A 57,671-nucleotide genomic window follows, 5' to 3' on the forward strand; every position below is an offset into this window, starting at 1 on the left:
GCCTGATTGATCTGGCGATCGCCTGCTTGACGTTACGAGCGCTACACCAACTCTTTTAAGATACAAGGGGCGGGTTTCACCAACAATATTTGCCTAAAATCCATAATCTCGTAAACCCGCCCCCACCCAACGGTAAATCGCAATCTACCTATTTCAAGAGACTTCTTGCAAAAGTCCTTTTAAGCAAATTTTCGGACGGGCAAGATGCCCATCCCACAAGAGAAAAAACTTTTTGTGGGATGGGCATCTTGCCCGGCCCAGCTATTTTTGCAAGAGGTCTAAGGTACAAAGGGCGGGTTTAGAATATTTTTGGTTTTTAAATCAAAATCTTGGCGAACCCGCCCCTACGAGCCTAATAAATTATCGGAAATCAAACAATCTCGATCGACCCACACCTACCAACTAAGGCAAATCAGTGCTCCCCATCAGATAAAGGTCGCACTCCCGGGCCACGCCGCGCCCTTCATTAATCGCCCAAACCACCAAACTTTGTCCCCGGCGACAGTCACCAGCCGCGAAAACTCCCGGAATGCTGGTTGTATATTTTTCGTGCTCGGCTTTCACATTGCTGCGCGCGTCGCGTTCCAATCCCAAGTCATCCAGTAAAGGCTGTTCCGGGCCGAGGAAGCCCATCGCTAGCAACACAAGCTGTGCGGGTAACACTTTTTCGGTGCCCGGGATGTGGTTCGGAATAAACTGCCCTTTCTCGTTTTTCGCCCACTCCACCTCAACGGTGTGCACGGCTTTGACATTGCCGTTTTCGTCGCCCTCGAACTTCGTGGCGGTGGTGAGATAGCCGCGCGGGTCGTCGCCGAATTTCGCTGCTGCTTCTTCTTGGCCGTAGTCGAGGCGGTAGACTTTTGGCCATTCCGGCCAAGGATTGTTGGCGGCGCGTTCCGATGGCGGTTTGGGCAGGATTTCTAGTTGTACCAGGCTGTTGCAGCCGTGGCGGATGGAGGTGCCCACGCAGTCGGTGCCGGTGTCGCCACCGCCGATGATCACGATATCTTTGCCTTCGGCGGAGATGAAGTTATCGTTTGTGCTCTTGTCTAAAACTGCTTTGGTGTTCGCAGTTAAAAAGTCCATTGCGAAGTGGATGCCTTTTAATTCCCGGCCGGGGATGCCCAAGTCGCGGGGTTTGGTGGCGCCGGTACAGAGCACAACGGAGTCGTATTCTTTTAGCAGTTGTTCTGCTGGTAAGTCTTTGCCGACTTCGGTGTTGCAGACGAATGTCACGCCTTCGTCTTCGAGGACTTTCAGGCGGCGTATTACGACTTGTTCTTTGTCTAGCTTCATGTTGGGGATGCCATACATTAGCAGGCCGCCTGGTCGATCGGCTCTTTCGTATACTGTTACCCAATGACCGGCTTTGTTGAGTTGCGCGGCGGCGGACAAACCGGCGGGCCCGGAACCGATGACCGCGATTTTTTTGCCGGTGCGTTTGGCTGGCGGTTCGGCAGTAATCCAGCCTTCATCCCAGCCTTTGTCGATAATCGAGGCTTCGATGTTTTTAATCGTGACTGGCGGGTTGTTGATGCCGAGCACGCAAGCGCCTTCGCAGGGTGCGGGACAGACGCGGCCGGTGAATTCAGGGAAGTTGTTGGTTTTGTGGAGTCTGTCTAGGGCTTCTTTCCAGAGTCCGCGATATACGAGGTCGTTCCATTCGGGGATGAGGTTGTTAATCGGGCAGCCGCTTGCCATGCCGCTGATAATTGTGCCCGTGTGGCAAAACGGAATGCCGCAATCCATGCAGCGCGCGCCTTGGGTGCGGAGTTTATCCTCCTCCATCGGTAGGTGAAATTCGTCCCAGTTGTGGACTCTCTCGACTGGTGAGAGTTCAGAGGGCAATTCGCGCAAGAATTCGATAAAGCCTGTTGGTTTTCCCATAGTGGTGTTCTGGTTAGAATTTACTATTGTGGTAGTTTGTCAAAGCTGAAGCCTGTATGCTTATGAACTAACTATTGTCATATAAATTGTGGGCGATCGCACCTGAGATTGAGCAATTCCTACCTGAAATCTTCAATATCGCCGGGAGTCGGAGAATTGTCGGCAGCAGTCAAATATAGATCGACAGCCAAGAAACGGGGTTTTTTAGGGGAATTAAAAGTTTTAAAGGTTTTGATGCAGTATTTTCGTCCATCAAACCCGGTTTCTGCGTAATTTCAGCATTGCTTGTGCTCTGGGACGATCGCATTTACCGCTACAGCCACATCTCGAAACGCTGACGGCTTAACTCGGACGGCCCGCCAGCCTCAACTTTGAAACGCAGTCCCCATCTGGAGAGCATCCAGATCCTATACAAAAAGTTACAGACCTTGCAAAATAATATTTTCAGGATATACTACTGTAAATCTGTCAGATAAGCGGAGTTTACTTTTTGAACTCCTAAAATAGGTAAATAAACTTATGAGCATTACAGTTCAGAACGTATCGAAACACTTCGGCTCCTTCCACGCAATTGACAACGTAAATTTGGAAATTAAAAGGGGTTCTTTAGTCGCGCTGTTGGGGCCTTCCGGTTCCGGGAAATCGACTCTGCTGAGGATGATCGCGGGGCTAGAACCGCCGGACAGCGGTCATATTTACCTGATCGGTGAAGATGCTACTCATCAGTCGGTGCAGGAACGGCATATCGGTTTTGTGTTTCAGCACTACGCTTTGTTCAAACACATGAGTATTCGGAAAAATATTGCTTTTGCGATGGAAATTCGCAAAGTTCCTAAAGGCTCAATTAGCAGGCGGGTTGATGAACTTTTGGATTTAGTGCAGTTGACAGGTTTGGGCGATCGCTATCCTTCGCAACTTTCCGGGGGCCAGCGGCAGCGGGTTGCTTTGGCCAGAGCTTTAGCAGTTCAACCAAAAGTGCTGCTGCTAGACGAACCTTTTGGAGCATTAGATGCTAAAGTCCGCAAAGAATTGCGATCGTGGCTGCACAACCTTCACAAAGAAGTTAACATCACCACAGTTTTTGTGACTCACGACCAAGAAGAAGCTATGGAAGTAGCCGATGAAATTGTGGTAATGAACAAAGGTAGAGTCGAACAAGTTGGCACTCCTGCTGAAATTTACGACAAACCTGCATCAGCTTTTGTGATGAGTTTTATTGGGCCGGTCAATGTGCTGTCGAATGCTGCGGGTTTGTTCGCCAGCCACGCCACAACGGCTCGCAATAATGGAGCTGCTCATTCGGACGTAGTGTTTTTGCGCCCCCACGACGTGGAAATTAAAACTAAGCCGGAGTCTGGTTTTTCATTAGCAAAAGTCAGCCGCATCATTCATTTAGGGCGGGAAATACAGACGGAGTTAGTATTAGAATCCGAGCAGGTAGTAACAGCTTACGTCAGTCGCGAGCGCTTCGATGCTCTACAGTTAACGCGCGATCAGCACGTTTACGTCAAGCCCAAACACGCGATGACTTTCCCTGCTTATTCAATTTAAATCAGCGGTTGCATCTTACTCAAAATACTATCGGGGAGCTTTTACAAAATACTGCTGCCACATCCTTACCAGGCTCGTGCCTGGTAATGCTGTCTAGTGGCTCTAAATCGGAGGCATAGCCTCCTGAAATTCATTCCCAGGCAGAGCCTGAGAACGAGAAAAACGAGAAATCCCAGGCAGAGGCTGGAAGAACTAGAAAAAAGATAGGTGAAGAATATGACTGCTAACAAATTCAAGAATTTAGCAACTAGCACTTTACTTAGTTATCGCCGTTACATCCAGGCAGGATTAACACTTTGTGCAGGATTGGGACTGTCTGCGATCGCCTCTTCAGTTGCGTACAATTGGGAATACAAATCCATGCAAGCCGAACTGCAAGACCGGCTGGACAAAATAGCTACAGACATTCAGAGAGATGTTAGCGGCAATTTAGAAATTATTCGGGCGGTGGGAGCATTTTACAGCGTATTTGACGGCGTTAAAAAACCCGAAATTAATACATTTGTTGGTCCTGCCCTCTACCGCCATCCGAGCTTGAAGGCGATCGCTTGGCTGCCCCGTGTTTCTGACTCTCCGCAATTCCTGACTGATGAAATAGATTTAGGTTTAGATTTGACTGCCAATCGGCTAGCATTAGAAAAAGCCGCCAAAAGACAAGAAATTATCGCGACTGACCGTCAAAAATGGTCTTCACAAAATCAACCAAGCGTTTTCGTATTCCTGCCAATTTTTAGTCAAATTTCTTCTGACAATACCGCAGAATTGCCACAAAATTTACTTGCTAGAAATCCAGACAACTTGAAAGGTTTTGTTTTCGGAATTTTGCTCGTTGATGCTATTGTGAAGTCGGCTTTGCAGGAAACTCCACTCAACTTTGTTAATGTGTATCTTCAAGATGCTATGGCTCCTGAAGCAGAAAGATTTCTCGCTTTTTACGAAGCAAAGACTAAAAGGATCGTCACCGACGAAAACATTAAAAACCAACTCCAAATTGGGGAAAGAGCTTACTGCCCGGATGGCAGCAGTTGCACCCGCATTCTCAATATTGAAAATCGCAGGTGGTTGCTGCAACTGCGGTTAACGCCAGAGTACATTAATCCTCTAAGATTTTGGCGTTCTTTGACCGTTTTAATCTTTGGGACAATCTTAACTTTGGCGGCGACACTTTATCTAATGAGCTTGTGGAATTATACCGCTTTAATTGAAAAAATAGCAGCAGAACGCACGGCTAAATCTCAAAGGCTAGAACAAACTTTGCAAGAGTTGCAGCAAACTCAAAGTCAACTGATTCAGCAGGAAAAAATGTCTAGTTTGGGTTTATTAGTCGCTGGTGTCGCCCACGAAGTGAACAATCCTATTAGTTTTATTTACGGCAATATACACCACGCCAGCGCATATACTAGCGATTTGTTAGAGTTGGTAAAACTATACCAAAAACAATATTTACACCCTTCATCGGAAATTTCTGAGTATTTAGAAAAAGTTGACTTTGACTTTCTCAGCAAAGATTTGCCGCAACTGCTGTCTTCGATGAAAATAGGAGCAGATCGCATTGTTCAAATCGTCCAATCTTTGCGAAATTTTTCTCGCTTAGATGAAAGCGAAATGAAACCTGTCAACATCCATGAAGGCATTGACAGCACTCTGCTAATTCTGCAAAGTCGCCTGAAAGCTACAGGCGATCGCCCGCCGATAGAGATTGTTAAAAACTACAGCAATTTACCTTTAGTAGAGTGCTATGCCGGACAATTAAATCAGGTGTTTATGAATATTCTGGCTAATGCGATCGATGCCCTTGAGAGTTACAACCTCGATCGCGGGCCCAAAGCAGCGAAAGCCAATCCGATCGCGATCGCTATAACCACAGAATATTCAATCCCTGACAAAATAATTGTGCGGATATCTGACAACGGCCCCGGTATAGCAGAAAATGTCAAAAAACGACTGTTCGACCCCTTCTTTACGACGAAACCAGTCGGAAAAGGGACAGGATTGGGACTGTCAATCAGCTATAAAATTATCGTAGAAAAGCACAAGGGTGCGCTGCGCTGCGATTCGACACCGGGATTGGGGACGGAATTCTCGATCGAGATTCCGCTGCGGCAAGAAGTCAGACAAGCTGTACCGTTTGTTTCGCGGAAAATATCGGAGGCAGCTTAGAAAGGGCTGGGGAAGAAAAAATTTTTTTCATTAACTACTGTAATTCGGTCGGATTATAGTATTATAGGTAAGAATGCCACAATCAATACTGCTTTATGCAGCTTAAACCGTCGGCACTGGCAATACTGTATAACCCAAACACGGCGAGAGTAAATATGTTCAGTGACTTGCAAATTATTTACGAACGCGACCCGGCGGCGCGCAACTGGCTGGAAGTATTATTTTGCTATCCCGGACTGCAAGCACTTTTTTTGCACCGCATAGCACAGTGGCTTTATTTCGCTGGCCTGCCGTTTGTACCGCGCTTGATTTCCCAACTAAGCCGCTTTTTAACAGGTATTGAGATCCACCCAGGAGCGAAAATTGGTAGGGGCGTGTTTATCGACCACGGCATGGGGGTGGTAATTGGCGAAACTGCGATCGTTGGAGATTATGCTGTAATTTATCAAGGAGCTACCATTGGCGGCACGGGTAAAGAAATAGGAAAACGCCATCCGACGCTGGGAGAAAATGTAGTTGTGGGAGCGGGTGCTAAGGTTTTAGGCAATATTCAAATTGGCAATAATGTTCGGATTGGTGCGGGTTCGGTAGTGCTGCGGGATGTCCCTAGCGATTGCACAGTTGTGGGAATCCCCGGCCGTATTATCTCTCGAAAAAAGCAGTTAGAAGACGATCAAAATTCTCAAGGTCTACCGGATTTAGAAGCTCAAGCGATTCGAGCTTTGTTCGATAGAATTAAGGATTTAGAAGAGCAGGTTGCTTTTTTGAAATCTCAATTATCTCCGCTCACGACAACTCAATCAGAGCCAGCAGAGGTCGAAAAACATCAATTGTTCCTGTCTTCTGATTTATTCATTACACAGTTTTTAGACGGTGCCGGCATCTAGTAAAGCTTTAATCTATATAGATTTTTGCCAGCAACGCTATCCTGTGGCTATTGGACAAACTAAGTTTTATTCTTTCAGTAAATGGCTATGACTATTGCTTCTCTTTCCACTAAAACTATTGATGAAACGAGCAGACATATATTTTCTCGCCGCTCGCACTTGCCGAACAAAAGCAATGCTCTCTGGCGAATTGAAGCTGGAGTAGTGCGAACTGTAACGTGGCTTGAAGATGGCACAATTATCACCTTGGGATTGTGGGGACCTGGTGATACGATCGGCAAAGCGATATCAAAATGCGATCCTTTTCAAATTGAATGCCTCACTAAAGTCGAGGCAATTTTACTATCGGGCGATCGGTGGCTAAATAAAGATATTTTGCTCACTCACATTCAGCAGGCTGAAGATTTTATGGTAATGCGAGGTTACAAAAGAGTTGATTTTATGCTCTATCAACTATTAACTTGGCTGGCTAAGAGGTTTGGTTCTGAGGTAGAGCAAGGACATCTGATCGATATGATTTTAACGCATCAGGACATTGCAGAAATTATCGGTACAAGTCGCGTAACTGTCACTCGCACCCTCGGTCATTTTGAGCAGCAAGGCTTGATCGATCGTCTGCCGCTCCACCGGATTATTCTGCAGCCTTCTGAGGTGTGGCACTACGAAATATAAAAGTATATTAACGGTTAATAGTTTACGGTTGCTGATGTAGCTGGTAGGAATGCAGTGCCAAAAAAACTCTTCGCTCACAATGCGATATTCGAGCAAATTCACAGTTCTATAGACAAGAAATAATTTGTAGCGAATGTGCGTTAAGTTTTCTCATCGACTCGTCAATAAGTTCAAAAGCAAGTGCGATCATCGCCCTTGCTTTTCTGTTTCTCCTGATTTCTTTCTTCTCACTGCCAACAGATGCGATATCTCGCACCTGTTGACTGCCGTTAAGTAGGTGAGTATGAATAAACTTAACGGTGAGACAACATATATCCACCTACCTACTTAGCAGTTACTTGAAGGGGGCGGTATTGCCTGTAAAATACTCGCTCCCTGCAACATTTGAGACTTTCGGGATCTACCCGCTTCTGGGTATTCCCAAGACGGTGCAAAGGGCGGAACCAAGAAGGGGCAAGCTTTCCACCCACCCTGTACCCCCACGCCGAGCATCAGGCAGTTTCCGCCCCTATGCCCGTGTTGCTCGTAATACCGACAATGCCGACAGCTTAAACCTACATTTACGTTGCTCACGGGATTTCTCCAACCGTTTTTGTAATAAAAATATACTAACACCTGTACACCTACCGGAATTGTGTACTATTATATAATGTACAATTTAAACTCGATCGCCAGTGGGGAATGTGGAACTATCTTCTAGAGTACAATATGCCCTGTTAGCGCTCTTGGAACTGGCGAGTCACCACCCGAAGGATTCGCCCCTAACAGTGAACGAACTTACTGCTTCTCAAGAGATACCAGAACGCTATCTAGACCAAATTCTTGCCGTGCTGAGGCGTGCAAGTATTGTCCAGAGTTTGCGGGGTGCTAAAGGCGGTTATTTGCTGGCGAAAGATCCTTGGCAAATTACTTTGCTAGAGGTGTTTTCGACACTCGAAGGCGACGGCAGCGGCCCGCCTCAAAAAGTTTCGGAATCTGTAACAATAGAAAAAACTGCGGTGCTAGAAATCTGGCAGGAAGCTCAACAGGCATCTTGGGCTGTTTTGGGCAAATACACATTACAAGATTTGTGCGAACAGCGGGATATTCGCAAACAAGCACATCCCATGTACTACATTTAAAGGGAGAGAAATTAAGCCATGAGAATTGCTAAGGATGTTACAGGAATAATTGGCAGAACTCCTTTAGTTCAGCTCAATAAAATTCCCCAAGCCGAAGGAGTAGTTGCTCACATTGTGGCAAAATTGGAAGGGATGAATCCGGCTGCTTCGGTGAAAGATCGGATTGCGGCGAGCATGATTCAGGCGGCAGAAGATGCGGGGCTAATTCAACCGGGGAAAACTATTTTAGTTGAACCGACTTCAGGCAATACTGGAATAGCTTTGGCAATGATCGCGGCGGCGAAAGGCTACAGTCTGATTTTAACAATGCCGGATACGATGAGTTTAGAGCGCCGATCGATGTTAAAAGCTTACGGAGCTCGGTTAGAATTAACTCCGGGACATGAAGGGATGTTAAGCGCGATCGCCCGTGCTGAAGAAATTGTAGAAGAAACCCCCGACGCTTTCATGCTGCAACAGTTTCGCAACCCCGCTAATCCGAAAATTCACCGGGAAACCACGGCCGAGGAAATTTGGGAAGATACAGAGGGTAAAGTAGATTTTTTAGTTGCTGGAGTTGGCACCGGCGGTACGATTACTGGAGTTGCTGAGGTAATTAAACAGCGGAAATCGAGTTTTAGGACGATCGCAGTTGAACCAGCCACCAGCCCCGTGCTTTCTGGAGGTAAATCTGGTGCTCACAAAATTCAAGGGATTGGTGCAGGATTCATCCCGGAAGTTTTGAAACCCGAGTTAATTGATGAGGTGATCGCAGTTAGCGACGCAGATGCGATCGCCTACAGTCGCCGACTAGCCAGAGAAGAAGGATTGTTGTCAGGAATCTCAGCAGGCGCGGCTTTGTGTGCCGCTATTCAAGTCGGCAAGCGTCCCGAAAATGCTGGAAAATTGATAGTTTTTGTGCAGCCTTCTTATGGCGAACGCTACCTCAGTACAGTCCTGTTCAAAGACTTAGAATTACCGACAGTCAGCGAACTCGAAGCATTAGTCAGCAATTATTAATACGTAGTTTGTGACAACTTAACGTCAAACCGACCGTCTCTCTTGTTGTATCGCAGTCTGGATCCCCCTCTCACCACCCTTAATCAGGGGGGGACAAGATTCTTCTCAAAGTCCCCCAACAACCAGGGGGATTTAGGGGGAACGAGACTCGGCTATAAACAAGATATACAAAGGTTTTTACGGGATTGTTGACAGCAATACTCCTGACCTTACCCTAGTTTTCAGACTTGATACAACTTCCAACTCGCCATCGCCAACATTCCGTAAATCACAAACTTTAGCGGGCGTTGAGGCATAATTTGGCAGAATTTAGCCCCTACCAAAACTCCCGGCACCGAACCCAACCAAATTGGCACAACTAAACCCCAGTTTACTGTTCCGAGGCTGAGGTGTCCCAGAGATGTAAACATCAATAAAATTGCCGCCTGCGAAATATCTGTCCCCACCAATTTAGAAGTATCCAGGCGGAAAAAAGCAATCAGCAACAGTGCAAACATCGAACCGGAAGACACGCTAGTGATTCCCACTATGCAGCCTAAAATTGCCGCCGCACTCACAGTACAAATACGACCATAATTAGTATTTAAGTCCCATTCAGGGGGGGAAGGCAATTTAAAATTAGGGAAAAAAGTTTTGACCGCTAATTGGGTCAGCGATAAAGCGACAATTAGGGCGAGCGCTACTCCGAGAACGCGCAGCAATATGCTGTCTAAGTCCTGAATTCCGCTGGATTTGATGCAGTGTAAAATCCACACCCCAGTCAGCGAACCGGGCACGCTGCCCAAAGCCAGCCACTTAACTACTTGCAAGTCTAGGGTTTTTTGCTGCCAGTGTTTAAAGCCACCAACAACTTTCATCAGTGTAGCAGCTACGACATCCGAACTAATAGCAATTGATGCCGGAACCTGGAAAACAAAAATTAACATTGGGGTGATGAGCGACGCTCCGCCAACTCCGGTCAAACCAACGATAATGCCAACAAAAAAGCTGAGAAAGGATAGTAATAAGTAGTTCACGGTTATGCCCAAAAACTGTGTATTTAAGCGCTGCCAACCAACAAATAGATAACTTGGGCGGCTCCTGCCACACAGCAACACAGGCAAAATCTTACTCGCATTTCAAGAGTTGTTACCAGAACTTTTGCTCTTCAACGCTTATTTTTTTTGCGTTTTTAGCTACAATATTCTAGGGCAAACTCAGTAAATGCCATTAAAAAAAGCTACAAAAAATGTAGTGTAAAAGCTCCCTGATTTTATTATATTTACCTGTGTAACTGATTAAAAAGCCTCGATTAATTGATGGTTTATGTTCTGTATTCTACCTTGAAGTGACTATCGTCATAGGTAAAACAGAGCTGAGGTTAACCGACTCTTTGCCGGCAAAGAAATCTGGAGTATCGAGAACATTAAAATGAATCAATGCCACAACGACAATGGTGAAGGCGGTTGAGGAAACTAAACCCGTCAATAACTCTTTTTTGAGGTTTTTTTCCTTGGGTTTGTCTGCAAAAAAATCTACAGCCCCGAATTGCATCAACAGAATTCCAGCAATATTGGAAAGCCAGTAACCGACAATTGTGCCAGGAAACAGTAAATCTGGGGAAAGCCCACTACAGATATACCCAAAGGCGTAGGCAATTGGCAGATTGAAAAATATGTCGTTCCACCAACACAGCGGTGATAGCAAATATCCAATTCCCAGAAGTAACCCGCCTCTGATTTTTTTAAACCAGACTTCCTTAAAACCCTTAGCTTGTGGCAACTGTTGGGTCAGTTGTCCTGCAAGCTGGTACTCTTGACTGACTTTTTTAGCGTTTTCCACGTTAATAGCTCATAACTCGATCGACTTACCGTAGTTTAGCAGCAAAGCTGACTTATGTCTAGTAAGTCAATCGAGTTACCGTATTTTGTTATCGATCGGCTCAATCTACTTTCTTTCAGATACAAAAATATCGATGAGGGAGAGGTTGTTGAGAATGCTGACTGGTGTCTGTTTAGACTGAGATCGAGAAATTGAAAGCTTCAGGCAAATGCTTGACAGTTTGCCAAAGATATGCAGTATCGATACCCCAGTAATATTGCAGGTAAACGAGCAAAAGCCCGATCGCCACTGTCACGCCTAGCAATTTAGGCACTATTTTCGCCACAGTCTCGATCACTACGAATGCTGCCCAGATAGCAGCACCTAAGATGAGAATGGAAGCGATCGTGGCAACTGTATCGCTGTTCATAATTAACTCCTGTTGACAATCAATCGGGTATGACAGAACTACTTGGGGCTAGGGCGACTGCCAAAATCGAATAAATTACTCCAATTCCCAATAAGCCCACAGCAAAACTGAAAAATAAAACCATGGCGTCTGGGGGATGGTATGTATCGTGGTCAATTTGGTGGCGAACGGTGAAGTAGTGCTTAGTTGAGATTAAGACTGTCGCCCAACCTATTAGAGAGAAGATTAAACCCAACTTCCACCCCATCGCCTGACGGTAATGTGCGGGCATTTGCACGACGCGAAGTCGGATGATGACGACGCCAAAAGCCATCAGGGCGATCGCGGCCCGCATCCAGGCTAAGAAGGTGCGCTCATTTGCCGATCGATCGATCGCCCGCGACAGATTTTCCTGCTTTGGTTTCTCATCATCTACTTGCATCGGTTTGAACGATAATTGCGCGCGATCGAACTCTTTAATATTCATATTAAACCGCCACCATTATTCAGGTGCCATCAAACCAAATGAGCTAGAAGGAACGGTGAACATATAATAAATTACCCCAGCCCCTAGGATTGCGATCGCGAGGCTGAAAAGAATTACCCAGCGATCCGTAGGTTCATAAGTATCGTAATCGATATCGTGACGGACGCCAAAGTAGTGCTTAGTTGAGAACAACACCGTTAGCAAACCCACTGCTGAAAAAAGCAAACCCAACTTCCAGCCATTGCCGGGAGTTGGGAGTAGAGGGGGATGAAAGGTCCGAAGGCGGACGATAACTACGCCAAAACCCATCAGCGATATTGCTGTCCGCATCCATGCTAAATAAGTGCGCTCGTTTGCCAAGTGATCCCGCACCCGCGAGGGATTTGGTCGCTTAATCTTTTCTGTATTTACTTTCGTGGATTTCCAATTTAATAGCATAGATAAACCTTTTAATTTTAACGCCAAATTAAGAAGGGAAACTGATATATTTTCGCTGGGACGATTATCCGCCGGGAGCGATACCCGGCGGGATTTTGCGTTGCAACGGGCTTTACACAGGCGATCGCATTACAACTTCACCAAAACTAATCATTTTCCTCAGTAGGTGCGTTGGGAACTTGCGTATCTATATAAGCCTGAGTCACATCAGGAACAAACCAATTCGCATCCCCCGGCTGGAAAACTTTAGCAGTAGGAACGTTAAACTCTACAGCCCCCGTATCGGGATTAGCTCTCGCTACAACTTGAGTTCCGTCAACTATCTTAACAGCTAGGCCGCCCGTCAATTCTTCTGAAGGTTGATCTGTCGTTCTTAAATCAGTTGCTTTGATATCGCTGGGCAGATAAATTCCATCGCAATCCCATTTATGTTCAGTTGTTTGACCGTCAGCTAGAAAATAAAGGGCATTATCGTAAGAAGAAGAAGCTGCTTTTTTGCGTTTCGGGCCGTAGACAGCCAGGGTTTTTCCGGTTTCGTTGCGGCACTGACCCCAAGGTTTTCCCGTTTCTAAAGTGTATTTTTGAAACTCCAATTGAGAGATTTTTTGCTGAAGTTGCTCGGGAGTATAAGTCTGGGCGAGATTGGGTGCATCTTTCGCTGTCCTGAGAGTGTTCAAAGCTTGAGTCACCTCTATGTAGTCTGGATTGTTCGCATATTTCGGCGTTTTTGGAGCATCGGCCCATGATGGGGGAACGAATACTAAATTGGCGGCCATTACCAACAGCACTAAAACAAATTTGAAGATTTTCACAATTTTTGTCCTTTTCTAGATTGTCAGGTTTTTTCCAACTTTATGTTTGCTTGCTATCTTAGGACTTAGGCAAAAACGATATCTCTTTAACTGGTTTGCCTGAAAAACCAAATTTTGCAGGATCTAAAAATCTGGTGGTTTAGGATTAGACCTATTGTCAAAGTCGAGCGGCGTGGGGTAGTGGCGAAGTGTTCGGGCGATATTTTAAGGATTACTCCTCAAGTTTTTAGCTGAGTTGGATTCACCACTACAGTCTTATTGAAATGAAAGGTATATTCTTGCCTAAGTCTGGCAATTTGCTAGCTCACAAGATGGCTTGAACTTTCGTAAATATTCGAGGCTAAATTAGTTTGAAGCTGCTTTTAGCTCGGTCAATTAGTTCATTATTAACTTAGCATACTTGGTGATATATGGCAAGTAATTTAGACACGATTCTAAGGAAACAATTGGCAAGGTAAAAATGATGAGTGAGAGCTTATGACTTCCGGACAAATTATCTACCTATAGAGGGATGGAAGTTGCGGAAACAGGGCTAATTCCTAGTTAGAGTGAAAGGCCGGAAGCAGCCGATAACTACCACTTTCAATCAGAATGAATATTCCCAAACCAATCAATACAAAAGGGACAACAGCCTTGGTATAGCGAGTCAAAATATTAGCGATCGCCCTTTGGCGAGTTAATCGGTAAGCGACATAAGACCAAACACCTACCATCACCGAGAAAACCGCCAAAATCACCACCAAGCTCGGCAAATCGCTGCTAGCAAACAGCGGCAAATAAATGCCGATGTTGTCTCCCCCGTTGGCCACTGTTACCGCAGCCACATTCAAAGTTTGGGGATTGAAAAGATTGGCTAGTTTTGACAGCACAGATGAGTTAGATTGACGGTTAAAATCGCCAGATACGGCTTGTACGTCATTTTCCTCATTTTCTCTCTTGACTAAGTGACTGATGCCGATCGCGATCGGAACCAAACCCAGCAAGCCAATCCAAGCTTTCGGCACAATTAAACCGCCAAAAAAACCGGGCAAACTAGCAGCGATGAGTGCTGCAAATCCGAGGTACTTACCGACAAAGATATGCCGGGGACGAAAAGTATCATTTACCTGGGCAAAGAACAGCATCGAAATCACCATATCGTCGATATTGGTTGCGGCAAAAGATGTAATCCCGGCAATAATCGCTGCTGCAATCCAATTCATGTGCTGTCCCTGCAATTTTTCTAAACTTCTGTTTCGCTGGCGTTACTTCTACTCATAGTTATCAAACAGAAACAGCAACCAACTAAAGATATTATACTTAAAGTTGGGCTTGCCAGAGTGCCGCTTTTCACCAGAATCGCCATTCCCAATCCGATCAAGACAAAAGGCACAAGCTGATTGCCGTAGCGAGTCAAATTATCCGCAATCGCCCGCATCTGAATTAACCGATAAGCAGTGTAACACCAAACGCCCACCATCCCGAAGAATACAGTGAGAACCACCGCCAAACTTTCTAAAGTATTGCTAGCAAAAAGCGGCACATATATGCCGATATTGTCGCCCCCATTTGCCACCGTCACCGCTGCTACGCTGTAAGTTTGAGGAGACAGAAAACTGCTAAAAAAAGATTTCTCAGATTTCTCTAATTCTGCCTCAGCTTCCGAATCGTCAGTTTCGGAATTCAGTAAGCGGCTAAGCCCGATCGCAATTGGCAGCAAACCCAGCATTCCAATCCAATCTGGCGGAAAGACTAAGCGGCCAAAAAACCCCGGAAGGCTAACCAAAACCAGTGCCGTAAAGCCCAGAAACTGACCGAAGACGATATGCCTGTGCCGAAATACTGCATTCACCTGTGAGAAAAACAGCAGCAGAATCAGAATATCGTCTAGATTCGTAGCCGTAAAAGCAGTCATGGCGGTAGAAGTTGCTGTTAGTAATTCCTTCATTTCTGTGTCTCCTGATATTTTTTATTTCGTTGTAATGGCTGGAATCCTATCTTAGGAAATGGCTTTCCTGCTCCCCAAAAATTAAACTTTCTTGTGGACGGTTGCTCCTAGCCAACTCTTGAAATGTGGCTCGACAATGGTGCAATAACTCAGTAAAAATCCCGTTGCTAAGAACTGTTCGTTCTGACTGCGAACTGATAACTGCTAATCAAAAACGATCGCTGTCAAAGGGAACGGCTTTCAATCGAACACCACCATAAATTGCATTTTCTTCCTCGAACTTGGCATGAATTGCGTCAATACCCTGCTGCATCGAGCCTGTCAGTTCAGGAGAACGCAGCCGCTGCCAGAAAAACCATCCGCAAGTAACTACTAAGTACATCAAGAACAAGTAAGGAAAGGCATCGTAAGGAGCTTCGGGAGGTGGGAACATAGTGCTGCCGGGAATGCCCACGCTTCCCGCAATCGGAATCATCATAAATGCGATCGCCGCAGCCGAGAACACTACATCTCGCAGGCGCAACTTACCAATTTTGTGCAGGTAAACCGGAGCCGCTATCGAAATTAAGACGTACACGGTTAAAAATCCGTAGCTGCAAATTGCCCCCAAATAACCCATACAATCGAACAGTTTGATGTTAAATATAGACATCACCGCCGGCACAAGAAATGTCAGAAATGTACACATCGTTACTGCAACGTGGGGAGTTTTATTAGATGAATGGGCTACACCTAATGAAGAGTGAAACAAACCGTGGCGCGCCATCATAAAAAACACTCTCGCCGCTGGATTGATGCTGCCGAGCACGCAAGCAAAAAAGCTAAATAAAGCGCCGAAAGCCACTAACTCTCCCAGCCAACCCATGCCCACTTGTTGCGCCAGAAAACTCAGAGGTTCTTCAGTATTAGTAATAGAAACTCCAGTACCGCTAAAACCCAAAACCTCAATATAGGTCATCAAAATGAAGAATAAGCCTGCCATCACAGCGCTGCCCATGACAGCCCTGGGGATATTTTTTAATGGTTTTTTCGCTTCGTCGCCCAGAGATGTAGCACTTTCAAAACCAGAGAAACCAAACATTACTAAGACAAGCCCCGTCGCTATGTTCCCCGGAGTTACGCCTTGCAAAGTCAGTTGCGACATATCTAAGGCAAAACCTTTGTGCGCCCAGATGATGATTCCTAAAAGTGCGATCGCCGCCACTGATGCCCCCTCTAGCCACAGCATCGCCATAGCTGAAAGCTGGATATCTTTGTAACCTGCATACCAAGCAACGCCAGCCCCGATCGATAACAGCGTAATCGGTGAGGGATGGATGCCTAAATGACCGATGAAAATACCCGTAAAGTTGGCAAAACCGCACAAAACGGCCATCGCAGTAAATAGATAAGCGAGTACCAAACTCCAGCCGCAAATTACGCCTGCAGTCGGGCCTAGTCCTTTAACAATATAAGAGTAAAGAGAACCTGCAGAAGCCGATCGACTCGCAAATTGGTTGATATTAATGCTGACAAATACTAGACCGATCAAGCCGATCGCAAAACTCAGCCAAGCCCCGTTACCTGAAAGAGCGACAATTAACCCTATATTAGATGCTGGTATAGTTGTAGGTGCAATGACGGCAAAGGATTGAGCTAAAACCTCACCGAAGGAGAGGCAGTCCGGCTTTAAGCCGTGTGCACTGTGATTTTTTGGCGTTTTCTTAGTCATTTACCTTCTCTCTTTTTGTCGATCGACTTTTGGCGATCGGCTTAAACTTGTCGGTGCTGCTTCAGCATCGGGCCCTGCGTTAGAAGCTTAAGTATCACCTTAAGGCTCTTCAGGGGTAGAATCAAATGTTGTTTTTTATCGAATTAATAAATACAAGTGATGCAGTGCCGCCGCAAAATAACTGTTGGAATAGCAGACCTATCTGTCGTCAAAAGCTCAAACCCTTGACCTTAAAAGTAAACTTCAAATACCGGCTGGCAACCGTGCTTTTTGGGGAATTCCAACCTGTACCAGAGACTCGATCGAAAAGTTCAAGTCAAAGTTTAGCCGCCAGAGATTTTAATCTCAAAAAATAACTGTATTTAGTAAAAGGGTACTCAGCATGGCCGGAATGACGCTTGACCAACTGCGAGTTTTTCTAGCTGTCGCGGAACACCTGCACTTCAGCCGCGCAGCCGAGGAACTTTACATCACCCAACCCGCTGTCAGCGCGACAATCCAAAGCTTAGAGGCGCAATACGGAGTAAAACTATTTCACCGCATCGGCCGCCGGATCGAAATCACAGATGCTGGGAAGTTGCTACAAGTTGAAACTCAGAAAATTCTCGACCAAGTTGCTTTGACTGAGAGAGGTTTGCGGGAGTTGAATGACTTGCAGCGAGGCGAATTAAACTTGGGTTGCAGTCTGACCATTGGCAATTATTGGTTGCCTGATAAACTTAGCAAGTTTAAACAGCAATATCCTGGTATTTCCGTGAATTGTACTCTGGCAAATGCCGAAGAAATTTGTGCGGGGACAGCGACGGGAACATTTGATTTAGGTTTAGTGACGGGAGACATCAAAGCTTCGCTTAAGAGCACTCTAGAGGAAGAAGTTGTAGGCAGCGAACGCTTGCTGATTGTAGTTGGCCAATCTCACCCTTGGTTTGAACGGGCAGAGGTGAGTTTAACGGAAATTGCGAAAACGGATTGGGTGATGCGAGAAGCTGGTTCTGGAGTTCAGCAAATGTTGGAACAAGCTTTGCAAAGTTGGGGCGTTAATCCCGATGAATTAAATGTAACTTTAGTTTTGAACAGCAGTGAAATGGTAAAAGCCGTGGTGGAAAGTGGCACAGGTGCAGCGGCTATTCCTGAATTGATGGTAAAAAAAGAATTGCAGCTATCTACACTACGAGCGATTAAAATTATAGATAGCCAACCAAGTTCTAATGTATGTTTGGAAATAATTAAACCAGTTTTAAAACTGAAGCACCGACAGCGTTTTCAAACTGGAATTACTAAAGCTTTTGAACAGATATTAACTTAAGGTGCTGGTAATTGGTAATTTAGGACTTACGCACTAATACTCAAGAAAGCGGGTTTTTTACCGACATCAAAAGCTAAACCCCGTGTATTTTCGTAAAGAAACCCGGTTTCTGGCTACCCCTGCGTCCAGGATTATAATTATCTCTCAACCAATTTCCTCAAGTCCAATAAATTTTTACCCCCATCACCAATAATCAGCGGCAATTTCCCATCCCATTTTTCTATAGCCTGCCTTTCCAAAAGTTCCGGAGTCAAATTGTCCCGCAGCAACCTTTGCACTTCAGCTTCTCCCTTGGCTAAATTCACCTTAGCGTCCGCCTGTTTTGCGGCCTTCAGCGCTAAAAACTCCCCTCTTTTTGCCTCCTGTTCGGCAATTTGTTTCGCCTCCACCGCCTCGCTAAACCGCTCAGAAAAGTGAACGTGTACTAAAGAAATATCATCAACTGCAATGTGATACGTAACCAGCCTCAAGGTCAAAGAATCATCAACGGCTGCTTTAACTTCTCCCCGTTTAGTAATAATCTCTTCAGCCGTGTATTTAGCCATAACTGCTTTTAATACTTCTTCAACAGCCGGTTCTATAATGCGAGCAACGACTTCTTTTTCGTCACCTATTTGTTGAAAAATAGCATTTGCTTCTTCTGGGATAATATGCCAATTGAGTGCTACATCTGTGAAAACATCTTGCAAATCTTTGGAGGAAGCTTCAGCGGAGCTTTCCTGTTTTTGTACCCTGACTGTCAACTTTTTTACAGTATAAACTGTGGGGAATATTACGTGGATTCCTTCTCCGAGTACCTGTTTTTGGACTTTACCAAACTGCATCAGTACGCCCCGTTCTCCAGCGTTGACAATGACAAAAAAATTGGACAAAATAGCTAGAAAAACTATCAGTATAGCTAGTTGAAAAGCTAGGTAAAATTCCTTATTTTTTTTATTGCTTGATTTGAGTGAGTCAACGTTACTTCTGGATTTTTCCATCATATCCCACCCCGACTATCGCACTTAATTATAGGACCAACATTGACTTAATAGATATTTTATTTTCCTGCCACCAACAACTGCTCAAAATCAGTTGCTGCCAAAGGAGGACTGAACAAATATCCTTGCATTATATCGCACTTATGGCGCCATAAAAAATCTTTTTCTGCTTCTGTTTCAACTCCTTCAGCAATTACCTCAAGACATAGACTGTGCGCCATTTCAATAATAGCTTTCACAATCGCTGCATTGGTGCAACCATCGGTGATATTGCTGATAAAACAGCGGTCTATTTTTAAAGTATCGAAGGGGTATTGCGTCAGATAGCTTAAAGAAGAATACCCAGTTCCGAAATCGTCAAGAGATATACAAACTCCCAAATTTTTCAAATGTTGCAAAGTTGCGATCGCACTTTCGGCATCTTCTACCATTAAACTTTCTGTCAGCTCTAATTCCAAACTGCTCGCTTCCAAACCAGTTTCTGCTAAAATTTGGGCAACTCTGCTGCTGAGATCCGGTTGGTGAAATTGGCGCGGCGACAGATTTACCGCTATTCGCAGCGGAAAACCAGCATTTTGCCAAACTTGCATTTGCCTGCAAGCTGTCTGCAACACCCACTCGCCTAACTCTACAATGAAGCCAGTTTCTTCGGCATGGGGAATAAATTCTGCGGGCGAAATCAGCCCTTTTTCTGGATGTACCCAGCGCACTAAAGCTTCTGCGCTCATAATCTTACCTGTCTGGACATTGACTTGCGGCTGATAGTAAACTTGGAATTCTTCTCGTTCCAGTGCGTTGCACAAACGGGTTCTTATCTGCTCTAATTTGTCTGCCGTATTTTGGATAAATTCGCTGCTTTGCGATCGCAAAATATTGTACTGTTCTGCGACAGCTTCTTGTTTTTTCAAACGGCTCGATACCGCGCCCACCAGTTCAGCTTTACTAAAAGGTTTAGTCAGGTAATCATCTGCTCCCAATTCCATACCTTGTCGCATTTCAGAGCGATCGGCTCTACCGGTGAGAAAAACAAAAGGTACTGTAGCAGTAACAGGATTAGATCGCAAGGCCATCAGCACCCCATACCCGTCAAGTTCTGGCATCATCACGTCGCAAATAATCACGTCGGGAACATTTGACACTGCCGCATATAAACCTTGTGCTCCATTTTCTGCACCCCTCACGTCGAAACCTTCAGCTTTGAGGAGTTTGAGAATATTCTCGCGAATTACTTGCTCGTCCTCAATCACTAGAATCTTTTTCATACGTCATTCCCTGAAAGCGACATAATTGATAGGCGTTACTGAACGCGATAAGCGTGGCAATAACTGAGAACGCACAGCTCGATCGGCCCAACAGCCGAATATTTTCCGATACAAATAGCAAACGCCTGAAAACACTAATTTTTCAAGCACAACTAGATTAATGTTTCTCTGTTTAGTCAGTGCCGTCCGTATTATTACGAGGTTAATTAATAATCTCTCAACTAATTCTAGGCGATCGATAGTTAGCAGCGCCTTAAATAAATGCTAAACTAATTGTGCCACCTGAACGAGTGTCTGCAAACAATCTCAGCCTATTTATACCAGTTGCCAAAAATAATGCAACTGCAAGCAAGTTCCAAACCCTTGCGGAGTCAGTCTTCCCCATTATTCAATGTAAAATCTAAACTTTTAAATCTCAAATGGTATTACCTACTGGATTCCCTGAACCCGCACAGATTGGGGTCATAGAAGTTAAGCAATATCCTCATTACCGCGCTGTCACCTACACCCACGCGGGCGATTTGCGACAAGCAACTGGCATCGCCTTCAATCCCTTATTTCAACACATCAGCAACAACCAAATAGCGATGACAACGCCAGTAGAAGCGCGCTATACGGAAACTTCCGGGCAAATCGATGCAGTTCCCCAAGCAGAAGTTTCGTTCCTCTATCCCGCACCAAATATCGCCCCCAGCAGCGTTAACTCCGCTGTAGAAGTCACAGATACTTCTCCGATGACAGTGGTCAGCATCGGCGTGCGCGGGGCCTACACTTGGGAAAGCTATGAACATAACCTCCAGAAACTCAAAGATTGGCTTCTAGAACATCCCGAATACGAAATAGTCGGGCCGCCGCGCCGCTTTTTTTACAATTCCCCGATGACGCCGGAAGCAACTAAAATCAGCGAGGTACAAATTCCGATCAAGTGCCGCTGACGTGAACAACTAATTCGCGAATGTGACCCCGCTGGCGGTGTTCCCACAGGTAAATTCCCTGCCAAGTTCCTAACAGCAACCTGCCGCGATCGATCGGGATTTGTTCAGAAGTATGAGTCAGCGCAGTGCGAATGTGCGCCGGCATATCGTCTGGGCCTTCCGCATCGTGAATGTAGCGATCGTCCTCCGGTACCAGTTTAGCCAAAAAGTTAGCCAAATCCTTAAGTACATCCGGGTCAGCATTTTCTTGAATCACCAAACTAGCAGAAGTATGGCGCAAAAATAAACTACAAAGTCCCGTTTTAATACCTGAATTCGCCACCACATCTTCTATCTTAGGAGTGATTTTGCACAGAGATTTCCCTGTAGTTTGAATCTTGAGTATCTGTTGATAGTGATTCATTCGATTTTAGATTTGAGATTTTGGATGAGACTGATGCAAAAGTCTTCTGTCGGCGGAGGTAGACTTTGTTTGTGTAAGAGCGATTTCTAATTGCACTTATGAAAAATAGTCTACAACAGCTTGGGCGATCGCCTCCGTACCATTTTTATCCAATTTATCCGACAAACGCGGCGGATGCAGCGGTTGTCGCAAAAACTCCCAATCCCCCTCAAAAAACTCCGCCACCGTCAAAATTTGATGTTCCGCATAATTTTGAATCCCTTCCAGCAACACCGCAGCTTCGGCAAAACCTTCTCTCATTATAGAAACAATAGGTATTTCCAAGCGCAAAGCTTCCGCAAAAGTGCTGTATCCCGGTTTAGAAACTAAGCGCCCGCAGACAGGCATAATATCGACCGGACGCGGTAAAATCGGGAAAGATTGTGCAAAGTCCTGATTTTTGACATAAATCAAATTCGGCAAATCGGGAGCTCCCGCATCAAAAGTAATAAATTTCCAGTCGCTAAATTGCTGTAAATTTTGATAAGGAATTTCCTCTAAACCCAATCCGCCGAAAGTCAACAATACAGTTTTTTCCAGCGGTGTTTCGATGCCGAATACTTCCCTAATTTTTTCGTTACTGTAGCGAGGATTGCCGCCAGTCAAGCCCACATCTTGAATATTGGGGAAATCTGCCATCGGTTCGTGTAAAGGAAGACGAAAAAGCCGATCGCACATTCCGAAACATTCACCAATCCAATCTGCCATTTCTACAAATTCCCCGCCCCAATCGCGATAGATAAAATCCCACCCGAAATTGCTCATCATCCAGCAAGGAACCCCAGCCGCTGCCGCCATTCGCGTTGCCAAAGGAGGAATATCTGCCAGCACCAAACCCACCCTATTTTGCTTGATAAAATTAACTTCGCTTGCAATTAGGGAATTTTGCTTTTTCCGAATTTCCCGCAATTTTTCCAGCGTCGCGTCTTTATCCATATTCAAACTGTCAGCTTGCACGACACCCACATCAAAAGCGCGGGGACGGTGGATAAAGTCGCCACCAATATAACATTCTAGCAGCCAGCGAGGTGCTGTTGTTGTGATAATTAGTAAGATCTCTGGATTTAATTCTTGAATTTTTGCAGCTACGGACGCAACTCGGACAGCGTGGCCGAATCCGTGATTGGTGATGGCAATATATAATGTTGGTTGAGACATTGATAATGGGGAATTGGGAATTGGGAATGGGGCATCGGGCATCGGGAATTCCGGTAGAGACTGGAAGGCAAAAATGCCAAGCTTCAAGCGACCCACCACCAACAATGACACAATTAATAACGAATGACTAATGGCTAAGCGGTTGTGTATTTAACTTGTATATTCCTGGCGTTGCTCTGAGCAACTGCCCAGAAAAGTTTTCTTATTATTGACTATAATAAAATTAGTTTTAAATGATGAACGCCACTCCTCTATTTATGAATAAATTAAAACTCAAAATTTTCCTCCTAACTTAATTATAATTGTACAGGCATCGAATATGCAAGAACTCATCAATCGGACGCGCCCTTAGACCAAACAGGCAATTGATTAATCTTGTCCAGGGTTATATCTACATACTTTTTACCGTCCGCCGCCAGATTTTCCCCAAAATATCCATCATCGCCGTCGTGCTTGTGAGGACCACTCAAAGCTTCTGCATAGCGGCCTTGCAAACGAGCTTGATTGAAAGGAGAAGTCGCGTACCAGTACCAGCGACTAGGAAAAACTATGCCGCCAATATCCTCAATTGAATCGCGAGTGCCGCGAAAGTGGAAAATGCGATCGGCCTCTGCAAAACCATTTTCTCCCGAAAAGACGCCCCCAACCGAAACAACTGTAATTTCTGCCTTCAGCCATTCTTTAAGATAGCGAGTAGCACCCAAAGCAACTTGTGCGCCGCCGCTAGTGCCAATTAAAATAACTTTCAAAGGTTGTTGAGAATTAACTGAAATGGGAGATTGAGCATTCATGCGATCGATAATGGCATTAGCGATTCCCTGATTGTATGCAAAGCCGTAGCGATAATCTAGAGAAATTGCAAACCTCCAGAGATTACGAATTTTGATGAATATATCCCCCGCAATCGGCCCGGTTTTTGCCTGTTCTGCAAACCGCCAAAAAGGAGCTAGCCAGCGCTCTCCTCCTAAACTTTTGTTAGACGCTGAATAAGGAAAAACATCGCCTACTGCTACGCACTGCGGGTGACTTTTAACTAAACGCTTGAGAAAAAACTCTTCACCAGGGGTTAATTCGTCCCCCGAAAAATCGCCAACTCCCGGTAAAAAGATGATATAACAATTGAGCTGCGAAGACTTGCGCGCTTCTAGGTTGCCCTTGTTTGAGGGCAATATTTCCGGCGGATTTTTCTTGAGGCCCAAAGTTTCGGCACTTTGATTCAGCCACCATATAACAGTTCCCACCGGCGAAAGAATGCCCCAAATTATCAGGATTACACCTGCGATGAGCAACAAATTTAAACTTCCCCCGCGCAGCCATGCAAGTATCCGTAAAGTCAATCTTAGCATTTAATAAAATCTGGTAGAATGCCAATTAATTACTTAATTACCTAGAAATAGTTCGGTGATTCTGCTGTATTAGAGCTTATTCTGTAAAAATTGTCAACTATATTGAGGATCAGGAGTTCAACGTGAAGGGAGAAGATTCAATTGCAGGTTTGGGCGCAACGCTTTGGAACGCACTTTCTTTGAACGGCAATTTTTACGAAAAAACTCCCTACACTGGCAGAACTAAGCGTATAGCTTTAACAATTGTAATTTTAGCTGCGCTGTCCCGCGTTTTGGGCAGCGCCGTCATCTTGTTAATCAATCGAACTGAGCTATCAGTGTTGTTTTTAGCACTTTGGATAGATGGTTTGGCAGTCGTGGGGGGTTATTATTTTTGGACTTTCACTATCTTGAAAATTGGGGAGTGGCTGAAGCCGGGGCACGTAACTTATGGCGAGTTGTTGGTTCCGATCGGCTTTGCTTACGCGCCCCAAGTGCTGAATTTTTTAACCTTAATTCCTTTGCTGGGAGAAGGAATAGAGCGGATATTAGCTGTGTGGAGTTTGCTAGCTGTAATTGTGGCGGTTCGCCAAGGTTTGGATATTCAAACTCGCTGGGCGGTGTTAATTTGTTTTGTGGGTTGGCCATTGATCCAAATTGCGATCGGCTTTGTGGAAGTAATTAAACAGTTGCTTTCACGATGGCTTTAATTCATCAATACGGCAGCAGTATAGTAAACTCGCTGCCCTCTCCCTGTTCCGACTTGCAAATTAACTTTCCTCCATGCTGTTCTACCACAATTTGATAACTGATAGACAATCCCAAACCAGTCCCCTTACCTATCGGTTTAGTAGTAAAAAACGGATCGAATATTTTACCCAGCACCTCCGAATTCATCCCCACACCATTATCAACAATGCGAATCGCTACTTGATTTCCTTCCGCGACTTCAGTGCAAATCTGAATTGTCGGAGTCTGTTCCCAGTCAACTTCACTCCCTCTTTCGCGACAAAAAGCATCAATCGCATTGGTCAGGACATTCATAAATACCTGATTAATTTCTCCAGGATAGCAGTTCACTAAAGGCAAATTGTCGTACTCCTTTATCACTTGAATATCAATTAATTTGTGATCCAAAATCATCAACGTGCTGTCGATACCTTCGTGAATATTAACCCATTTTCTATCTGATTCATCTAACCGAGAAAAGTTTCGCAGCGACAGCACAATATCGCGAACCCTCGCAGCGCCCACTCTCATTGAATCTATCATTTTAGTGAAATCATTCATTAAAAAATCTAAATCTATCTGCTCTATTTCATTTACTATTTGTGGTACGGGATTTGGGTAATTATTTTGGTATAAACGTAGTAGATTTAATAAGTTCTCAGCGTATTCATTGGTGTAATGTAAATTTCCATAAATAAAGTTGATTGGGTTATTAATTTCGTGAGCAATTCCCCCGACGACTTGACCTAAACTGGACATTTTTTCACTTTGAATTAGCTGCACTTGAGTGTGGCGAAGTTCTTCCAGTGCAGTATGCAAATTCTCAGTTCTTTGGGCTACTCGCGTTTCCAGAATAGTATAAAAACGAGCATTTTCTAGAGAAATAGCTGCTTGTGCAGACAGGATTCCCAAAATTTCTACCCTGTCGCTAGTAAAAGCACCTTTTGTTAAATTATTTTCTAAATAAAAAATTCCCGTAAGGTTGCCTTGATGGATAATTGGCAATACCAGGATAGATAGGGGTTGATTGGCTACAATATAAGGGTCAAATTGGAACTGCTCGGATCGGGTAGCATCATCTAAAACCAAGTATTTTTTGGTTCTTTCTACATAGTTAATTAATGAAAGTGGGAGGTTATCGGATTCGGTAATCGGGAGAGATTGTAACAGGGTTACATCATTAAACTGACCTGTAAGTCCAGCTTCTATGAATAATTGATTACCTGTCTTGGCAAGAAATAATACTTTTTGAGCGCCTGCGTTTTCCTTTACAAGCTGTACGAGTTTCTCTAGCAAACGGCTGAGGATAATTTCGCTCGAAACAGCTTGAGATGCTTTGACAACAGTTGGTAAATCCAGCATCAAGCTATTGTCAACAGTAGTGGTAGCAGTCATGATATCAACATTCTTAGATATTGCTCCTTGATTGCGATCGACTAAATAAGGATAACGGGATTCTAAGTATCTAACTTTTGCTATAGCTCCCCAGCGGATGTAGGCATAATAAGCTTTTGTCAGATAAGAGCGAGCAATTATCTCTTTATCCAAAGATTGATAAAACTCTCCAGCTAATTCATAAGCTAATGCTTCTTCTTGGATGTAACCGTTAGCAGCAGCTCCTTTAATAGCTAAGTCATAATAATCCATGGCTGCAAGTTTATCGCTGAAAAGTCGAGCTTTCTCAGCTTCAACTAACTCGTACTTGTGCTGATAATTCATGGGTGCATGGTAGGCCCACTTTTTCATAATTTGCTGATTAGAGTTAACAATAGCTAGGTATGCTTCTTGATTGTCACTGTCAGGATACTGAGCGAGGAGGGCCAGCGAATAGTAGAAATTGTGTACCCCAACAGTGATTAAGCCGATCGCCCCATCTGCATATTCTGCCGCTAATTTACCGCGGGCAACAGCCGCAGCATAATCTTTCAATAAATAAAGCACGATCAATTTACCAACATACGCTGCAAACAGCGACATTCTATTATTTTCTTTCTGCCAACGGGACATCACAGCAGGTTCATCCAACCTGCCGCTAACTAACCGTACTTGCTCTGCTGTTTTGCTTCTTAAGCTTGAAGCAGTTACTTGCCAAATTTGAGCATAACCCATGGCAAATTCGTGTTTATTTTTTTGCAAAAACTCCATACAAACGCTTTGTTTTTCTTCGACATATTCTAACTGTTCTCCCACTAAAACTAAATTAGTAATATAGTGCATAAAATTATAAACCGCCCATTCTAAATCACCATTTTCTACACCAAATTTCATCCCTTCTAGAAATGAATTAAGTGTGTTTTTAGTAGACTCTTTCCAGATTCTTATATGAGCATTAAACATTACATAAACCTTAGCTTTCTGTTGGCTAGCATTAAATTGTTCTAGCAGCTTTAAAGCGATTAATCCAGCGTAGTAGCCAGCTTCGATGTCGCCTTCGATGCCGCACAGAATCATTCCATAAAGAGTATAGGGAAAAGTAGCTAATGCTGAATGACCGTGATCGATACAAAGATTGACCATAGTCAAGACGAGGGAGGACACAATTTCAGGTTTGGCAATATAAGCAGGAGGATAGAGGGCTGTCAGGATTTCCATAGCTGCCAGTAGATATGGATCTGTCATAACTGGCAGGTTTTCTAATTCCTCAATTCGCGGCAATTTTGGCACTGCAATGGTTTCGTTGTCTAATAGGTTTAGTCCCAGCATTTCCAGCACTTCTAGACCTGTTTCAACAGCTTTTAGCATCTGGCTTTGAGCCTGATAAAATAGGATCTTGAGCTGATACACTTTCACTATGTCAAGCTGGTTTTTAGCCGATCGCAAAACCACTTCTGCCAAAACTTCTGCTTGCTCAAAGTTGGTGTTTAAATATTCCGCTTCCAGCGTCTCTACATACAAGCGCAGCGTCATGCTATAGTTGCGATCCCAGCTCTCAGGTGCTAATAACGACATTCCCGCATTCAAATACTTAACAGCGGGTTCGTAAGCATTAGCTACTTTTGCCTTATGTCCAGCAATTAAATTTAATCGTGCTAATTCATCTTTTTCTGATTGCAGGAGCAGACAATCAATTCCTACATTCAACTGGTTGATAATATCAAAAATTTTCTCTTCTACTTTATCGGCGGGCGTATTTTCAAACAGCAATTTACCGATGCTAAGATGAGTGACTTTCTTTTCATCATCAGGAATCAGCGAATATGCAGCTTGCTGGACGCGATCGTGTAAAAATTTATAGCTGATTCGCGAAGAATCGAAAGTTAAATTAGCTCCTCCTTCTCCATCTAAAAATAAAGGAATGAGGTAACTCTCATTCAAAGGAAGTATTAACCCTGCTTGCAAAGCATCCCAGAGTTCAGTCGCCGTCACAGATGGAGATTTGGCGTTGACAGTAGAGAGAACATCTAAAGTGAATTTGTCCCCAACACAAGCAGCCAATTTCAAAATTTGTTGTGTAGTCTCTGGCAATTGTTGAATCCGACTGGCTACCAGTTCAACTACACTCTTATCTGTGATGCCAATAGCGTGAATCTCCTCAATGTTCCACTGCCACTCCCCTCTGCTTCCGGGAGACAGCAGCCTGGAAAAGTCAAATCTCAAAAGTTTTTCTTGATAAAGAGTGTTGAGCAATTGCGTCAAGAAAAAAGGATTCCCACCAGTTTTATTCCAAATTAACTCCGCTAAAGGTTGAATTCGGTCGCACTCATTTAATGTCTCAGACATTAACTCAGTAACCTGGGCTAAAGAAAGAGGTTCCAGCACTAAATTGTTGATAACAATACCCGTTTCTTGAAGGTACTCTACTGTTTGCATTAAAGGATGTGTAGAGCTAACTTCATGGTCTCGATAGGCTCCAATAAATAGTAAATATTTGCTATCTGGGTCAGTCGCTAGCAATTCCATTAATTTTAATGTCGCTGAATCTGACCACTGCAAGTCATCGATAAATATAACTAATGGATGCTCTTTTTGCGCGAATACGTGGATAAATTCTTTGAATAGTCTGTTAAAGCGGTTTTGTGCTTCTGTGGGGGCAAGTTCCGCAACGGCAGGCTGTTTGCCAATTACCAATTCTAGTTCGGGAATTACGTCAATAATTACTTGTCCGGCATCGCCTAGGGCGACTAAAAGTTTATGTTGCCAATCTTGTAATTTTTTGTTATTTTCGGAAAGTAACTGCTGGATCAAAGATTGAAAAGCTTGAATTAAAGATGCGTAAGGTATATTGCGTTTGAATTGGTCAAATTTACCTGAAATAAAATAACCCCGCTGTTTGGTGATGGGTTTTTGAATTTCGCTAACTACGGCAGATTTGCCTATACCTGCATAACCCGACACTAGGATCAGTTCAATTTGGGAAGGGGAAGAATTTTCCTCGCAAGGATTAGCTACACGTTCAAATGCGGCCAAGAGTTCGCTGACTTGTGTTTCCCGACCGTACAATTTTTGAGGAATCAACAACTGACTCAATATATCTAAGTTGCCGGGGGTAAAATCGACTATCTTGCCTGTAGTTTCTAACTGATGTAAACAAATTTCTAAATCTGCCAACAATCCGCCTGCGCTTTGATATCTCTGTTCGGCATTTTTGGCAATCAATTTCATCACAATTTGTGAGATGGCTGGTGGAATGTCTGAATTAATGTGATGGGGTAAAATTGCTTGACAAGCTATGTGACTGTAAACAATCTCTAACGGGTCGTTGCTCATAAATGGCAATTGACCTGTCAGCATTTCATATAAGGTAATCCCCACAGAATAAAAGTCGGTGCGGTAGTCTAGGGTGCGGTTCATTCTCCCGGTTTGTTCGGGAGACATATAAGCAAAAGTACCGACTATCGAGTTAATATTATTAATTTGGGGATTTTCTTTGGACAATCGTGAAGCAATCCCGAAATCTGTCAGTTTAATAATTCCTGTTTGGCTGTTGATGATGATATTGCTCGGCTTAATATCTTTGTGAATAATTTTTTGAAGGTGTAGATATTCTAAGGTTTTTATGAGTTGGATGCCAAACCTCAAACAGGTGATGACTTCGAGCTTTTGTCTGGACATGAGGCGATCGATAGATTCGCCATTAAAGTCCTCTAAAAGCAAGCCGAGGCGGTTATCAAAGGTTTCTAGGCTAATGACTTTAACTAGGCCTGGATGGTCTAAATGTTGGCGAATGCGATACTCGTGCTTGATCCGGGTAATTGCATCGAGGGTGGGATATTCAGCTTTCAGGATTTTGAGTACGGTTGTATCCTGGTGGGTGGGGATTTTTCCTCGATAAATAATCGTTTCGATACCTTCGTGGAGAGTGGAGTGGATTTGGTATTGCGAGAGAAATTGCATGGAGTTCTCCTCAGAGTTGAAAATATATCTGATTCTACTCGGTGTTCGCTGTTGACTGTGGGCTGTTGGCTGACGGCACGACCACTCTCAATAGTCAAAAGTCTTGACAGGGCAACTGTTATATGCTTAATTCAACCATGTACTTAGGCAAAGAAAAATCAAGCTTTATTTACTCGGACAAGAATATAATTTATACATAAAATGATAGTATTCAGGCAATCAAGCCATTTTGCTACTATTATTCTCAATTAATATCCGATCGACAGCGGACGGCAACCACACCCCTACTATTCGGGTCTCCCCACTGTCCCTACCCCTTTAGCAAGATACATTGTTAGAGAAGGAAATACACAAAAATTTACATCTATAATTTGTGTAGTGTTCCAAATCGCTCCTCACCAGCAGCGATACAGCCCTCGCCAAGACAGTAGGATAGAAAAAATATGTTTGAACGCTTTACAGAACAAGCCATTAAAGCAATCATGCTAGCCCAAGAGGAAGCGCGACGCCTCGGTCACAATTTTGTAGGCACCGAGCAAATTCTTCTGGGACTCGTCGGCGAAGGCACTGGCATCGCTGCAAAAGTATTACTGGATATGGGCCTCAACTTGAAAGAGGCGCGCAATGAAATCGAAAATATCATCGGTAGAGGTTCTGGGTTCCTCCCGCCGGAAATTCCTTTTACGCCCCGCGTCAAGCGCATTTTTGAGACAGCGCTGAACGAAGCGCGGCAGTTAGGCCACAATTACATCGGCACCGAGCACATCCTGCTGGGGCTGATTCAGGACGATGAAGGGGTGGCGGCCAAGGTGCTGCAAAACTTGGGAATCGATCGCCAGAGAGTCCGCACGCAGGTAATTCGTGCCGTGGGAGAAGTCGCGGCAGTACCCGGAGGTAGGGGAGATAGCGGCGATCGCAAAATCCCGACTTTAGAAGAATTCGGCACAAACCTGACCAAGTTAGCCGCCACCGGAAAACTCGACCCCGTAGTGGGCCGCGAAAATGAAATCGAGCGCGTGATCCAAGTGCTCGGCCGCCGCACGAAGAACAATCCAGTGTTAGTAGGCGAACCGGGAGTCGGCAAAACAGCCCTCGCCGAAGGCTTAGCCCAGCGGATTGTTAATAGAAACGTCCCGGAAATTTTAGAAGACAAACAAGTAATCAGCCTCGATATGGGTTCGCTGATTGCTGGTACAAAGTTCCGAGGCGAATTTGAAGAACGGCTGACGAAAATCATGGCCGAAATTCGCGCTGCCGGCAACATCATTCTGGTAATTGATGAAATTCACACCTTAGTCGGTGCAGGCGCAATTCAAGGCAGCATGGACGCCTCCAATATGCTCAAACCCGCCCTTGCTAGAGGCGAATTGCAGTGTGTCGGCGCCACTACCTTGGACGAATATCGCAAGCACATCGAGCGCGACGCTGCCTTAGAACGCCGCTTCCAACCGATCAAAGTTGGCGAACCGAGCGTGGCTGAAACAATAGAAATATTGTACGGGTTGCGATCGGCTTACGAACAGCATCACAGACTGACAATTTCCGACGCAGCTTTAGAAGCAGCGGCCACACTGTCAGACAGATACATTAACGATCGGTTTTTGCCAGACAAGGCGATCGACTTAATTGACGAAGCAGGTTCCCGCGTCCGCGTGATGAATTCACAAACCCCGCCCGAAGTTAAAGAACTCAAAAAGCAACTGCCTGCAGTAACAAAAGAAAAAGATGCAGCAGTGCGCGAGCAAGACTTCGACAAAGCTGGAAAATTGCGCGATCGTGAATTAGAAATTGAAGCCGAAATCGCCGAAGCTACGATCAACAAAAGCCAACTCAAAACCTCTCCCATCGTCACCGAAGAAGACATCGCCCACATCGTGGCTAATTGGACGGGAGTACCAGTCAGCAAGCTGACAGAATCCGAATCGGAATTGCTGCTGCACATGGAAGACACCCTGCACCAGCGCTTGATCGGTCAAGAAGAAGCTGTCACCGCAGTTTCTCGGGCCATCCGCCGCGCGCGGGTAGGCTTGAAAAATCCGAATCGCCCGATCGCCAGTTTCATCTTTTCCGGCCCCACAGGCGTCGGCAAAACCGAACTTACAAAAGCCCTGGCAACTTATTTCTTCGGTTCCGAAGAAGCCATGATTCGGTTAGATATGTCCGAATTCATGGAACGCCACACGGTTTCCAAACTCATCGGTTCGCCTCCGGGTTACGTCGGCTACGATGAAGGCGGCCAACTAACAGAAGCAGTCCGGCGCCGTCCTTACACAGTCATCTTGTTCGACGAAATCGAAAAAGCTCACCCGGATGTCTTCAACATGATGCTGCAAATCTTGGAAGACGGCCGCTTGACGGATGCTAAAGGTCGGACAGTAGACTTTAAGAATACACTGCTGATCATGACCTCAAACATCGGTTCGCGAGTGATTGAAAAAGGTGGTGGCGGTCTCGGTTTCGAGTTTGCTGAAAGCGCCGCAGACGGTCAGTACAACCGCGTTCGCAGCTTGGTAAACGAAGAACTGAAACAGTTTTTCCGTCCCGAATTTATCAACCGCTTGGATGAGATTATCGTCTTCCGCCAGTTGAACAAGCCAGAAGTGAAGCAGATTGCAGACATTATGTTGCAGCAAGTCTTCAGCCGCTTAACCGAACAGGGTATTACTTTGTCGGTGACCGACAAGTTCAAGGATTTGTTAGTTACAGAAGGCTATAATCCCAGCTACGGTGCTCGACCTTTACGGCGCGCAATCATGCGGTTGTTGGAAGATGTACTGGCTGAGGAAATGCTCTCTGGGAAACTGAAAGACGGCCAAAAGGCGATCGTTGATGTAGATGAAAACGGTCAGGTAAAGGTGTTGCCCGATGGTTCATCTGAGCCGAAATTGCCAGAATTCGCATTGAGCCATTAATGCGCTCCACAGACGGATAAATACTGTTGATTAAAAACCCGGTTTCTCGGAGAAGCCGGGTTTTTAATTAAAAAATACCCGTTAAAAAAAGCAACTTTAGGCAAGCTCCAATCCGGTAGCATCGTCGGGCCTAAAATTCAGTCAACAGTCAACCACGGACACAGCAACCGGAATCGATCTAATTAATCTGCGTTAATCTGTGTTTATCTGCCGATATCTGCGGTTAAAAAAAGAGAATTTCTAGAACCGCAGATGAGAATGGATTGACGCAGATTCACGCAGATAAAGAGAGCTGACTCTAATCCCACGATTCCAATTGTACAATCCAATGCTGCACGAAAGCAGAAATGCGATCGCGCCGCGTTTCAAAAGTAGCAGCAATCCAGATAAACACAATGCCAAAAGCCAAACCAATCGCCCATTTAATCAGCGGATAATCGAATATCAGAACCACCAACTGATAGAAAACATTGATTAAAAATACAGCCGTTCCCACAAACAAAAACGCCCGAACTCGCAGCGCCAAACCCGCTGCAATCGCCGCTAAACTAAAAGCTCCTGCAACTAAACCGTGGCTTTGCTGAGTCAAAAGAGGTATCCCGCAAATCAGCGCAGTTGCGAGCATTCGCAGAGTGTGGCGCAGCGGTTTTTGTGCTGGTAATTTGAGAGTGCGATCGAACTGAGTAATGTAAAGTAAAGAAAATCCTAAAGGAGTAACATAAAACTCTGGCTGAGTCAATCCTATTTGCCAGAACCACCGCAGCAATATCCAATCAATTATCGCCACACTCACATAGGTAAAACGGACTTCCTGCCTTTCCCAAGCCAGGAAAACATAGAAGGCGGCAGCTATCAGCAAGCTAATCGGATAAAACTTAGCCGGACTTTCCAAAATAGTAACTATTGGAATCAGCGAAGCAATTACCTGCCAAGGTTTTTTTGACCAACCCCAGTTGCCCCAAGGCAAAATGTAAATGAAATAGGCTAATAGAGAAGCGAAGGCAACTTTCCAAGGCCCCAGCGGTCCGGAAATATACTTAACTAAAGGTGTATTGATCCAGTAAAGCCGGATGCCAAAGGCTTCTAGCCAACCTAAGTAAATCCAAATTTCTGCCCATTGGCGATCTAGATTATTTCGCCCTTGCAAGAAAGCGTATTGAACTAATAAAGCACCCGTGACTAATCCTAAACTTAAGCCTGATTTAATATCATAGGCAGAAGCCCAAATCAGGAGCAAACTGCTCAAAACCCAGTGCAGGTGAGTAAATATTTTTAACTCTGCATTAGTTAAATGTAAATAATTGCTGAGCCAAGGAGATAAAATGCGATAGATATAGGTTAAAGTTGTGCCGAGAGTGGCCAGGACAATTAAGCCGTCGCCAAAAGCTCCTCCCGGTGTTTGAAAAAGTTGATAGAGTAGCGATTCGTAAGCAGCAAGGGACACGCCAATTAATCCTAAATAAACCAAAGGTTTGAATTCTGGCTCCCGCCTACCAATGCCGATCGCAATTAAAGACGCTCCCAACACAGTTAAACCAGTCCAATTCGTCAAAGTGTGCGATCGGAAAGTTAAACCCAATACCCCGTAAACCAAAGGTATAATATGAATGCTAGGTAAAATTGTTTGATCGCGGTGGCGGCGCCGCCACACATCGCCCAATAATTGCGTAAACAATCCGAGAGCGATATTAGCAACTGCCAAATTAATCGTAGTGCGATCGACAAAACTCAAACCGACTGCTGTCAACAACTCCAAACTCCAAGCCAAGGCATAAATTGCCAGAGGGGAAAGTTGGCGTAAACTTCGGAAAATAATCGCAGCCATTATCACCAAAATCGCAGCCAAAACTTCAGCCGAGGGCGAGGAACTCAAGTTACTGCCTGCGTAGAAGTCAAAGGAATAAAAAGTAATAGTTGTTAACAGCAAGCTTGCCAGTAAGATTGCCCACCCATCTAAAGCTCGATCGTAAATTTCAGCTAATTGAGAAGACTCAGGCAAACGGCTGGAAAAACGAACTATTATGCTGCGAAGCAACCACAGACACAAAAGAGCGATCGCCCCAGCAATTGCCCAATCCCAACCCGACACAAAACCTAATTCATAAATCACCGCAGCTACGGAACTCAAGCCAAATCCCACTCCAATTGCAGCCGCTGGTAACTCGACTAAATAGTAAGTATTAACCAACATTAATCCGGCTGCCAAGCCCAAACCAATTAACCGATATCCCGGAAAAATAAAAATTAGAACTTGTGCGATTATTAAAGCGATCGCACTAAAGGTACTTGCAACTTGTTTGTGAGGACTCTCAGTATATTTAGCAACAGCAGTCAAAGCTAAAGGAGTTGCCAGCCAGAGCAAACTCCACTGAGGGCGATGAGTGGCAGTACCCGCCATCAAATAATTTTGCAACAAGACAAAGCTAAATCCTGCTAATACTAAGCCCAGATACCAGGAACTTTGGAACCAGGCAGGATGCCAGCGGAAAAACGCCGAATTTTCTCGGAAATTCGCCGCTTTCATCGCGACAAAAAATAGCCACTCAGCCACCATAAAAATCAATAATATTGCAGACCAAATATTTGGTGGCTGGTTGGGAAAAAATAAGTCAATTGCCGAAGCGATCGCCCCTAAACCCATAATGTGAGTTATGGGAACCAAAATTGCCGGATTTCCCGGTTTTTCAGCCGCAGAAGCCGACCTCGAAACTCGCCGGGAATTATCTGGGATTACGTATTTCCAAGTAATCCAACCTAAAATTAAAGTAGATACCAATAAATTGAGCGATCGCCAAAACGGATTGACAAAACTAATAACAGTTAAAGCACTCCCCAAACCGAAAGCAAAGTTTTCGCCAAAACTGGCAAGTTGAAACTTTCGCTTGCGGTAGAGCCACTGCGCCACACTTACCATTAAAATTAAATAAGGCAACAGCAGAACACCCCAAAAAGCCCAGGGAGTTTCCTGAGAGTTTGTAAGCTGAGTTAAAAATGCCCCAACTTGTGTTCTAATCCCTAAAGGAAGCACTCGCCAAAACAGCCAAATACTCTGAAGCCCCACCGCCTCCAGCATTAGCAAATCCAACTCTTGCCAAAATCTCATTAAACGGTTATAAAAAAACCAAACAGCCAATCCGCTAACTGCGATCGCCTGTAGCGGAATGTCGCGAAAACAAACCAGGTACCCCAAACCCAACAAACCCATTCCCGCTAATTGCCAGTTAAAAAAGTTGCTGGGATTTGGCTGGTCGGATATATTGTTTTCAATAGTTTCAGATGCGAGGGGGTGCTGCCAATCCAGCCATGCTAAAAGCACGCCACAAATCGCCAAAGCTAAACCCATTTCAGCGATATTTACATCTTTGACAAATATCGCTCGACCCAGTAAAATTCCTAACGAATAAGCTACTAAAGCCGCTTTTTTGTAAGTCAGAAAATCTCTGCTCAAACTGAAAGCAGCGGGGAATGTTTCAGTATTTCCCCCACGTTGGATAGATTGCAATCGTTGTTGCTGAACTTGATAAACTGTAATAGCAGCAGTTCCCACTGTACCCACATAAACCGCAGTAAGGGAAAAGCCGGCAAATGCCCACCCCCAGTGCAAATAACTCAATCCCAAGTGATTTAGGGCGATCGAACGAGTGATGTTTTTTCCGGAACAGCTTTGATATTGATCTTTGATAATCCGGGCAGTTATCCAAGTCAAAATAAGCGCCGCTGCGATTGCTACCATCCAATCCCAAGGATACCGCCACAATCCAAAAGTATCCATTGCCCAAAAATTGATCGGCACTAGCAACAGGGTTACTTCTTGCAAAGTTTGAGCAGTCAAGTGCAAATTATGCTGTCTGTTTGCCCAACTGCTAATCGCCCAAAAGGTTAAAGTATAAGCTAACAAAACTCCATATTGTCCGGCGGCAGGAAATCTTTCCCACTGACTGGCAGCTAAAACTCCAGAAGAGACAACTACCATGAACACTCCTAAAAACAACAGCCACACCACGCTAATTTCTGCCATTAGCGAGTGCAAAATTTGAGCGATAAAATTAGGGGTTTGAGTAGTTTCTGTGGGTCTAGCAACGCTTTCTCTGCTGCTAGGTAATGCTTGAGGCGTTGATAAGGCAGGTACTTTTGGCTCGGCAATAGGAGATCGCAGGTTCTCAATTTCAGAAAGGTCTACAGCGGGATCTCTGAGTGGGCAGACTAAATACTGCCCGCACAATTCCTCAACCTCAGCGGGCGAAAGTAAACCTAGCTGCAGCCACGCTTCTAAACCTGTCAACAACTCAGGATGCGACGCTAAGACGCTCAATTCAATTTTGCTCGATCGATCTTTGGGAGACGACATTGGCTTAAACTTGTACTAAGTACCTTCAAGCTATAGCCTAGATTAATGTCGAGCGAACATGGCAACATTCCGCCATCGAAATTGGCACAATAAGTATTTATGACTAAAGGGCTGTTGCAGCCAGTGTCAACTGGTGAAAAAATCCCGCTGATGGACATAAACCAGCGTACATCAGCGGTGAAAAACTCCTAATTAAGACACAGCAGCGGTGTCCTTACCGATCGACATATTTCAATAAAGTGTCCACACTAGCATTGTGGTCTATGAAAGAAAACAAATGTTTGAAGAGGAGTTTTCCATCTGCATCCAAAACAAACTGAGCAGGCAAAGGAGCACCTAAAGCCTGACCGACTTGATAAGCCCGAAAAACTTGACAGCCTGGATCAGAAAGCAGAGGCATTTTCAAGCCTAAATCTCTAACCACAATTTGGCTTTGGCGATCGTCGGTACTGGCAACCATCAATAATTCTATATTGCGAGCGGCAAATTTTTCCCAGTTTTCATTCAAAGCTTTAATGTGAGGAAAACAGAAAGGGCAATATTGCTTTTCTGTAAAAATCCGCGTAAAAGCCAGAATTACCGGCTTATCGCCCCGATAATTTGACAGCCGCACCAATTTGCCATTATTAATATCCGGCAATTCAAAATCTGGCGTCATCTGTCCCAGGTTCAGAACATTAGTCGCCGGAACAGGCAATAAATTTTGGAAAAACCGCTCATTTAACAATCCGCTAAAATTAGTAGAAGTCAGCATATTTCCTAATTGAGTAATTGCTAATTGCTAATTGTTAATTAAAAAATCCGGTTAAATAAATTCCCCTGCGGGTAAGGACACGACACTGCCGTGTCCTTACACCTATAATCTGCTTAAACCGCAGCAAAGAATACCTTAGACTTGACCGGATCGGGAGTCATAGTCTTGTCACCGGGCTGCCACCCAGCGGGACAAACTTCATCGGGGTGAGACTGGACGTGTTGGATAGCTTGCAAAGTACGGAGAGTTTCATCCACGTTGCGGCCGAAGGCAAGATTGTTAATAGTAGAGTGTTGGATGATGCCTTCTTTGTCGATGATGAACAGACCTCTGAGGGCAACGCCTGCTTCAGGGTCGAGGACGTTGTAGTCTGAACTAATTGTTTTTTTGAGGTCAGCAACTAAGGGATAGTTGAGGTCGCCGACACCGCCTGATTTGCGGTCTGTTTGTATCCAAGCGAGGTGAGAGAATTCGCTGTCAACGGATACGCCGAGGATTTCGGTATCGATTTTCTTGAAGTCCTCGAAGCGATCGCTAAATGCTGTAATCTCAGTCGGGCACACAAAGGTGAAGTCCAAGGGGTAGAAGAACAGGACTACATACTTTTTGCCTTTATAGTCTGACAGTTTAACAGTCTTGAATTCCTGATCCACTACGGCTGTTGCTGCGAAATCGGGTGCAGCTTGACCAACCCGGAGGCATTCACTGGTCATAGATTTTGTTTCCTTTTTTACGAACTGTTACAAATATATCATACTCATAACGACTACAAGTATCTTCTCGATAAATCAAAAAAAATACGCTCTCAAAATTGAGAGCGCAGTTTTTTTATTTAATGATGGCTCAGGCGGGATTTGAACCTGCGACCTTGGGCTTATGAGTCCCCTGCGCTAACCACTGCGCCACTGAGCCAAATCTACTTCACGATTTACTATCGTAGCACGGTAGGGCTAGCTATGTCTTCTTTTCACACAACATTATTTCTCATAACTTCTAGTAAAAGTTATGAGTTTTGATAATCATTCAAAACCCATAACTTTCGACCAGTCATTACCGAGAAGCGCTCGACGCATCGTCTGGCAGAAAAGCCATTGGGTTGATAGCACCCTGTCCGGCGGGATGAATTTCAAAGTGCAAGTGAGGCCCGGTACTGAAGCCCGTGCTGCCCATTTCGGAAATCTGTTCCCCTTGAGCAACTTTCTGACCCTTTTGCACCAAAATCCTGCTGTTGTGGGCATAGACAGTCTCAGTGCCGTCAGGATGGGTAATTTCCACCAGATACCCGTAGCCGCCGTCGTTCCACTGAGCATAGGTAACCACCCCGTCTGATGCTGCCACAATTGGCGTGCCGATCGGCCCTGCAATATCAATTCCTTTGTGCATCCGTCCCCACCGCCAGCCGTAGCCAGAAGTAAGAACACCCTTAGACGGCCAAATAAACCCGTTAGCCGACTGTTGTTTGCCGTTAGGCAGATAAGTATCAGGGCTCGAAAGCGGAGGCAGTTCAGGAGAAACCATGCGTCCCAAAGACGGGTTGCTCAGGGGGTCGTAACCATCGGCTCCCAAAGGAGCAGTTGCTACCACAGGCCGCTGCCCAGCAGAGGTCGGCGTCAGGTTTATCGGTTGCAGTTCCGCGGCGCGAGAGGGGTCTAAACGCTCTTGCTGCTGCTTCTGAACCTGCTCAGACCAGGCTCTCGATGGCGGTCTGCTGATTTCATTCTGCACCGCCTCAGTATAGTCGGGGGTGTAGAGATATGGATTGACACTTGGCATATCCTCAGACGGGTTGACCGAGGGCCCGTCAGTTGGAGCCAGGGACACCGCATTGGCGCCGATCGAATTGCGCGAGGCACGATATTCTTCTCGTAGCCTGACCACTTCTGCCCTCAAGCGTTCGGAATAAGGGTTGAGAGCTTCTGCGGTGGGGAGAGCCTCCGAATTCGACTCTGGTAAAGCGCTAGTTGGCTCGGCATTTGAAGCCTGGGTGCTAGTATTTGCCACGAAGCTGATCGGCTGGGGGTATGATCCCGTAGCGATAGCGGTAACATTTTCACGGGCGGGTCCAGGCAGGGCACTGGTGTCAACTGCACCTGTAAATGTTGGTTCGCCTTGGAGATCCAGCTTCCGTGGATCGCTAATGGTTTGGGAAACTTGAGTCAGCGGAATGCTGTTAATTTGGGGAACCATGGGCGCTGAAATATTGTTCAGACCTTCCAGGTTCTCCAGGGGAGAGACAACAGGCACTGTGGGTGCGGGTGCTGCAACACCAGCACTGGCTATTTCCGAGGTAGACGAGCTGGGCTTTAAAGATGCGGGAACCGAACTCGCCGCCCATACAGATGTAGAGTTGGAGGCAGAATAAGAGGCTGCCGCCTGTACCCCTGGATTTTTAAACCCAACTTGGGGAATTTTGAGCCGTTGATTGACATTCAGCAAGTTGGGGTTGCCCAGCTTGTTGACGGAGATCAGATCTTTGGGCGATACGCCGTGACCTTTGGCGATCGCATCTAGGGTATCTCCCGGACGCACGCTGTAGAGAACCTCAGCCGGCGCGGCGGTACTTCCCGCAGGGGGGACTAGCACAGCCGAGGGCAAACTGGGTGTTGCCAAAGACTGTTCAATTGACTCGAATGCTCGATCGGGTGATGCTGCTTGACCTCCCCCGGAATTGGGAATTACAGGTGTGGCATCGAGGTCAGGAATAGTTGTCCCAGTGGCATATCCGGGAGAGGTCTGCGTCGGTGCTGACTCTGGTAAAAATGCCCCAGGTGTAGATAAATTTGCTCCCGCCTCAGACCCTAACAGGGTTCGACCCGATTCTGTGGTGCGGTTTTCCTGTTTTTTCAAACTGTCGATCGCCCCGTCTGCATTCGGGATGTCGATCGAACTTTGTTCCGGTACCGCCGTGACCAGCGGGGTCGCTGCGGTTGATGGCAGCGCTGTCAGGGCTGCACTATCCAATGGCTCGGAGCCAGTCAGATTTAACTCTTGTTCGGGATTGACCGTCGCTGCGTGCTCTAGCGCAGCCGCTGTCCTATAGCCTGCGTTCTGTTGTGGTGTGGCTTCCGTCGCAGTCGGAATTCTGAGCTGTTGGCCAACTTGGAGTATGGTATCGGGTTTGATGTCGTTGGCAGTTGCTAGTGCCGACGGTTCAACTTCATAATCCCGAGAAAGCTCCCAAAGGCTTTGCCCCTGCTGCACCTTAACCGCCACCGGGTCAGAAGGTGATCCGGGCTGTTCAGCCCTGGAACCGTCAACTTGTGCGGAGGTAGCGGGCCCGTTGGCCGAGATTGGCTGTACTTCAGCGGTGGATTCTGATGTCGGTGCGAGTTCAGACGCGCGAGCGCTGTCTCCATTTCTCGGTAGCAGAATGCCAGAAGCACCTACCGATATTGCCAGCCCGATCGTGGCGAGAGAGCGAACTCTGCCTGTGCTGAGCGTTGTCTGTTTGGATGGTTCCGCAGAACCGTCTCTGTCGATTTCACTAGCCTGAACAGGCTTAATTTGGGGATATGTTCGTTTCAAAAAAACGACCTCCTACTGAGAAGCGCTAACTGTCCTTGGAAACACTCAAGGGGATCGCATGACGCTGAGTTTAAATCAACAACCAGAAATATTCTGATTGTTGACAGCTATCATGCTTAGGCCAGATTACCTTGCTTTTTTAATTTAGACAAGCTCAAACCGTCAGAAATTTTAAAATTCTCGGTCAAACCTGCTGCAATTAACCCCACAAGCCTTACACCGCAATAGCTGGAACGAATACATAAAATCTTCGTTCCGGTAAGGCTCTGAACTCTCACCTATTATCAGACTTTAGGCTAATTTCCGGACAACCTACAACCGTATATTTACTAGATATAGTGTTCAGACCCAAGCTGGTACTCGCTCACGCCCTAAATCGCTAAAATCCTCGGTTTTTGTTGCTGAATCATCTTGGGAGTAATTTGGTGTTGCTGATAACAATCTGTTTTTGAATGAATAAAATATATTAATGTCTGCTATCTAGATTTTCACCCCTTAGATACAAATTTCTTATATTTAAAAGAAGATTTGGCAGCCTGCGACAGCTATTAAATATCTATATGTTTATGTGTTGATAATGATTTATCCCAGCTCGCCCAACTGTCGTTTAGCCTCAAATAAACCCACAGCGGCGCTGACGGAGAGGTTCAAACTCCTGACTCCTGGCTGGCTCATAGGAATAAAAACTGTGGCGTCGCAGGCATCCAAGACGAATTGGGGAATGCCTACAGTTTCCGAGCCAAACATCAGCCAGTCGCTGGGCTGAAATTGGAATTGCGCGTAATTGCATCGCCCGCCAGTGCTGAATCCGATCGATCGTCCCCCGCGCTGCTGTCGATAGGCCAGAAAAGCCGCTAAGTCTTCGTGGCAGTGGAGGTTGACGTAGGGCCAGTAATCTAACCCGGCCCGTTTCAGGTAGCGATCGCTAATTTCAAACCCCAGCGGGCCCACTAAATGCAGTTCCGTGCCTGTGGCAGCGCAAGTGCGGGCGATATTGCCAGTATTCGGGGGGATTTGCGGGTGAATCAAGACAAGTTGGGGCATGAAGCTAATTAAAAGCCGTAAATACAGCAAGTGAAAAATTTATAAAACTACCCAAAGGTAGATATACCTTATAGCTTTTATTTATAACCTTTGTCGAGATCCATTGATTAAATATTCTGATTTGTTCTTCGAGGGCGATCTGCAACTTTGTCGCGGGATGTTCCGGCTATTTGTATTATTTGGCTGAGTACGCATAGCCGGGGGGCTAGTGAAAGCCCCCGTTATAATAACGGCGGGTACTTCAGGCAACTAACTGGGCGCACAAGTTGTCTTCGAGCTCCGATTCTTGGTAAGCCATGCCATTCATCCCTTGCAGAATAATACTGCGCGTATCCGAACCGTCCTCGTGCAGCTTCAACCACTGCTGGGCGGTGTTGCCTTCCCGGAGAATCTTTTTGAGCGGTGAGAGAAAGCAGCTAAAGCCGCGTTTTTTGGCTATAGGCCACACTTCTCGGTAAATTTCCTCAATCCAATCTCGTGCCAGAATAGTTCTGCCGTCTTGCCAATGGGTGAGTTCGGCATCCAAACTTTGCCGGGATGCAGCAATTTCGTTGGCGTCTGTGAGGGCAACTAAGTCTTCGTTACGGGTGGCCACCGGCAAGGTGCTGAGTTCTAAGGGGTCTAAGCTGGGGTCTTCCATCATCTGCCAAATGCGAGCTTCTAGTAAGGCAGTGATAGCCAGCAGGGCTAGAGGATTGACCTCAAGGTCGCAAATTCTCAGTTCGAGGCGGTTGAGACAGTAGGGGCGGCGATCGCCATTAGGTCGCACTGCCGACCACAGATGACGGACGTTTTGCATAGTACCGAGTTCTAGCTGTTCTTCAGTCCACTGAATGTAATGCTTGTGACTTTCAAACAGAGGGACGATGGCGGGAGTTTTGGGAAATAAACCCCACCGAGTGGAATGATAGCCCGTGACTTCGCCATCGAGGAAGGGGGAAGAGGCGCTCAAGGCAAGGTATAGCGGGGCTTCGACGCGGGCTAGGCGGATGGCGCGCATCAGCATTTCTGGTTGGGAGATGCCGATGTTGATGTGAATGCTGGCGGTGACGACTTTGGTGCCGTAGGTTTGCTCGATGTAGGTGTGGTAGGGGTTGTTGGGATCGGATCTGTAAAATCGATCGCTCCCTCCGAGAGACAAGGTACTTCCCGGCAGCAAGGTATAGTCGCCCAATTGTTTTAAATACTCGCGCAGCCGGACTCGTGGCTTGACTAAGGCACACAAAAGGCGATCGTAGCTGCACAGCGGGGCGGTCGTGTACTCCACATTGCGGCTATCAGGCTCGCGGACAAATCCCTCTAGATCGGCGACTATGCGATCGGAGAGACCGACAACCTCACCTTCGGGAGTGCCGGTATACATTTCTACTTCAAAGCCTTTTGATAGCAGCACGTTTGTTCCTCAGCTAAGTTGAGTGCTAGTTTCTAGTATCCCAAAAATTGACCTGTTCATACTATCTTCCAGGAGGCAGAGTTAAAATTTTTCGCTACTGGGACTGAAACATGGTTTTTCGGCGTCCGCTAGTTTGAGGGTTTGTGTGTTAGTTGCGATTGGGCTGCCGCAACAAATACTGCCATCGCAAAGAGTTTCCGAGGTCGTTTTAGACTCAAAAAGGCAGTTTGTTCGATCGCGGGCGTGTTTCATTCGGCATTGGTTACGATCGAACTTATGGTGAATAGAACCCACTCCTGCCTCAGTTCGACATCTGTTTTCTGCCTTGAGGGGGATAGCCACAGATATGTCTTGGGTGCGATTCTAAAAGAGGGCTATGCAATATTTTTGAGCTATAATATTAACCCCTAAAAATCACTGTGAAAGAGCAAGAAAGAACTCCTCCCAATTTTTGGAATATGCTAAGCAATTTAGCCTTAGTCCGGTTTTTGCTTTTATTTGCTTCAGGTTGGGCTGGACTGCAACTTTTAGCTTACTTTGAAACAGCAGTCGCAGTTTTCACCATTGCTGCACTCGTGGCTTTTTTGCTCAACTATCCGGTGCGAACTCTCCAGCGATTTTTACCGCGAGGTTTAGCTGTCGCCTTCGTTGTCTTGCTCACCCTTTTAGTTTTTGGCGGTCTCACCGTTACCCTAGGGGTCACTCTTTTATCTCAAGGACAGCAATTAATTGACAGCATGACGGAATTTGTGAATGCTCTGGCACCTCTGTCCGAGCGCATTGAAGCCTTCCTGCGGGCGAGAAACCTGCAAGTTAACCTGCGAGTTATTGAGGAACAACTCCGAAATCAAGCTTTGGCTGGAGTTGTTTCTAGTATTGCTTTTTTACAAGTATTTTTAACCAACTTATTGAATTTAATATTAATTATGGTAGTGGCTTCTTTCATGTTACTTGATGGAGAGAGGCTGTGGCTGTTGGTTCTCAAATTTATACCTCGACACCTGCACAGGCGTTTAACTATAACAATAGAGCGAAACTTTTTAGGATTTTTTCAGGCACAAATTCTGTTAATGTTATTTTTGACAACTGCCAGCTTTTTAATTTTTCTGCTGTTAGATGTGAAATTTCCTTTAATTTTAGCCTTTATTATCGGATTGTTTGATTTAGTTCCGGGGATCGGAGCGACGCTGGGGATTAGCTTAGTTTGTTTTATTGTATTGTCTCAAAATGTGTGGCTATCTTTAAAAGTATTGGCAGCTTGCATTGTTTTGCAGCAAATTCAAGACAACTTTATTCATCCGAGACTCATGCAGAATTCTCTCAACCTCAATCCGGTAGTGATATTTTTTGCACTGTTAGTCGGAGCAAGGTCAGCAGGACTTTTAGGTATATTTCTGGCGATTCCGCTAGCGGGAGTGATAGTTAGCTGGTTTGAAATTGAAGAAATGCAAGCGGAAGGTTAATTGATACAGCCATCCTATTTTATATCAAACCCGGCTGAAAAATTATGTTATAACCCGGCGACTAAAAGTCCCATGATTCAAAAACTCTCCTGTTCCCAAATCGCAACTAAAAGTAAAGAGAAAAAAGCAACGTAGGGTACACCTTATTGGGTCAACTTAATGAATAAATTGCAAGTCAGTAGGAAATCTTTCTTCTTCTGGTTCTGGATCATAAATGTAATCGCAGTCAAAACGCAGAGCTTGAGAGTGGCGGCTAATAGAAAATCCGCAATTACTCACCATTTCTGTAGTAAAAGTTGCCATGACTAACTCAATGAGTCTTCTGTAGGAAATGTTAGGTAGTTGAACGTAATAGGTGCGTCTGGCAAAAAATATTCTCTCATCTTTCGGTATAATTATGCCATTAATTCTGTGTGCGTGTTGAATCGGCTTGATATAGGTTTCAATAAACTGGGACTGATTTTTTTGCAGTCTCGCTAATCTTTCGTGTTGCAACCAGCTCATTTGAAACACAATTTTAATAAATTCAAAGCCCAAAATATAGTTAAAAACATTATTGCGTTCTTCTGTACTCAAGACGAAGCGGAGTGCAGATTCTAAATATTGGTCAGTTTCTCGGCGCGATTGTTGAGCTGAGTGGATATAAAATTGTTTGATGTAGCTTCTTAAATCTGATTCGTTTAATTGTTTTTTGACCCTAAATCTGATTAAATACTCTTTGACTCGGTGTAGAGTATCTACATCTTCAAACATTTTTGAGACTAAACCGTCGGCTGTATAATTATCTAGAAATTCGGCTTGCAAGTCGGGAGTAGATGCACACAATATGTAGCAGAGAGACAAGACATAGCGCCGTTGGTTCCAAGGCAAGCTTTGGGCCCAATCTTTAACTTCTACAGGGAGTTTTTGGAGCACGGTATCTGTGTGGGGGGGTTGAGCAAGGTCGGCATATTTATGTTTTTGTTTAATCATTGCCTGAAACCTTATATTAGTAAGTATACAGAGTCGTAGATCGCAGATGATCGGAGAGGGGAGCTGCGAGGGAGGGCTGCAAGTTATTCTGTCTTATTTTCTTGCCATCTATCCAAGTATAGATTCTGTAGGGAACAAAGGGCGTGATCTGTCTCACACTTTAGCTAGTTTTGAATCACAAATGCTAGCTCTTCGCATCACATTTTGCGACTGGGAGTGTCACCCATAAAACTTATTCAGGTCATCGGAGCAACAGTGGGTTTCGTTGAGGATTAAGTATGGTGATGCCTAAGTTTTTGTTAGTAATGATTACTGAGATCAATTATGAACTTGACTCTAAGTATTTTCCCTGCAAATCAGTGCCTAGACTTAACTTTTAGCGATCGCCTCTTGCAAGCAGTGCGACAGTGACTTGATAGCACTGCTGGGGGAGAGCCGCCAGTAACTTAATGGTGTGCCAACTTATACTCGCACGGTGTTCTGGAGAGAGATATATTCAGTTATTGGGACACCATCTTTTCTACATACCGCCTATGTGCAAGCTTAATCCTGTGTACGAGGAATTAATGGGGTTGCGTTTTCCATCGCTCTCGTTTTTGGGCAGGAGCAGCGAAAACACAGACAAGTTTCCGACAACAGTGGTGAGCAACCCAAAATTTTAGATCCTACTTCTCGCCCCCAGATGTATCTGTCGAGTAAATCTAAAATTTAAAATCGACTTACCTATGCACGGAAGATGGAACACCGTACTGCTGATTGAGGGGTGTCATACCTCGATCGTCCATTTATCTCAATTATTGATGGGGTGTGTCGCTCTGGTAGTTGCGAGAGCCATAATTTAAGCCATAATTGTTGATAATATCAATGGATGCGTCTCGATAGGAGTAGGTCTCTATCGTCGCGCTTAAGCAAAAAATAACATTAAACGGTAGCACCAAAAACAATAACTATAAAAATAATTTAATTATCTACGTGGACTCAGAGAAGTGAATATGTTTAATGCAACTGAACTGCTGATTAATGCTTTTGTAAATCGACTGATTGAAGGCTACCGGTACACCTACGGCGGGTTGAAATCTGACTATAGTGAAATTATTGCTTGGGCAGCGAGTATGGCTTTGGAAAATATTGCTAATAGCGATGCTCTTTACCACAATGTGGAACACACTATTTTAGTGACCTTGGTGGGACAGGAGATTCTGCGCGGCAAGCACATCCGGGAGGGTGGTGTTTTATGTGAACATTGGTTGCATTTCCACATTGCTTTGCTGTGTCACGATATCGGTTATGTGAAGGGGGTTTGTCGGCAAGATCGAACTGATTTGAGACTGTATGCAACGGGGATAGAGGATTCGCAAGTGAAGCTACCTCCAGGGGCGACGGATGCGAGTTTGACGCCTTATCATGTCGATCGCGGAAAAATGTTTATTGATGAGCGTTTTGGCGGTCACAAACTGATTGATGCTGAGGTGGTTAAGCGTAATATTGAGCTGACTCGTTTCCCAGTTCCTGCCGATGAAGATTATCTAGATACTGTCAATTATCCAGGTTTAGTGCGCGCTGCTGATTTAATTGGTCAGTTGAGTGATCCGCGATATTTGCAAAAGATTGCGGCGCTGTTTTATGAGTTTGAGGAGACTGGGCAAAATCTGGTTTTGGGCTATCAAAATCCGGGAGAGTTGCGAAATGGTTATCCGAAGTTTTATTGGAATGTGGTTTATCGATATGTGAAGGATGCGATCGGCTATTTGGAACTAACGCAGCAGGGGAAACAAATTGTTGCTAATTTGAGCGCGAATGTTTTTCGGGTGGAGCATTCTCAGGTTCCAGAGTCTGCGGTGGCTGTAGTTAGCTAGGGTTGAGGTGAATGTCGGGCGATCGTTCTTTTTTGGGATAAGTAGATCGCTCTAGTTAAATACTGCTGCATAGTCAGGGTAGCTGAGATGTTGCACGATTCTCAAGAATCCTTTCAGAGCGGGCTCTCCTGCCCTCCCACAAAAAAATCAACTCTTTGTCGAACCGGCCCGAAAGCCTGTGCGAGCGAAAATGGTGCAAGATATAAGGATAAACGACTTGCACAAGGATTACAACAGGAATTGTAGCAAGTAATGCAGCAAGGAATGGGAGAAAATGCTCTGGAAATTCCTAGGTCACTTCTCAATCTAATTAACAATCCAACCATTACTCAAACAATTGGTTTGAGGGTTGAAGATATCCAAAGTTTGCGGGAGGAATGAAAGGAAGGAAAAAAGGACGATCGCACAATTAGTACACCTTTTCTCATTACCAGGCTTAGCCTGGTACGGCAGGTTTTTGAGGCTCTGCCTCTTTGAGGGAGAATTACGCTAGATATTAACTCTCATTCACCTAATCCTTAAGGATGAGTCTGCTCTCTCTCTGAAGGAAGATTTCTTTAAACGAGTAAATTCCGTATGATGCTGTAAAACTCAGTCCGAGGGGAAAGCTATTTCCGACTTGAGCTCCCAAAAACTGACCAATCTTACAATATAAAAAAATACATCTCATGACACCAGTCAGTCCCAATCAAACTTCCTCTCAATACGAAGTTAGCGAACCAGAAGAAAAAATTGAGTCTCTGGTAGAAGAAGTTAAGCCAGAAAGCGAACTCGATTTAGAATTCCTCTACACCAGAGACATTGAATTTCGACAAGAAACAATTTATTTCATTGTAGTCGATCGCTTTTACGACGGCGACCCCGCAAATAACGAAGGGCCAAACCCAGAACTTTACGATCCAGAAGGGAAAGATTGGGGCAAATATTGGGGCGGCGACTTGCAGGGAGTTATCGACAAACTCGATTACTTAAAAGATATGGGAGTTAGCGCAGTTTGGCTGACTCCACTGTTCGAGCAAGTTGAAGCATTATTTGTCGAACAAGCTGCAATTCACGGCTACTGGACTAAAGACTTCAAGCGACTAAATCCCCGCTTTATTGCCAAAGGCGACAATCCTTCTATTAACCAAACACAAGAAAGTAAAGATACGGTATTTGACAAATTAGTACACGAGTTGCACCAGCGAAACATGAAACTCGTACTCGATATTGTCTGCAATCACAGCAACCCAGATTTTAGCGGTAAAAAAGGGGAACTCTACGACGACGGCGTAAAAATAGCTGATTTTAATGACGATGAAGATGACTGGTATCACCACTATGGCGAAGTCACCAACTGGGAAGATGAATGGCAAGTCCAAAACTGCGAACTGTCGGGTTTAGCAACTTTCAACGAAAATAATATTGCCTACCGGAATTACATTAAGTCAGCAATTAAACAATGGCTGGACAGAGGTGTTGATGCTTTGCGGGTTGATACAGTAAAGCATATGCCTATTTGGTTTTGGCAGGAATTTACTGCTGACATTTTAACACACAGACCTGATGTTTTCATTTTTGGCGAATGGATTTACAGCGATCCTCGAAATGATCGTTCTGTGGAATTTGTCAACGAGTCGGGGATGACTATTTTAGATTTTGGTCTGTGCGTGGCAATTCGAGAAGTATTAGGAAAGGGTGCCGACGCAGGATTTAAGTTAGTCCAAGATGTCCTGAATTTAGATCACCGCTACTACGGGGCGACGGAGTTGATTACTTTTATTGACAACCACGATATGCCGAGGTTTCAGTCGTTGAATCCCGATCCAGAAATGCTGCAGTTGGCGATATGTTTAATTATGACGACTCGCGGCATTCCCTGCATTTATTACGGCACCGAACAGTATTTGCATGATGATACAGATGGGGGCAATGACCCATACAACCGCCCGATGATGGAAAAGTGGGATACTGATTCGCCAATTTACCGGGATGTGCGGTTGCTGTCGGGATTGCGGCGGCTGAATCCAGCTATTTCGATGGGGAGTCAGTGGCAAAAATATCTAACTCCTGATGTTTATTGTTACGTGCGCCGCTATCGCGATTCTGTGGTGTTTGTAGCGATGAATCGTGGCAATTCTGTGACAATTAAAGAGGTTGATACTGAGCTGCCTGATGGAGAGCATACGGAGGTTTTATCGCGCCGTAAGTTTGAAGTTAAAGATGGAATGCTGTACAACTTAGAATTGGGCGCGCGGGAAGTAATGATTTTTAGCCGCGTCGGAGAGCGAGTTAAGGCAAAAACTATTGTGCGGGCCCAGCTTAACAGCGTTAGAACTCAGCCTGGTGAAAGAATTGTGGTGATTGGAGATTGTCCTGAATTGGGGAATTGGGATATTAGTAAGGGTTTTCCCTTGGAGTATATCAATACTAATACTTGGTTTGGGGAAATTCCTTTTAATGAAAGTGCGGGGAAGTTGATTTCTTATAAGTATGCGCTGCTACGGGAAGGACTGTCGCCGCTGCGAGAAAATCTGGTTTGTCGCCGCTGGGTTTTAGTTTCCGAAGGGACTGTGAAATGGCGGGATAAGTGGGCGAGTGGACGGGAGTCTTAATAGTTTTGAGTTTTGAGTCTTGAGTAAGATAATCATGGGTGCATCAACCGGGTTGGATGGACGAAAATACTTGTTTTAGGCTTTCGATTATGTTTTGAAAACCCAGTTGATTGAGTAGGGTGCGTAACTGCTGGATTCTATTCTCTGCTATTGAACGTGCTGGTTCTATCGATCAATTTTAGATTTTAGATTTGACTCTACAGATAAATCAGGGGGGTTATTCCTCCTGTCTATTTTTTTTTTAGTTCCACCAATCCTGTGTGGGGCTTGTATAGGAACGGCCCTCATGCTTAGGAAACCGGGTTTATGGACAACCGGGCGCAAATCCTGTACGAATCAAAAACAGTGACACGCGCCGATCGATTCCAAGGACTTAAGCTTTTATGCTGAAGTTAGCTAAAGAATTTATGTTTAACCTCATGTATATTTCTCCAGAGCAAGACCAAAAAATTCGCTACACCCTACGCGAGTGCGGTCAAGAAGCTTACAAGCTAGCCGCCGAACCTTTTGAAGTTTCCGAGAAAGGGCCCAACGACTACGTGACGAGTATCGATCAATACCTAGACCGACAACTATCGGCAGCATTTAGCGCTTTGTTTCCTGAAGACGGCAGGATTACCGAGGAAAACAGCGCCTCCAGAGCAGCTTACTGCGCCAATTACCAGCGCCTCTGGTGCATCGATCCCCTCGACGGAACTGAAGAATTTATTCGGGGAAAACTGCACTACGCTTCGATGGTGGGGCTGCTGCTGGAAGGGGAACCGGTAGCCGGCTGGCTCTACGCCCCGGCTTTTGACCAAATGTATTTTGGCGGCAAAGAGTGGGGATTGTTCCAAAGTGTGGGAACCCAAGCGCCGCAGCCGATCGCGCTGTGCAAACCGCCGGCTCCGACAGCGGAAAATTGTAAAATTATTCTCGGAGACAAAGACCAGAAAAACTACGCCCGGGCGATCGCCCAAACCATCCCCGGAGCCGAATTTTACTCGCTGGGCAGCTTTGGCTTAAAAGTGATGGAAGTTATCTTCGGTAGAGCCGGTTTGTACCTGTATCTCAACGGCAGAGTTAAAGTGTGGGATACCGCCGGTCCTCTGGCTTTAGCAAAAGCAGCCGGATTGGTTTGTTGCGACTTGCAAGGTCAACCGCTGAGGTGGACTAAAGATGCGATCGAGCCGGAGACTCTGGCCCACACGCAGTCAATCGCGATCGGCTGGCCGGAATACATAGAACCTCTGTTGGGTAAAGTTCAACAGGCAGTGGCGGGCTTGTAAACCCGTTTAAGATTAAAGAATCTGCCGATTTTACGTGAACCGGGCCTCTGCACCCTTATCATCAATTAAAGGAGCAACAGATTGTTTGTGTTCCCAAACATCGATCGTTCCCTAGCTGTTGGGTGTCGCCTAATCATATTTCCCACCTCCGCGAGTTTGCATGAAGACAGAAGCTTTCAGTGAGCTATTCCCTCTATTTAAGGGTGCTAACCCAGAAACCTTGGGAGGGCTACTATCAAATGCCGTCAAGCATGAGTATCCCCCGGGCCGAGCTGTGGTGATGGAGGATTCTTGGGGCAACGCGATTTACTTTGTCGTGTCTGGCTGGGTAAAAGTCCGGCGCTTGTCAAACGATCGAGCTGTATCAATGGCTATTTTAGGACGGGGTGCCTTCTTCGGCGAAATGGCCATTCTGGACGAATCTCCCCGGTCGAATGACGTACTTGCTCTATCGCCCGTGCGACTTCTGAGCGTCACAGCTCAGCGATTTATCCAAACCCTGTTTAAAGACCCGCAATTGCACCACCGGATGCTGCAATTGATGGTGCGGCGACTCCGCCAAACCAATCTCCGCTATCAACTCCGAAACCGCCAGCCAGCGGTTAAACTAGCAAATACTTTAGTCGAGCTGGCAGAAAACTACGGTCAGAAAACTGCTGAGGGCAAAGATATCTTCAATATTCCTTATGAAGACTTAGCTGATGTGACAGATATCACCCTAGATGAAACCAGCAAAATTATGGAAAAACTCGATAGTAAAGGTTGGATCAACATCGATCCAGACCACCAAACTATCCATTTGATCAACCTCAAGCACTTGATTAATTTGGCAAGTCAATGACTGATGTTACTTGTTTGGATTCCTCGTCGGCTGCAGGCAACAGTCAGGGGCAACTAACAGCACCGACAATTCAATATTCGGTGGCGATGCCCAATCCTGAATCCCACCTGTTTGAAGTGACTTTGCGCGTGCAAGGTTGGTCGGAGCGGGTTCTGGATTTAAAAATGCCTGTCTGGACTCCCGGTTCTTACTTGGTTCGAGAGTACGCCCGCCACCTGCAAGATTTTAGCTCCCAAGCGGGCGATCGAGCTTTACCTTGGCGCAAGAAAAGCAAAAATCACTGGCAAATCGAGACCGATTCGGTGTCAGATGTCACGGTTCGCTACCGCATTTTTGCCAACGAACTGACAGTGCGAACCAATCATTTAGACTCGACTCACGGTTATTTTAATCCAGCGGCGTTGTGTTTTTTCTTGCCCGGTTTTGAGAGCAACTGCTACACCGTGACTGTTGTGCCACCGAAGCCCCAATGGCGCACCGTTACTACTTTGCCACCTGTTCCCGGCCAAAATCTTACTTTCGCTGCTGCAGATTTTGACACTCTCGTAGACAGTCCTTTTGAGATTGGCGATCATGAAGTGTACGAGTTTGAAGTGATGGGAAAAACCCACCAGCTAGTTGTTTGGGGGAAAGGCAATTTAGAACCAGATCGCACGATTCGAGACATCCAAAAAGTGATCGAAGTCGAGGCAAAAATGTTCGGCGGCTTGCCTTACGAACGCTATGTGTTTTTCCTGCATTTGTCCGGCTCTGGTTTTGGCGGTTTGGAACACAAGGAGAGTTGCACTCTCAACTATCCGCGTTTTGGTTTTCGGGCCAAGGAAAAGTATGAACGCTTTATTCAGTTAGTAGCTCACGAGTTTTTTCACCTGTGGAATGTCAAGCGCATTCGACCGAAAGCTCTGGAAGTATTTGACTACGAAAAAGAGAATTACACTCCTTCTTTATGGTTTTCTGAAGGCACTACCAGTTATTACGATTTGGTGATTCCTTTTCGAGCTGGTCTCTACAACGTCAAAGGTTTTTTCCAAGGTATGGCTAAGGAAATTACTCGCTTGCAGACGACTCCGGGGCGCAGCGTGCAGCCTGTGAGCGAGTCGAGCTGGGATGCTTGGATTAAACTTTATCGCCGGGATTCTAACAGTGATAATTCGCAGATTTCCTATTATTTGAAAGGGGAAGTTGTTTCGTTTTTGCTCGATTTGTTGATTCGAGCTAGACACGGAAACGAGCGATCGCTCGACGATGTGATGCGTTTGATGTGGCAGCAGTTTGGCAATGCTAATTCGACGGAAAATGGCGATTGTGACCTGAAGTCGGAAACAGACGGCAAGTCGGCGCATTTGACATCAAACGGAGAGTTAAATTCTCCTTCGCTGCCCGCAGAAATAGGTTTTACTCCCGAAGAGTTGCAAAGTGCGATCGAGTCCGTTGCCGGCATCGATTTGAGCGACTTTTTCGCGCGCTATATAGACGGCACAGAAGAGTTGCCTTACAACAAATATCTCGAACCTTTCGGGCTGCAAATTTGGGTAGATGAAACTGACCGAACCCCTCGTATCGGTTGGACGTTGGGAGCCGAAAACGGGCGGGAAATGGTTAAATTTGTCGAAATAGGATCTCCGGCACAATTGGCGGGAATTGACGCTGGGGACGAGTTGCTGGCGATCGAAGGTTTTCGGGTAAATTCAGAACAAGCGGGCGAGAGGCTTAAAGATTATCAGCCGGGGGACACAATAGAGGTGACAGTTTTTCACCAAGACGAACTGCGGACTCGTCGTGTTACTCTCGCGCCGCCCCGCCCTGGCCGCTACTCGATCGTGCCCGTGGAACAGCCCACTGCTATTCAGAAACAAAACTTTACTGGATGGTTGGGAGTTCCTCTATCGAAATTGTGACATAAATGAAGGGGAAGGGGAAAGAAAAGACAAGAAGGAATCAGGCTCAATTCCCAATTCCCAATTTGCAATTACCAATTCTGAATTCCCAATTACCAACTTTGATTATGCAAACCCCACCTCCTCCATCAATTACGCCCCGCCAGATGAATCTGCTGAGAATTGTTGCTTCTATGGCCTGGGCTGACGGCGAACTCGCCACAGAAGAAGTTAATTTAATGCTCGATCGCTTTTGCGGCTTGTTTGCCCCAGATACCGACGGACAACAAATGCAACAAGAATTGCGGGATTACATCATGCAAAATATTCCCCTTGACGAGTTGATCGGACAACTAGAAACTCAAGATGAAAGGGAATTAGTCTTGCAACTCGGCTATGAAGTGATTTCCTCTAGTTCTCGCACTCCCGACGAACCAAAAATTAACGCAGAAGAAGCCGCAGCTTATCAAAAATTAGTGCAGTTGCTGAATCTTCCAGAGGCTGCGGTCAAGCGTATTGAAGCAGAAGCATCGGTGGCAGGTACTTCGGAGGGAATTGTAGAGAAGATGGCTAACAAATTAGCAAAGTTCATCAAAGGTTAATTTAGGACTTGCGATCGGCTGATTCCCGGTTTCTTCCTGTATTTCTCGTTACTAAACCTCTGATATTTCGTATAAACCGGGAATCAGCCCCCCATGTGTAAGTCTTATTGTTTACCTAAGTCGTAGGGTGCGTCGCCTTGAAAAATCCCCTGCATTCGATCGACAATCTCGGAGCGACGCACCTGATACCATTTATAAAAAAGCTTGCTACAACAAAAATGTTGGGCGGAGTGAAACGGAGGGTTGTTTATTGGGTCATTGAAAAGAACAGGTGCGTCGCTGCGGGATTGTCGCTCTTTCTTGAAGATGGTCGATGGCGACGCACCCTAGGGCTCACTAAAATCTAAAATCTAAAATGGTATGAGCTACGGTAGTAATTGGCCAACTACTATTTTTTGTGTCGGTGATTTCTATCAGTTCGCTTCTACTCTGCATGGTGCACTATAGAGTTAGAAACCAATTTACTGACGGGAATCCAACTTTATGCTCCCAGCTTTAAAAATTTCTGGGTATGACTTGCAAGAACTCATCCATCAAGGAACTAACACCGTTATTTATCGGGCGCTATCGATCGCCAACCTAGAGCCTGCCATCCTCAAAGTTTTAAATACAGAATATCCTACCCTAGAACAGATAACTCGCTTAAAACACGAATATCAGATCGCCGTCAATCTCGATTGCCAGTATACCGTCAAAGTCGATCGCCTAGAAATTCACCCGAATTGCTTAGTATTAGTCTTACAAGATTTTGGAGGCATCTCCCTCAAACAGTGGATAGCCAAAGCCGGGAATCCTACCAGCAGCATTTTTCCCATGCTGGAAACCCAACCGGCAGGCGGCGGGGAAAGCGCTGGCGATCGCACAACTGCTGCTTCCACAGCAACCGCGCGTTACCAATTGCCGATCGCCCAATTTTTAAACATCGCCGTCCAATTAGCAAAAGCTTTAGAATTCCTGCATCAAAATCACATTATTCATAAAGACATCAAGCCAGCTAATATTATTATAAACTCCGCAACAATGCAAGTAAAAATTGCAGATTTTAGCATTGCTTCGCGGCTAAACAAAGAAACGCCAAACTTAACAAATCCCGATCGCCTAGAAGGAACCCTCGCCTATATGTCGCCGGAACAAACCGGGCGGATGAATCGCGGCGTAGACTACCGCAGCGACTTCTACTCTCTAGGTGTCACCTTTTACGAATTGCTGACAGGAAAATTGCCATTTACCAGCAACGAGCCGCTGGAATTAGTCCACTGTCACATTGCCAAACAACCAATTCCCCTTCAACAATTAAATCCGCAAATTCCCCCAGTTTTGACCCAAATTGCGGAAAAACTGATGGCAAAAAATGCCGAAGACAGGTATCAAACAGCAACCGGATTGTTAGCAGATTTAGAACGCTGCCAGAATCAAATCGAGGATTCTGGTAAAATTTCTAATTTTATTCCCGGACAACTAGATGCCATGAGTCAGTTGTTAATTCCGCAAAAACTTTACGGGCGAGAAAAGCAAATAGCACAATTATTGCAAGCCTTCGATCGCGCCAGCCAAGGCAGCGGTGAAATTGTCTTGGTAGGTGGCTATTCCGGAATTGGCAAATCAGCATTAGTTCACGAAATTCTGCGTAATTTAACCAGGCAGCGCGGATACTTGGTTTCGGGCAAATTTGACCAATTCAAGCGCAATGTTCCCTATGCTTGTTTCAATCAAGCCCTGCGGAATTTGGTGCAGCAGATTTTGACTGAAAGCCAAGCACAGATTAAATTGTGGCGAGAAAAACTGCTGCAAGTTTTGGATGCGAATGCTCGAATTGCGATCGAAGCCATCCCCGAGTTAAAGTTAATTTTAGGCCCGCAACCAGACGTACCACAACTCGGGGCGATCGAA

Annotated in this window: 43 protein-coding genes and 1 tRNA gene (1 of these 44 running past the window's edge); 20 read left to right on the forward strand and 24 right to left on the reverse strand. The window is 45.3% G+C overall.

The features are described from left to right. Positions 1-402: 402 nt before the first annotated feature. The gene (gene gltD, locus QUA27_RS15565) at positions 403-1,887 is read right to left on the reverse strand and encodes a glutamate synthase small subunit (RefSeq protein WP_333068940.1); all 1,485 of its coding nucleotides are present in this window, start codon (positions 1,885-1,887) and stop codon (positions 403-405) included. Positions 1,888-2,406: 519 nt separating this feature from the next. Here gltD and QUA27_RS15570 point away from each other — a divergent pair. From QUA27_RS15570 to cysK, 6 genes are all read left to right on the forward strand, one after another. Then, entirely contained in the window at positions 2,407-3,438 is a 1,032-nt protein-coding gene (locus QUA27_RS15570; RefSeq protein ID WP_333068941.1) for a sulfate/molybdate ABC transporter ATP-binding protein, read from the forward strand. A gap of 216 nt (positions 3,439-3,654) precedes the next feature. Continuing rightward, a complete protein-coding gene (locus QUA27_RS15575; RefSeq protein ID WP_333068942.1) occupies positions 3,655-5,598 on the forward strand; it encodes an ATP-binding protein in 1,944 nt (647 codons plus the stop codon). Positions 5,599-5,753: 155 nt separating this feature from the next. Beyond that, positions 5,754-6,485, forward strand: a complete 732-nt coding sequence (gene cysE, locus QUA27_RS15580; RefSeq protein ID WP_445251514.1) for a serine O-acetyltransferase — start codon at positions 5,754-5,756, stop codon at positions 6,483-6,485. 87 nt (positions 6,486-6,572) lie between these two features. Further along, positions 6,573-7,157: a Crp/Fnr family transcriptional regulator gene (locus QUA27_RS15585; protein WP_333068944.1), complete on the forward strand. Its 585-nt coding sequence runs from the start codon at positions 6,573-6,575 to the stop codon at positions 7,155-7,157. Between the two features lie 683 nt (positions 7,158-7,840). After that, the gene (locus tag QUA27_RS15590; protein ID WP_333068945.1) at positions 7,841-8,278 is read left to right on the forward strand and encodes an RrF2 family transcriptional regulator; all 438 of its coding nucleotides are present in this window, start codon (positions 7,841-7,843) and stop codon (positions 8,276-8,278) included. Between the two features lie 18 nt (positions 8,279-8,296). Beyond that, entirely contained in the window at positions 8,297-9,277 is a 981-nt protein-coding gene (cysK, locus tag QUA27_RS15595) for a cysteine synthase A (RefSeq protein WP_333068946.1), read from the forward strand. A gap of 221 nt (positions 9,278-9,498) precedes the next feature. Here the strand turns inward: cysK and QUA27_RS15600 are convergent, their stop codons facing one another. The 9 genes from QUA27_RS15600 to QUA27_RS15640 all read right to left on the reverse strand — a co-directional run bounded on the left by QUA27_RS15600 (position 9,499) and on the right by QUA27_RS15640 (position 16,861). Continuing rightward, entirely contained in the window at positions 9,499-10,293 is a 795-nt protein-coding gene (locus QUA27_RS15600) for a sulfite exporter TauE/SafE family protein (RefSeq protein WP_333068947.1), read from the reverse strand. Positions 10,294-10,594: 301 nt separating this feature from the next. Next, a complete protein-coding gene (locus QUA27_RS15605; protein ID WP_333068948.1) occupies positions 10,595-11,098 on the reverse strand; it encodes a DUF7980 family protein in 504 nt (167 codons plus the stop codon). 172 nt (positions 11,099-11,270) lie between these two features. Then, complete coding sequence (locus QUA27_RS15610; RefSeq protein WP_333068950.1) at positions 11,271-11,507, reverse strand: hypothetical protein; 237 nt, start codon at positions 11,505-11,507, stop codon at positions 11,271-11,273. A 19-nt stretch (positions 11,508-11,526) separates the two neighbouring features. Then, positions 11,527-11,973, reverse strand: a complete 447-nt coding sequence (locus QUA27_RS15615; protein ID WP_333068951.1) for a YidH family protein — start codon at positions 11,971-11,973, stop codon at positions 11,527-11,529. A gap of 15 nt (positions 11,974-11,988) precedes the next feature. Beyond that, positions 11,989-12,411 carry a YidH family protein gene (locus tag QUA27_RS15620; RefSeq protein WP_333068952.1) on the reverse strand — a complete coding sequence of 141 codons (423 nt, stop codon included), beginning with the start codon at positions 12,409-12,411 and terminating at the stop codon, positions 11,989-11,991. A 146-nt stretch (positions 12,412-12,557) separates the two neighbouring features. Further along, positions 12,558-13,223: a hypothetical protein gene (locus QUA27_RS15625; protein WP_333068953.1), complete on the reverse strand. Its 666-nt coding sequence runs from the start codon at positions 13,221-13,223 to the stop codon at positions 12,558-12,560. Between the two features lie 539 nt (positions 13,224-13,762). Next, entirely contained in the window at positions 13,763-14,425 is a 663-nt protein-coding gene (locus QUA27_RS15630) for a cadmium resistance transporter (protein WP_333068954.1), read from the reverse strand. Positions 14,426-14,445: 20 nt separating this feature from the next. Beyond that, the gene (locus QUA27_RS15635) at positions 14,446-15,150 is read right to left on the reverse strand and encodes a cadmium resistance transporter (protein ID WP_333068955.1); all 705 of its coding nucleotides are present in this window, start codon (positions 15,148-15,150) and stop codon (positions 14,446-14,448) included. A 208-nt stretch (positions 15,151-15,358) separates the two neighbouring features. Continuing rightward, on the reverse strand, positions 15,359-16,861 hold the full coding sequence (locus tag QUA27_RS15640) for an APC family permease (protein WP_333068956.1): 1,503 nt from the start codon (positions 16,859-16,861) through the stop codon (positions 15,359-15,361). A 382-nt stretch (positions 16,862-17,243) separates the two neighbouring features. On the opposite strand from QUA27_RS15640, the gene QUA27_RS15645 reads away from it, so the two are divergent. Next, the gene (locus QUA27_RS15645) at positions 17,244-18,167 is read left to right on the forward strand and encodes a LysR family transcriptional regulator (protein ID WP_333068957.1); all 924 of its coding nucleotides are present in this window, start codon (positions 17,244-17,246) and stop codon (positions 18,165-18,167) included. A gap of 137 nt (positions 18,168-18,304) precedes the next feature. Here the strand turns inward: QUA27_RS15645 and QUA27_RS15650 are convergent, their stop codons facing one another. Continuing rightward, on the reverse strand, positions 18,305-19,039 hold the full coding sequence (locus tag QUA27_RS15650) for a prohibitin family protein (RefSeq protein WP_333068958.1): 735 nt from the start codon (positions 19,037-19,039) through the stop codon (positions 18,305-18,307). 167 nt (positions 19,040-19,206) lie between these two features. Further along, the gene (locus QUA27_RS15655; protein ID WP_333068959.1) at positions 19,207-20,409 is read right to left on the reverse strand and encodes an EAL domain-containing response regulator; all 1,203 of its coding nucleotides are present in this window, start codon (positions 20,407-20,409) and stop codon (positions 19,207-19,209) included. Positions 20,410-20,828: 419 nt separating this feature from the next. Between QUA27_RS15655 and QUA27_RS15660 the strand changes: the two genes are divergently transcribed. Beyond that, positions 20,829-21,344: a heme-binding protein gene (locus QUA27_RS15660; protein WP_333068960.1), complete on the forward strand. Its 516-nt coding sequence runs from the start codon at positions 20,829-20,831 to the stop codon at positions 21,342-21,344. Here the strand turns inward: QUA27_RS15660 and QUA27_RS15665 are convergent. The 3 genes from QUA27_RS15665 to QUA27_RS15675 form a co-directional block, all read right to left on the reverse strand. Continuing rightward, positions 21,331-21,747 (reverse strand): secondary thiamine-phosphate synthase enzyme YjbQ, encoded by a 417-nt coding sequence (locus QUA27_RS15665; RefSeq protein WP_333068961.1) that lies wholly within the window; start codon positions 21,745-21,747, stop codon positions 21,331-21,333. The two genes, QUA27_RS15660 and QUA27_RS15665, sit on opposite strands and share 14 nt — an antisense overlap. Before the next feature lie 96 nt (positions 21,748-21,843). After that, positions 21,844-22,944: a glycosyl transferase gene (locus QUA27_RS15670; protein WP_333068962.1), complete on the reverse strand. Its 1,101-nt coding sequence runs from the start codon at positions 22,942-22,944 to the stop codon at positions 21,844-21,846. A gap of 332 nt (positions 22,945-23,276) precedes the next feature. Continuing rightward, on the reverse strand, positions 23,277-24,290 hold the full coding sequence (locus tag QUA27_RS15675; protein WP_333068963.1) for a hypothetical protein: 1,014 nt from the start codon (positions 24,288-24,290) through the stop codon (positions 23,277-23,279). Between the two features lie 122 nt (positions 24,291-24,412). Between QUA27_RS15675 and QUA27_RS15680 the strand changes: the two genes are divergently transcribed. Further along, positions 24,413-24,979, forward strand: coding sequence for a hypothetical protein (locus tag QUA27_RS15680; protein ID WP_333068964.1), 567 nt, complete (start codon positions 24,413-24,415; stop codon positions 24,977-24,979). Between the two features lie 4 nt (positions 24,980-24,983). Here the strand turns inward: QUA27_RS15680 and QUA27_RS15685 are convergent, their stop codons facing one another. Further along, positions 24,984-30,332 (reverse strand): trifunctional serine/threonine-protein kinase/ATP-binding protein/sensor histidine kinase, encoded by a 5,349-nt coding sequence (locus QUA27_RS15685; protein ID WP_333068965.1) that lies wholly within the window; start codon positions 30,330-30,332, stop codon positions 24,984-24,986. A gap of 443 nt (positions 30,333-30,775) precedes the next feature. Here QUA27_RS15685 and QUA27_RS15690 point away from each other — a divergent pair, with 443 nt between their 5' ends. Beyond that, positions 30,776-33,244 carry an ATP-dependent Clp protease ATP-binding subunit gene (locus tag QUA27_RS15690; RefSeq protein ID WP_333068966.1) on the forward strand — a complete coding sequence of 823 codons (2,469 nt, stop codon included), beginning with the start codon at positions 30,776-30,778 and terminating at the stop codon, positions 33,242-33,244. 298 nt (positions 33,245-33,542) lie between these two features. Here QUA27_RS15690 and QUA27_RS15695 read toward each other — a convergent pair whose 3' ends face one another. From QUA27_RS15695 to gshA, 7 genes are all read right to left on the reverse strand, one after another. Continuing rightward, the gene (locus tag QUA27_RS15695) at positions 33,543-37,592 is read right to left on the reverse strand and encodes a hypothetical protein (RefSeq protein ID WP_333068967.1); all 4,050 of its coding nucleotides are present in this window, start codon (positions 37,590-37,592) and stop codon (positions 33,543-33,545) included. A 214-nt stretch (positions 37,593-37,806) separates the two neighbouring features. Beyond that, complete coding sequence (locus QUA27_RS15700) at positions 37,807-38,346, reverse strand: peroxiredoxin family protein (protein WP_333068969.1); 540 nt, start codon at positions 38,344-38,346, stop codon at positions 37,807-37,809. A 113-nt stretch (positions 38,347-38,459) separates the two neighbouring features. After that, positions 38,460-39,059, reverse strand: coding sequence for a peroxiredoxin (locus QUA27_RS15705; RefSeq protein ID WP_190663488.1), 600 nt, complete (start codon positions 39,057-39,059; stop codon positions 38,460-38,462). Positions 39,060-39,185: 126 nt separating this feature from the next. After that, positions 39,186-39,258 (reverse strand) — tRNA-Met (locus tag QUA27_RS15710). Between the two features lie 138 nt (positions 39,259-39,396). Beyond that, positions 39,397-41,871: a peptidoglycan DD-metalloendopeptidase family protein gene (locus QUA27_RS15715; protein ID WP_333068970.1), complete on the reverse strand. Its 2,475-nt coding sequence runs from the start codon at positions 41,869-41,871 to the stop codon at positions 39,397-39,399. A 582-nt stretch (positions 41,872-42,453) separates the two neighbouring features. Further along, a complete protein-coding gene (locus QUA27_RS15720) occupies positions 42,454-42,915 on the reverse strand; it encodes a tRNA (cytidine(34)-2'-O)-methyltransferase (protein ID WP_333068971.1) in 462 nt (153 codons plus the stop codon). Positions 42,916-43,156: 241 nt separating this feature from the next. After that, positions 43,157-44,308: a glutamate--cysteine ligase gene (gshA, locus tag QUA27_RS15725; RefSeq protein WP_333068972.1), complete on the reverse strand. Its 1,152-nt coding sequence runs from the start codon at positions 44,306-44,308 to the stop codon at positions 43,157-43,159. Between the two features lie 419 nt (positions 44,309-44,727). Here gshA and QUA27_RS15730 point away from each other — a divergent pair, with 419 nt between their 5' ends. Beyond that, positions 44,728-45,771 carry an AI-2E family transporter gene (locus QUA27_RS15730; protein WP_333068973.1) on the forward strand — a complete coding sequence of 348 codons (1,044 nt, stop codon included), beginning with the start codon at positions 44,728-44,730 and terminating at the stop codon, positions 45,769-45,771. A gap of 156 nt (positions 45,772-45,927) precedes the next feature. On the opposite strand, the gene QUA27_RS15735 is transcribed toward QUA27_RS15730, so the two are convergent. Next, the gene (locus tag QUA27_RS15735) at positions 45,928-46,743 is read right to left on the reverse strand and encodes a cobyrinic acid a,c-diamide synthase (RefSeq protein ID WP_333068974.1); all 816 of its coding nucleotides are present in this window, start codon (positions 46,741-46,743) and stop codon (positions 45,928-45,930) included. A gap of 449 nt (positions 46,744-47,192) precedes the next feature. Here QUA27_RS15735 and QUA27_RS15740 point away from each other — a divergent pair, with 449 nt between their 5' ends. The 9 genes from QUA27_RS15740 to QUA27_RS15780 form a co-directional block, all read left to right on the forward strand. Continuing rightward, positions 47,193-47,405 (forward strand): Mo-dependent nitrogenase C-terminal domain-containing protein, encoded by a 213-nt coding sequence (locus QUA27_RS15740; protein ID WP_333068975.1) that lies wholly within the window; start codon positions 47,193-47,195, stop codon positions 47,403-47,405. A gap of 330 nt (positions 47,406-47,735) precedes the next feature. Further along, complete coding sequence (locus tag QUA27_RS15745) at positions 47,736-48,599, forward strand: Npun_R2479 family HD domain-containing metalloprotein (RefSeq protein WP_333068976.1); 864 nt, start codon at positions 47,736-47,738, stop codon at positions 48,597-48,599. Between the two features lie 252 nt (positions 48,600-48,851). Then, a complete protein-coding gene (locus tag QUA27_RS15750; RefSeq protein WP_333068977.1) occupies positions 48,852-48,980 on the forward strand; it encodes a hypothetical protein in 129 nt (42 codons plus the stop codon). Between the two features lie 287 nt (positions 48,981-49,267). Next, on the forward strand, positions 49,268-51,193 hold the full coding sequence (locus QUA27_RS15755) for an alpha-amylase family glycosyl hydrolase (RefSeq protein ID WP_333068978.1): 1,926 nt from the start codon (positions 49,268-49,270) through the stop codon (positions 51,191-51,193). Positions 51,194-51,576: 383 nt separating this feature from the next. Then, the gene (locus QUA27_RS15760) at positions 51,577-52,461 is read left to right on the forward strand and encodes a 3'(2'),5'-bisphosphate nucleotidase CysQ family protein (protein ID WP_333068979.1); all 885 of its coding nucleotides are present in this window, start codon (positions 51,577-51,579) and stop codon (positions 52,459-52,461) included. Positions 52,462-52,621: 160 nt separating this feature from the next. Next, a complete protein-coding gene (locus QUA27_RS15765; protein WP_333068980.1) occupies positions 52,622-53,302 on the forward strand; it encodes a Crp/Fnr family transcriptional regulator in 681 nt (226 codons plus the stop codon). Further along, positions 53,299-55,200: a M61 family metallopeptidase gene (locus QUA27_RS15770; protein ID WP_333068981.1), complete on the forward strand. Its 1,902-nt coding sequence runs from the start codon at positions 53,299-53,301 to the stop codon at positions 55,198-55,200. The genes QUA27_RS15765 and QUA27_RS15770 overlap by 4 nt, the downstream gene beginning before the upstream one ends. 107 nt (positions 55,201-55,307) lie before the next feature. Continuing rightward, positions 55,308-55,781 carry a tellurite resistance TerB family protein gene (locus QUA27_RS15775; protein ID WP_333068982.1) on the forward strand — a complete coding sequence of 158 codons (474 nt, stop codon included), beginning with the start codon at positions 55,308-55,310 and terminating at the stop codon, positions 55,779-55,781. A gap of 483 nt (positions 55,782-56,264) precedes the next feature. Further along, positions 56,265-57,671: the 5' end (the start) of an ATP-binding sensor histidine kinase gene (locus QUA27_RS15780; RefSeq protein WP_333068983.1), read on the forward strand. 4,536 nt of this gene lie beyond the right edge of the window; only the first 1,407 of its 5,943 coding nucleotides appear in the window; the start codon lies at positions 56,265-56,267; its stop codon lies beyond the right edge, outside the window.

Source organism: Microcoleus harperi Pol14_C6, assembly GCF_036701295.1.
GTDB lineage: Bacteria > Cyanobacteriota > Cyanobacteriia > Cyanobacteriales > Microcoleaceae > Microcoleus.

Coding starts and splice junctions, on each gene's coding strand:
- gltD (WP_333068940.1), bottom strand. CDS start 1,887: ATGGGAAAACCAACAGGCTTTATCGAATTCTTGCGCGAATTGCCCTCT.
- QUA27_RS15570 (WP_333068941.1), top strand. CDS start 2,407: ATGAGCATTACAGTTCAGAACGTATCGAAACACTTCGGCTCCTTCCAC.
- QUA27_RS15575 (WP_333068942.1), top strand. CDS start 3,655: ATGACTGCTAACAAATTCAAGAATTTAGCAACTAGCACTTTACTTAGT.
- cysE (WP_445251514.1), top strand. CDS start 5,754: ATGTTCAGTGACTTGCAAATTATTTACGAACGCGACCCGGCGGCGCGC.
- QUA27_RS15585 (WP_333068944.1), top strand. CDS start 6,573: ATGACTATTGCTTCTCTTTCCACTAAAACTATTGATGAAACGAGCAGA.
- cysK (WP_333068946.1), top strand. CDS start 8,297: ATGAGAATTGCTAAGGATGTTACAGGAATAATTGGCAGAACTCCTTTA.
- QUA27_RS15610 (WP_333068950.1), bottom strand. CDS start 11,507: ATGAACAGCGATACAGTTGCCACGATCGCTTCCATTCTCATCTTAGGT.
- QUA27_RS15615 (WP_333068951.1), bottom strand. CDS start 11,973: ATGAATATTAAAGAGTTCGATCGCGCGCAATTATCGTTCAAACCGATG.
- QUA27_RS15620 (WP_333068952.1), bottom strand. CDS start 12,411: ATGCTATTAAATTGGAAATCCACGAAAGTAAATACAGAAAAGATTAAG.
- QUA27_RS15630 (WP_333068954.1), bottom strand. CDS start 14,425: ATGAATTGGATTGCAGCAGCGATTATTGCCGGGATTACATCTTTTGCC.
- QUA27_RS15635 (WP_333068955.1), bottom strand. CDS start 15,150: ATGAAGGAATTACTAACAGCAACTTCTACCGCCATGACTGCTTTTACG.
- QUA27_RS15640 (WP_333068956.1), bottom strand. CDS start 16,861: ATGACTAAGAAAACGCCAAAAAATCACAGTGCACACGGCTTAAAGCCG.
- QUA27_RS15645 (WP_333068957.1), top strand. CDS start 17,244: ATGGCCGGAATGACGCTTGACCAACTGCGAGTTTTTCTAGCTGTCGCG.
- QUA27_RS15655 (WP_333068959.1), bottom strand. CDS start 20,409: ATGAAAAAGATTCTAGTGATTGAGGACGAGCAAGTAATTCGCGAGAAT.
- QUA27_RS15660 (WP_333068960.1), top strand. CDS start 20,829: ATGGTATTACCTACTGGATTCCCTGAACCCGCACAGATTGGGGTCATA.
- QUA27_RS15665 (WP_333068961.1), bottom strand. CDS start 21,747: ATGAATCACTATCAACAGATACTCAAGATTCAAACTACAGGGAAATCT.
- QUA27_RS15670 (WP_333068962.1), bottom strand. CDS start 22,944: ATGTCTCAACCAACATTATATATTGCCATCACCAATCACGGATTCGGC.
- QUA27_RS15675 (WP_333068963.1), bottom strand. CDS start 24,290: ATGCTAAGATTGACTTTACGGATACTTGCATGGCTGCGCGGGGGAAGT.
- QUA27_RS15685 (WP_333068965.1), bottom strand. CDS start 30,332: ATGCAATTTCTCTCGCAATACCAAATCCACTCCACTCTCCACGAAGGT.
- QUA27_RS15690 (WP_333068966.1), top strand. CDS start 30,776: ATGTTTGAACGCTTTACAGAACAAGCCATTAAAGCAATCATGCTAGCC.
- QUA27_RS15695 (WP_333068967.1), bottom strand. CDS start 37,592: ATGTCGTCTCCCAAAGATCGATCGAGCAAAATTGAATTGAGCGTCTTA.
- QUA27_RS15700 (WP_333068969.1), bottom strand. CDS start 38,346: ATGCTGACTTCTACTAATTTTAGCGGATTGTTAAATGAGCGGTTTTTC.
- QUA27_RS15705 (WP_190663488.1), bottom strand. CDS start 39,059: ATGACCAGTGAATGCCTCCGGGTTGGTCAAGCTGCACCCGATTTCGCA.
- QUA27_RS15720 (WP_333068971.1), bottom strand. CDS start 42,915: ATGCCCCAACTTGTCTTGATTCACCCGCAAATCCCCCCGAATACTGGC.
- QUA27_RS15735 (WP_333068974.1), bottom strand. CDS start 46,743: ATGATTAAACAAAAACATAAATATGCCGACCTTGCTCAACCCCCCCAC.
- QUA27_RS15740 (WP_333068975.1), top strand. CDS start 47,193: ATGGTGTGCCAACTTATACTCGCACGGTGTTCTGGAGAGAGATATATT.
- QUA27_RS15745 (WP_333068976.1), top strand. CDS start 47,736: ATGTTTAATGCAACTGAACTGCTGATTAATGCTTTTGTAAATCGACTG.
- QUA27_RS15750 (WP_333068977.1), top strand. CDS start 48,852: ATGCAGCAAGGAATGGGAGAAAATGCTCTGGAAATTCCTAGGTCACTT.
- QUA27_RS15755 (WP_333068978.1), top strand. CDS start 49,268: ATGACACCAGTCAGTCCCAATCAAACTTCCTCTCAATACGAAGTTAGC.
- QUA27_RS15760 (WP_333068979.1), top strand. CDS start 51,577: ATGCTGAAGTTAGCTAAAGAATTTATGTTTAACCTCATGTATATTTCT.
- QUA27_RS15765 (WP_333068980.1), top strand. CDS start 52,622: ATGAAGACAGAAGCTTTCAGTGAGCTATTCCCTCTATTTAAGGGTGCT.
- QUA27_RS15770 (WP_333068981.1), top strand. CDS start 53,299: ATGACTGATGTTACTTGTTTGGATTCCTCGTCGGCTGCAGGCAACAGT.
- QUA27_RS15775 (WP_333068982.1), top strand. CDS start 55,308: ATGCAAACCCCACCTCCTCCATCAATTACGCCCCGCCAGATGAATCTG.